Origin of the sequence: Streptomyces sp. NPDC091279 (assembly GCF_044757465.1) — a bacterium.
Taxonomy (GTDB): domain Bacteria; phylum Actinomycetota; class Actinomycetes; order Streptomycetales; family Streptomycetaceae; genus Streptomyces.
Window position 1 is genome coordinate 1 of sequence record NZ_JBIVVA010000022.1, and the last position, 57001, is coordinate 57001.

Genomic DNA, 57001 nt, shown 5'->3' on the forward strand with positions numbered 1-57001 from the left:
GTCCCACTCGGTACCGCCACTCACGGGACGCAGGTACCAACGGCCGGACAACGCGGCCCGGAACTCACCCACCTTGTCGTGAGCGTCGACCAACAACGCCCCGACGGAGGGCGGCAACGGATGCTTTTTCACTTGGCTCTGTCTCTTTCGCTGCGTTCCCTGTTGTTCACCCTAGGTAACTGCTTGATCTCAATCGGTGGCTATCGTGGGGAGGTGGTCGGGAATTAAGAGCCTTAAGCGCTCGACGCGTCTGCCCGGAGGGGGAATTGGGTACGGGTTTCCAGGTCTGAACTGCGGCCGCCTCGCCCTGACGGGCGTGCCCATCGCGGGAGATGCTCCGGCCCGGCGGGCGCAGGTGTGTCGTCATGCCGCGGGTGCCACCTGGGCGACGCCACGCAGTCAACCGCGTTGCTTTGACGCCCGTCGAGTTCGGCGATGCGCCTGGGAACTGCCAGCTCGACGCAGGTTGGGCAGGTCTCCAGATCGCCAGCCCCGTCAGCGGCCCCCCGTGCCGGCGCTCTCCGGCCATCCATCGCTGCCTCGCTTCTTGGAGTAACCTCATCTCGCTTTAGGTAACTTGATGGCTACGCACAGCGCCATGCTGTCGTGGCGGCAGAGCTTAAGAGCTTTAAGAAGCGGGTACGTGGGGAGTCGGGGCCTGTGAAGACACCGGAGTCGAACACGGCGCTGGAGCGGTTGTACCGTGAGAGCGGATGGACGATGCGTCAATTCGCTCAGGCGGTGAACCGTATCGGTACCGAACGCGGGACGCCGCTCAAGTACCGGGAGCCCTCGATCCATCAGTGGCTGAAGGGTCACATGCCCAAGGAGGGCGCTCGGCCGATCATTGTGGAGGCGTTCGCCCGGAGGTTGCTCCGGCCCATCACGCACTCCGAAGCAGGTTTCCCCGCAGCCGCGACGGGTGCGGGCACCCATATGGACATGGTGGAAGGGCTGATCGACTTGGGGAGCCTCGATATGGACCCGTCCCGGCGATCTGTTCTCGGTGCGAGTCTCTTCTCTGTGGCGCTCACTGTTCCGGGTTTGCCCGATCTCGTGGGGCGGATGGAAGCCATCAAGGCCGACCCTCAGAGGCGTATCGGTCAATCAGAGGTCCAGGCGGTATCGGCGATGACTGATCGCCTGTCAGGCCTCGATAGTGATTTTGGCGGCCGTTACGCCCGGCCGATGGCCGCCGCCTTCCTGGTCAACATCATTGCCCCCTACCTGAAAGCGAGCGCGTCGCCGGAGACACGTAAGGCGATGATGTCGGCGGCCTCTCTGCACTGCTATCTGACGGGGTGGATGGCGGTGGATGAGGGGGCGCATGGGCGGGCGCAAGAGTATTACGTGAAGAGTCTGGAGCTTGCTGGGGCCAGCGGTGACCGCATGACCTACTGCCATGTCCTGCGCGGCATGTCGGTGCAGGCCGCGGACCTCGGGCACGGCGCGCCCGCTGTGCGGCTCGCCAATGCCGCTGCTCAGGCGGCACCCGTGTCCAGCCCCCGGATGCGGGCCTTCATCACGGGGCAGCAGGCGCACTCCTTCGCACTGGCAGGTGAGAAGGCGAACGCGCTGGCCAGCCTCCGTGAGGCGGAACGTGCGGTGAACCAGGCCGAGAGCCCGGTCGGGACGTTCGGCGGGTTCACCTCGGCGACGTTGGCCTACGCCACCGCGCAGGTTCGGCATGCGTTGGGTGACACGAAAGGGAGTATCGAGTCCCTGCACGATCACTTCCGCCTCCGGGATTCCACGGACAGCCACCGCAGCAAGCTCATCTTCAGCTCGCTGCTCGCCGAGAGGCAGCTCCACGTAGGGCACCTGGAGGCAGCCTGCGCCACCTGGAACGCCGTTCTGGACGAGTACCCGGGCATGCACTCGGGTCGAGTCGACGGGCGGGTGGCGAGAATTCCGTCCCTCCTCTCGCCCTACAAGTCGAACGGGACGGCCCGGCAGACATTCGAGCGCGTTCGTGAACTGGTCGCCACGTGAGCACAGTTGACGTGAGGCGCTATGTCGCCGCAGACCTTCCCGAGATCCGGCAGCGCATCCTGGACATCCATGTCGAGGTCAGACGCCGGGACTTCGGACTCACCGGGCCCTTCTACGACGTTGAACGTTTTGACGAACGCCTGTCGACCTACTCGTCCCGACCCGGCTGGAGCGCGGTACTGGGATACGAGGACGGCGAGCCCGTCGGCTTCTGTTTCGGGACGGCCCTCGCGCCCGGCACGAAGTGGTGGAACAACATGCTCACCCCACTCGCGGCCGACGTGACCACCGAAACCGGAACACGCACCGCCGCCCTCAACGAGATCGTGGTCCGCAAGCCCTGGCGAGGACACGGCGTCGCCTGGCAGTTGCACGAGGCATGGCTCAACTCCCGCCAGGAAGAACGCGTGACGCTCCTGGTGAACCCCCTGAACGGCGACGGGGCTGTCCAAGCCGTCTACGAGGCGTGGGGCTACCGCAAACTCGGTGACCAGCAACCCTTCCCGGACTCGCCCGTGTTCTCGGTGATGCTGCGCCCGGTCAAGCCGACCTAGAGGCTGGACCGTATGCCGCCGCTCGCTGCCATGGCCGTTGCCCACCTGTGCAGCCCGGCCGCAGCCGCGATGACGGCGCATGCCATGAGGGACGGGTTGACCCGGGCGGCGATCAGGGCTCCTGCTTGCTTCATTCCGATGTTCTGGCCGACGGCGAGCCCGGCGGCTTCATGCACCCCGCCCCGCCCTGTGATCGGGATCAGCCTGTCTGGCCGGACGGGCGCATTACGACGTTGTTGATGTCGACGCCCTCGGGCTGGTTGACGGCGAACAGGATCGTCTCCGCGACCTGTTCGGCGGTCAGTGCCGTGGCCGGCGTTCCACCGCGCTCCTCCCAGAAGGGGGTGTCCACGACCCCCGGGGCGACCACGGTGACGCCGACGCGGTCCTTGGCCACCAGGAGGCGGACGTTCTCGGCGAGGGCGTGCGCCGCCCACTTGGTGACGGAGTACAGGTTGCCCGGCGTGTTCCTGGTGCCCGCGACCGAACCGACGATCACGATGCGGCCCTGGGACTCCCTCAGATGCGGCAGGGTCTCGCGCACCAGCAGAGCCGGGCCGAGAACGTTGGTGAGCACCATGGCCCGCATGGCCGCGGGGTCGTGGTCCTCAAGGGTGCCGGGCAGGGAGTACCCGGCGTTCGCGATCACCGTGTCCAACCGGCCCCAGGTGTCCACGACTTGGCGCACGGCAGCGGCGACATGGCCCTCGTCACCGGCGTCACCGGCGAGCGTCAGCAGCCGCTCACCCGCCCCGGTGGAGGCGGCGAACGCGGCGAGTCGACCGGCGTCGCGGCCGGTGATCGCCACGCGGTGACCCTGCTTGAGCAGGGCACGGGCGGTGGCCGCACCGATCCCGCTCGAACCGCCGGTGATCAACGTGACGGGTTCCATGGCACGGCCTCCTCGGCGACGGCGGGATCAGAGATGAGCCAAGCTCCAGGTGTCGTTGAACACCGAGTTGGCGGACGCAGGCTACCCGATAATCATGATGTTGTGACGCAACGCGAAGATCGGGCGGACTGCGCCGCACGTGCCGATCCCGGGCTGATGGAAACGGTATGCGCTGAATCCGCCGCCCGCCCTGCGTCGGTCTTCCGCTGCTCTGACCTGCGGAGAACGCCCTGCTGTCCCCGCCAGGGCCGTTGCCCGACTCGTTCCGATGTGCTCTCCGGGGTGCTCCATGGCCGCGCGGGCCACCGGGGCGCGGGCTGATCATGGTGCCGCCGCTCGGGGCCGTCGCGGTGCTGTCGGCCGGGTGCGTTCCGTGCCGTTGGCGGTGGCCGGAACTCAACTCCCTTTGCAGCCAAGGGGTTTGAGCCGTGTCGGGTCACTCTTTCGAGGGAGGTGAGAGGTCCGGCATCGGGAGCGGGCGGTGATCAGGGAGAGCATGCCTGTGACGGACCGTCACACTCCCAAAACCGAAGGTGAGCACATTCATGCCTGTTGAAGGCCACGCGGCTTCTCCGTTCGCGCTCGACCCCGAGAGCGTCGCCACGCTGGACGCGATCCGCGAAGCGCTCCTCGACCCGTCGCCGCGCCGCATCGGCCGGCTCGACCAGTGGGGCCTGGCCGACACCTACGAGACGTACGCCGAGATCGCCGAATACCGCGAGACGCCGATCATCATGGCGGACGGGACCCGGATCGACGCCGCGCTGAGCATGCCGCGCAACCTCGCGCCCGGCCAGACCTGTCCCGTGGTCGTCATGCCCGCCCCGCTGGTCGCGATCGGCCGCACGGCCTACCTCGGCATGCTCCCGCGCCTGGCGCTCGGCGGGTACGCCGTCCTCGCCTACAGCCAGCGCGGCCTGGCCGCCTCCACCGGCGAGATCCACGTCGCCGGACCGCAGGACGTCGACGACGGCGTCGAGATCCTCGACTGGCTGACCGGCCTGGAAGGCGTCGACCCGGAACGGATCGGCTGCTTCGGCGCGTCCTACGGCGCCGGGACGAGCCTGCTGCTGGCCGCGAGGGACAGCCGGGTCAAGGCCGTCGCGGGCGCCAGCGCCTGGGGCGACCTGTTCGCCTCCCTGTACGAGAACGACACCCTGCACACCGCGGCGTTCGAGGCGCTCGTCGCCCTGTTCGGCGAGGAACGGTGCTCCAAGGAGTTCCGCGGGGTCATCGAGAAGATCCGCAGCAACACCGTCGACGACGAGGTGCGGGAGTTCGCCCGGGTCCGCTCGCCGAAGGAGTACCTGAAGGCGTACAACGACCACAACCTGCCGGTCCTGATGACCACGTACTGGCACGAGACGATCTTCTCGGTGCCCGCCGTCGTCGACTTCTTCCAGGACCTCCAGAGCCCCAAGTCGCTGCTCGTCCAGATCGGCGACCACGGCAACGGCGAACTGCCCGGCCTCCTGGGGCTGATCGCCAAGCCCACCGAGACGGCCTACCGCTGGCTGGACCACCACCTCGGCGGCTCGGCCGGAAACGGCGCGACGCCGCAGTTCGGGGTCCGCTCGGAGTACATGCACAACCTCCTGTCCGAACTGTCCCACGCCAGCTGGGACGACTACGTCCTGCCCCGCAAGCGGTTCCACCTCGGCGCCGCCTCGGGTGAGACCGACGCGACGATGGCCGAGGGGCAGCCGCAGCCGGGCTGGACCCGATCCCTCGACGCCACCGGCGAGAGCAGCGCCGTCGTCGTCGCCCCGCAGCTCATCAAGACGGGCCTGGCCGAACGCCTGGGCCTGCCCCACACCTACAAGACCGGCGCCGTCGGGGGCCTCGCCCTCGCCTGGACCACGGCGCCGCTGAAGCAACCGATGCGCGTCCAGGGCGAGTTGGAGCTACGGGTCACCATCGCGCCGGAGATGGCGGGGGACGCCACGATCGTCGCCTACCTGATGGACCTCAACGAGGCGACCGGCAACGCCCGCATCATCACCCACGCCCCGTACACCCTCGTCGGCCGGTCCGCCGGTGAGGCCACCACGCTGACGTTCCCCCTCCAGCCCGCCCACTACGTGCTGGGCAAGGGCCGTCGGCTCCAGCTGATCATCGACGCGCACGACCCGTTCTTCACCGACGCCAACACCACCCCGTCCACCCTCCGGCTCTCCTCCCCGGAGAACGCCGAGGCCTACCTCGACATCCCCCTCGCCCCGCTGTCCTGACGGCACGTCATATCGTCGGCGGGCAAGGGAAAGTCCCGCTGGTTCGAGTGGACCAGCGGGACTTCTGGAGGCGACCCGCCTCCTACTCGGCCTGGCTGTCGGCTAGTTGAGCGACCAGTCGAAGTTCACCGTGATCGGGTCGTGGTCCGACAGCATCTTGTTGTCCGACGTCAGGAACTTCGCGTGCTCGTTGTTGAAGTACGTGGCCTTCAGGCTGAGCGCGCCGCTGCCCCGGTAGAGGACCTTGTCCACGGTCTCGCACGTGTTGGGGACCGTCGTGCCGGTCTGGTCGCAGACGAGCGCGTCGGAACCCTTGGCCGGCGCGACCCCGCCCCGCTCCAGCTCGACCCACGCGTCGGTCAGCCCGTTGTCCGACGCGAACTCCCCGATGGTGTCCTCGGCGCGCGTGTAACGGGTGTTGGTGTCGCCCATGACGACCACCGCGTTGCCCGCCGAGTTCGCCTTGATGAAGGCCGACAGCTGGGCGAGGTTGGCCGCGCGGGACTTCTCGTCGCCCGCGTTGGTACCGGCGTTGGTGTGCACGTTGTAGAAGTCGACGTACGCGCCGGACGCGATCTGCTCCCGCATGAACGTGAAGCCCTTGGGCGTCAGGCAGTCACCCGAATCGAGCTGGCAGGACGTCCACTTGACCCGCTGGAAGGAGTCGTACGGCAGCTTCGAGAGGGTGTTGAGGCCGCTGCCGATACCGGCGCCGCCACTGGTGGCCGTGCGGTAGGCGTGCGCGGTGTCGGCGGCGTAGAGGTAGGCGTGGTAGTTGAAGTCCTCCTCCACGTTCACGATGTCGTACGGCGCTATGCGCTCGCCGATCGCCGTGGTGCTCGACTCACGCGGAGTGTCGGAGCTGTTGATCGCGGAGGGCAGGCCCGCCACGTTGTACGTGAGCACGTTGAACGAGCCCGACGAGGTGGCCGCCGAGGCGGGGGAGGCGATCGCGGTGGCTCCGCCGAGGGCGACGGCGCCCGCGGCCAGGCATGCGGCAACTCTGCGCATGGGTGTTCTCTCCTGTGGTGCTCAAGTGGGGGGGTGTCGTGAACAACGACGTGATCACAAGGGGCCGAGGTGAATCGCGGGTGTTGCCAAGGTGTGTAGCAGGGAGTTCTCTGAGGAACCGTTGTGTATCCCCTTTATTAGGTCAAATTCTCCCCATGTCCCTGTAGGGGAGGGGGGGTTCGGACACCTCGCCTCACATCCCCTTTCCCCGTCCCGGCCGACCCGAGCCGCAGAACTCCCCCTGGGCGAGCGGCCGTTACGACGTCACCCGCGCCCCCACCCAATGGCACGCCACCTGCGCCCCCGCGTCCCCCGTCAGGACCTCCAGATCCTGGCCCCGGCACGCGTCCGCGACCCCCGCCCGCTCCGCCTCGCCGCCCGCCAGGATCTGGCAACGGGCGTGGAAACGGCAGCCCGTCGGGACACGGGACGGGTCCGGAGGCTCGCCGGTGAGGATCACCGGGGTACCCGGCGCCTCCGGAAGCACCGACAACAGGGCCTGCGTATAAGGGTGTTGGGGCGCTGTCAGCACCTGCTCCACGCGGCCCGTCTCCACGATGCGGCCCAGATACATCACCGCCACCCGGTCCGCGATGTTCCAGGCGAGGCCCAGGTCATGGGTCACCACCAGCGCGGACAGGCCCAGTTCGGCACGCAGGCCCAGGAGGAGCGCGAGGATCTCGCCGCGCACCGAGGCGTCCAGGGAGGCCACCGGCTCGTCGGCGACGATCAGTTCGGGTTCCAGCACCAACGCCCCCGCGATGACCACGCGTTGGCGCTGCCCGCCGGAGAGTTCATGCGGGTGCCGGGCGAAGAACCGCTCCGGCGGCCGCAACCCCGCCCGGGACAGGGCCCGTTCGACCGCCGCCGTCTCGTCACCGGCGTACCCGTGAATCCGCAGCCCCTCGGCCACCGCCTCGTACACCGTGTGCCGGGGGTTCAGAGCGCCGCTCGGGTCCTGGAGCACCAGTTGGACGCGCCGCCGGTACGCCTTCAGGGCTCGCGCCGCGTACTCCAACGGCCGCCCGTCGAAGCGGACTTCACCCTCGGTCGGCCGGACAAGACCCAGCAGCGTCCGCGCCAACGTCGTTTTCCCGCACCCCGATTCACCCACCAGCGCGACGATCTCCCCGGCGCCGACCTCCAGATCGACCCCGTCGACCGCCCGCGAGGGCGCGGCACCCCGCCGCCCGGGAAACGTCACCCGCAGCCCACGCGCGCTGAGCAGGGGGCCCGCTGTCGATGCGGTCATGCGCCGCTCCTCGTCTCTCCGGCGAGCGCGGCCGGCCCGGGAGCCGCCGGTTCCTCGTGAACGCCCGTGCTCTGAACGCCGTTTGCCGGGCCCCGCCCTCTCACCGGTTCCCCGTGAACGTCCATGCCCTGACCGCCGTCGACCAGCCCCCGCCCCCTCACGACCCGTCCCCCAGCAGCAGAGGCGCCGCCGGACCGGAACCCGGCGCCCCCACATGGACGCACGCCGCCTCGCGGGCCTCGCCCACCTCCCGCAACTCCTGGTCCTCCGTCTCGCACTCCGCCAGCGCCACCGGACACCGGGGCTGGAACGCGCAGCCGGGGGGCAGCGCCGCCGGGTCGGGAGGGTCGCCCGGCAGGCCGCGAGGGGCGAAACGGGACGCGGGGGCGCCGATCCTCGGGAACGCCTCCGACAGGGCGCGGCCGTAAGGGTGCGCGGCGTTCTCGTACACCGTTCGGGCCGGGCCCTGTTCGATCACGCGGCCCGCGTACATCACCGCGAGCCGGTCGCAGGTCTCCGCCAGCACCGCGAGATCGTGGCTGATCATCAGCAGGCTCACGCCCTGCTCCGCCACGAGCTGTTCGATCAGCCGGAGGATCTGCGCCTGGATCATCACGTCCAGCGCGGTGGTCGGCTCGTCGGCGATGACGAGCTGAGGCTCGCAGGCCAGCGCCATGGCGATCATCACGCGCTGGCGCTGCCCGCCGGAGAGTTCGTGCGGGTAGGCCGCCGCCCGGGACGCGGACAGGCCGACCTGTTCGAGGAGTTCGGCCGCGCGCCGTCTCGCCGCCGTCGGTGTCGCGTCCCCGTGCAGCAGGACCGGCTCCGCGATCTGGTCACCGACGCGGTGCACCGGGTTCAGCGAGTGCATCGCGCCCTGGAAGACGATGGAGGCGCCCGCCCAGCGCACCGCGCGGACCCGGCCCCACCGCATCGTCAGCACATCCTCGCCGTCGAGCAGGATCTGCCCGCCGACCCTCGTGCCGGGCGGCAGCAGCCGCAGCAGCGCCAGAGCCAACGTCGACTTGCCGCACCCCGACTCGCCTGCCACGCCCAGCTTCTGACCAGCCGTCAACTTCAGGTCGACGCCTCGTACGGCGGCGACGTCGCCCGGATACGTCACCGTCAGGTTCCGCACATCGAGGAGCGTCACCGGGTCACCCCCAACGTGCTTGTCGTGCGGGCCTGTTGGCCCGTGGCCGAGGCCGGGTCCGGGCTCCGTGTCGTGCGGGGCGTCAACGGGCCACCCCCAGCCTCGGGTTGAGCACCGACTCGATCGCCCGGCCGCACAACGTGAACGCCAGCGCCACCAGGACGATCGCGATGCCGGGCGGCACCAGGTACCACCAGTCGCCGCTGCTGACCGCACCCGCCTCACGCGCGTCCTGGAGCAGGCCGCCCCAGGAGATCACCGTCGGATCGCCCAGGCCCAGGAAGGCGAGGGTCGCCTCCGCGAGGACGGCGGAGGAGATGGTGAGGGTGGTCTGCGCGAGGACCAACGGCATGACGTTGGGCAGCACATGACGGGTCATCACATGCCAGTGGCCGCCGCCGAGCGCCTTGGCCCGCTCGATGTACGGCCGCGACTCCACCGCCAGCGTCTGCGCCCGCACCAGCCGCGCCGTCGTCGGCCACGAGGTGACGCCGATCGCCAGGATCACCGTCGCGAGGGACCGGGACAGCACGGTGGCCAGCGCGATCGCGAGGACCAGCGTCGGCATCACCAGGAACCAGTCCGTGACCCGCATCAGCACGGTCGCCGGGGCGCCCCGGAAATGCCCCGCCGCGATGCCGACGACCCCGCCGATCGCCACCGACAACAGCGCCGCGAGCAGGCCCACCAGGAGCGAGACGCGGGCGCCCCACACCACCAGGCCGAGCACATCGCGGCCGAACCGGTCGGTGCCCAACAGGAAGGCGCCGCTGGGGGGTTGGAGCGGGGCACCCGGCGCGTCGGTCACCCGGGACACGTCCGCGCCGACCGTCAGCGGAGCGGTGAGCGCGATCAACGCGAACAGGGCGAGCGCCGCGAGCCCGAACAGGCCCGCCCGGTGCGTGCGGTAGCCCTGCCAGAACCGGAGGGCGGCACGGCGGCGCCGTTGCCGGGCCAGGGCGGCGGGAGTGGGGGGCGCCGTCATCGCGCCACCCGGGGGTCGAGCAGGGGGTAGACCAGGTCGGCCAGGGTGTTCATGACGATCACCGCCGCGGCGAAGAAGAGGAACAGCCCCTGGACCAGGGGCAGATCGGGCACGCTGAGGGCCTGGTAGAAGAGTCCGCCGAGGCCCGGCCAGGAGAACACCGTCTCGACGAGGATGACGCCCGCGACGGTCCGGCCCAGGTTGACGAAGACCAGGGTGACGGTCGGCAGCAGCGCGTTCGGCACGGCGTGCCTGCGGCGCACCAGGTCGTCCCTGAGCCCCTTGGCGCGGGCCGTCGTCAGGTAGTCGGCGCCCATCTCGTCGAGCAGCGCGGACCGGGTGACCAGCAGCGTCTGCCCGTACTCGACGGCGACCAGGGTGATGACCGGCAGCACGAGATGATGGGCCACGTCGACGACCCGCGCGAAGCCCTCCGAGTCACCCGACTCCATCCCGCCGGTCGGGAACAGCCCCGGCACCGGGCCCAGGCCCACCCCGAACACGATGATGAGCAGCAGCCCCAGCCAGAACGACGGCACCGAGTACAGGGTCAGCGCGAGCCCCGTGCCGATCCGGTCGCCGAGGCGGCCGTTGCGCCAGGCCGAACGGGTGCCGAGGAACATGCCGAGCGCGGTGTAGAGGACGAAGGCCGTGCCGGTCAGCAGCAGCGTGTTCGGCAGCGCCTCGCCGATCTTGTCGACGACCGGCGCGTGGAACTGGTACGACGTGCCCAGATCCCCGCTCAGCGCCTTGCCGCAGTACGACGTGAACTGCTGCCACAACGGCAGGTCGAGCCCGAACTCCCGTCGGTACGCGGCCAGTTGCGCCGCCGACACCGGGCGGCCGCCGGTCATGGTCTTCACCGGGTCGCCCGGCAGCAGCCGGAACAGGAAGAACCCGGTGACCAGGACGGCCAGCAACGACACGACCGCGCCGCCCGCCTTGGCCGCCCCGTAGCGCAGATATCCGGTGGCCGTGCGGGCGCGGGGCGCCGTCGGGGCCGTTTCCCCGGTGGTGAGGGTGGTCACCGGCTACTCGCGGTCGTCGGCGGTGGCGTGCCGCCGCCTGGCGAGGAACAGCCCGGCACCCGCGAGGACCACGACCCCGGCGACGATCGCGACCACGATCCCCGTCGAACTCCCGCGCGGCGAGGCGGAGTTGGCCGGTACCGCCGACCACCAGCTCCAGTAGCCGTCCTGGCCGTAGAGGTTGCCCGCGGCCTTCGGCATCGTCTCGATCGACCTGATCTGGTCGGTGCGGTAGGCCTCGACGGCGTTCGGATAGGCGAGGACGTTCATGTAACCGAGGTCGTAGAGCCGGGACTCCGCCTGCTTGACCAGGGCCGCGCGCTTCGCGGGGTCGTACTCGGCGAGCTGCTTGGCGTACAGCGCGTCGTAGGTCTTGTCGCAGATGAAGTTGTCGGTGGCGCCGATCTCCTTCGGCGTCGCGGGCAGCGCCGCGCAGGTGTGCAGGGACAGCACATAGTCCGGGTCGGGGTTGACGGACCAGCCGTCGAAGGCCAGATCGTAGGTGCCGGCGAGCCACGGGTCGGTGACGTTGTCCTGGCAGTCGAGCGTCATGCCGATGCCCAACTCGGCCCACCACTCCTTGAGATACTGGCCGACGGCCTTGTCGTTGGGGTCGGTGGCGTGGCACAGGACGCGGTAGGTCAGCGGCTTGCCGTCCTTGCCGACGCGCTGGCCGGCGGCGTTCTTGCGGTAGCCCGCCTGGTCGAGGAGGGCGCCCGCCTTCGCCGGGTCGTGGCCGAGTTCCTGGCTCGCGGACGGCTTCCAGAAGTACGACGAGAAACGCGGCGGGATGTACCCCTCGCCCTGCACCGCGTACCCCTGGAACACCTTGTCGATCAGGGCCTTGCGGTCGACGGCCATGAACAGCGCGTGCCGCACCCGTTCGTCGAGCAGCGACGGATCACCGTCGCCGAACGTCTCGCCGTTCTTCGCGCGGGCGCCCGGGTTGACGGCGAGCGCGTAGAAACGGCGGCCGGGCGCGTCGTTCACCCGGATGTTCCGCTGCCCCTTGAGGGAGGCGGCCTGGGCGGGCGTCAGGGACGGCGAGCCCGCGACGAAGGAGACCTCGCCCTTGCGCAGCGCGGCCACCGCAGCGTCCTGGTCCTTGTAGTACCGGAAGACCAGCTCGTCGAATTTCGGTGCCCCGCGCCAGAAACCCTTGTTCGCCTTGAGCCGCACATAGCTGTCGGGCTTGTACCCGGTGACGATGAACGGCCCGTCACCGACGATCGGGAACGCCTTGTCGTTGGTGAACTTCGAGAAGTCCTTGACGCCCTTCCAGATGTGCTCGGGCACGATCGGCACGTCGAGGGCGACCATGGTGGCCTGCGGCTTCTTCAGCTCGACGACCAGTTCGGTGGGGCTCGGGGCGGTCACCGAACGGAAGTTGCCGACGAAACTGCCGTTCGCGGTGGCGGCGCCCTGATCGGTCATCATCGTGCGGAACGTCCACGCCGCGTCCCGCGCGGTCACCCGCTGCCCGTCCGACCACGTCGCGTCGGTGCGGATGGTGTACGTCCAGGTGAGCTTGTCCGCCGACGTCTTCCACTGGGTGGCGAGACCGGGGATCGCGTGGGCGTCGCCGGGGTCGTAGTCGGTCAGGTACTGGTAGGTCAGCCGCAGAACGCTGGTGCTGACCAGGCGCGTTGCCAGGAACGGGCTCAACGAGTCGACGCTCTGGGCGACGGCGACCGTGAGGACCTTGTCCTTCTCGGCGGCCTGCGCCTGCTGCGGGGCCGGGCCGAGCGGGGTGGCGAGAACGGTCGTCAGCAGCAGGGCGCCGGTGCCCGCGAGCGCCAGGAGACGGGGCCACGGTCTGCGCGGAAGCGAACGCCGGGAGGCGTGCCGGTCGGGTGTGCTCATGGATCGTGACCTCACGTCATCGCTCGCACGGGGCGGCTCTGTCGGAAACTGCCGGACCTGACCACTGGATGAAGAGTGTGTTTATCAGGGCAGTTCCACACCCGTCAACGGTGCGGGAAAGCCCGCGTGGCCTGCGGAAACGGTGAACTCGCGGGCGGGGCCGGGATATTGGTCCACACCGGTGAAGAGTCCCTGGTGAGGGGCTGACGGTGACACCGACTCACGGGGAGAACGGGTTCACGGCGACCTTCGGAGGAGGGGCCTGCGCGCCGGTCCGCGCCCGCTCCCTCGCACCCGGCCGCCCGCGCCTCGGACGAGGCCGACCGTGCCTCGGACGGGTGAACTGTGCCTCGGACGGTCGTACAGAACAGGTGGGCCGTCCTTCAGGAGTCGATCTTTGACGCATGAACCAGGTGCTCCCGCGCCTGGGACAGCGCGTCGCCCGGCGCCCAGCGAAGGAGGCACTCCATGCGTGGAGCCACGCACGCCCCATGGGCCGTATGCGCCGCCGCGGTCGTCCTCGCCGCGACGGGCTGTGGCGGCGGAGGCGGAGACAGCGGCAGCGGGAACGGCAGCGGAGTGCTCAGCTCCTCCTGGGGCGACCCGCAGAACCCGCTGGAGCCCGCCAACACCAACGAGGTGCAGGGCGGCAAGGTCCTCGACATGATCTTCCGGGGCCTCAAGCGGTACAACCCCAGGACCGGCGCCGCCGAGGACATGCTCGCCTCCAGGATCGACACGTCGGACTCGAAGAACTTCACCATCACCGTCAAGGACGGCTGGACGTTCAGCAACGGCGAGGCCGTCACCGCCCGCTCCTTCGTCGACGCCTGGAACTACGGCGCGAGCCTCAAGAACAACCAGCGCAACGCCTACTTCTTCGGCTACATCGAGGGCTACGACAAGACCCACCCCGACAGCGGCGCCCAGAGCGCCACCACGCTGAGCGGCCTCAAGGTCGTCGACGACCACACCTTCACCGTCAAGCTGACGCAGAAGTTCTCGACGTTCCCCGACACCCTCGGCTACGTGGCCTTCGCGCCGTTGCCCCGCGCCTTCTTCGACCACCACGCCGCGTGGATCAAGAAACCGATCGGCAACGGCCCCTACCGCGTCCAGTCCTACGCCAAGGGCTCCCAGATGTCCCTGCGCACGTGGGACGGCTATCCCGGCGCCGACAAGGCGGCCAACGGCGGCGTCGACCTCAAGGTGTACACCGACAACAACACCGCCTACACCGACCTGATGGCCGGCAACCTCGACCTCGTCGACGACGTCCCGGCCGCCCAGCTGAAGAACGTCAAGGGCGACCTCGGCGACCGCTACCTCAACACCCCCGCCGGGATCATCCAGACGCTCGCCTTCCCGTACTACGACAAGAAGTGGAACAAGAACGGCTCCGAGAAGGTCCGCAAGGGCCTCTCCATGGCGATCAACCGCGATCAGATCACGAACACGATCTTCCACAAGACGCGCACCCCGGCCACCGACTGGACCTCCCCGGTCCTCGGCAAGGAGGGCGGCTACGACGCGGGCCTGTGCGGCGAGGCGTGCCAGTACAGACCGGCCGACGCCAAGAAGCTGATCAAGGAGGGCGGCGGGCTGCCCGGCGGCCAGGTCAGGATCACCTACAACGCCGACACCGGCTCGCACAAGGAGTGGGTGGACGCCGTGTGCAACTCCATCAACAACTCCCTCGGCAACGACAAGGCCTGCGTCGGCAACCCCGTCGGCACCTTCGCCGACTTCCGCAACCAGATCACCCAGAAGAAGATGTCGGGGCCGTTCCGCGCGGGGTGGCAGATGGACTACCCGCTCATCCAGAACTTCCTCCAGCCGCTCTACTACACCAACGCCTCCTCCAACGACGGCAAGTGGTCCGACAAGAACTTCGACAAGTTGATCAACCAGGCCAACCAGGAGACCGACACCGGCAAGGCCGTCGGCCTCTTCCAGAACGCCGAGAAGGTCGTCCGCGACACCATGGCCGCCATCCCGCTCTGGTACCAGAACGGCAGCGCCGGGTGGTCGGACCGGCTCTCGAACGTCGCCCTGAACCCGTTCAGCGTCCCGGTCTACAACGAGATCAAGGTCAGCTGACCCGGCGTGGGACGGTACGTCGTCCGGCGACTGCTCCAGATGATCCCGGTGTTCTTCGGGGCCACCCTCCTGATCTTCCTGATGGTCAACGTGATGGGCGACCCCATCGCCGGGCTCTGCGGCGACAAGCAGTGCGACCCGGCGACCGCCGCCCAGCTGAAGCGCGAGTTCGGCCTCGACAAGCCGGTCTGGCAGCAATACCTCACCTATATGGGCAACGTCTTCACCGGCGACTTCGGCACCGCCTTCAACGGGCAGAAGGTCACCGACCTGATGGGGCAGGCGTTCCCCGTCACCATCCGGTTGACGATCGTCGCCATCCTCTTCGAGATCGTCATCGGCATCACCCTGGGCGTGATCACCGGCCTGCGACGCGGCCGCCCCGTCGACACCTCGGTACTGCTGCTCACCCTCGTCGTCATCTCCGTCCCCACCTTCGTCACCGGCCTGCTGCTGCAACTGCTGCTCGGCGTCGAATGGGGCTGGATCAGACCGTCGGTCTCCACCGAGGCCGAGTTCGGCGAGCTGATCGTGCCCGGACTCGTCCTCGCGTCCGCCTCCCTCGCCTACGTCACCCGGCTGACCCGCACCTCCATCGCCGAGAACCGGCGCTCCGACTACGTCCGCACGGCCATCGCCAAGGGGCTGCCCCGGCGCCGGGTCGTCGTCCGGCACCTGCTGCGCAACTCCCTGATCCCCGTCGTCACCTTCATCGGCACCGACATCGGCGCCCTGATGGGCGGCGCGATCGTCACCGAGCGGATCTTCAACATCCACGGCGTCGGCTACCAGCTCTACCAGGGCATCCTGCGCCAGAACACCCAGACCGTCGTCGGCTTCGTGACCGTCCTGGTCCTCGTCTTCCTGGTCGCCAACCTCCTCGTCGACCTGCTGTACGCCGTTCTCGACCCGAGGATTCGCTATGCCTGAGCAGCCGTTCGAGCCCGGTCAGGCGATCGCGGGCACGGGCGCGGGCGGCGCCATGGACCTCGCGACCAGCGAGGCCCGCACCCTGGAGCCGACCCCGGGCGGCCCCGACGCCACCGGACCGCAGGACAGAGCCCGCTCCCTGTGGTCCGACGCCTGGCGCGAACTGCGCCGCAACCCCGTCTTCCTGCTCTCCGCGCTGATCATCCTCTTCCTCGTGGTGATCTCCCTGTGGCCGTCCCTGATCGCCTCCGGCAACCCCCTCAGCTGCGACCTCGCCAAGGCTCAGGAGGGCTCCCAGCCGGGCCACCCCTTCGGCTTCGACGGCCAGGGCTGCGACGTCTACACCCGCACCGTGTACGGCGCCCGCACCTCCGTCGCCGTCGGCGTCTGCGCCACCGTCGGCGTCGCCCTGCTCGGGTCCGTGCTCGGCGGACTCGCCGGGTTCTTCGGCGGCACCTGGGACGCGATCCTGTCCCGGATCACCGACGTCTTCTTCGCGATCCCGGTCGTCCTCGGCGGCCTGGTGCTGCTGTCCGTGGTCGTCACCAACACCATCTGGCCGGTGATCGGATTCATGGTGCTGCTCGGCTGGCCGCAGATCTCCCGTATCGCCCGCGGCTCCGTCATCACCGCCCGGCAGAACGACTACGTCCAGGCCGCCCGCGCCCTCGGCGCCTCCAACTCCCGCCTGCTGCTGCGGCACATCACGCCCAACGCCATCGCCCCGGTGATCGTCGTCGCCACCATCGCGCTCGGCACCTACATCTCCCTGGAGGCGACCCTGTCCTACCTCGGCGTCGGACTGAAGCCGCCCACGGTCAGCTGGGGCATCGACATCTCCGCCGCCTCCGCCTACGTCCGCAACGCCCCGCACATGCTGCTCTGGCCGGCCGGAGCGCTCGCCATCACCGTCCTCGCGTTCATCATGCTCGGCGACGCGGTGCGCGACGCCCTCGACCCGAAGCTGAGGTGAGCCGCCGCCATGCTGCTCGAAGTGCGCGACCTGCACGTGGAGTTCAGGACCAGGGACGGCGTCGCCCGGGCCGTCAACGGCGTCAGCTACCAGGTGGACGCGGGCGAGACCCTCGCCGTGCTCGGCGAGTCGGGCTCCGGCAAGTCGGTCACCGCGCAGGCTGTCATGGGCATCCTCGACACCCCGCCCGGGAAGATCACCGGCGGCGAGATCCGCTTCCGGGACCGGGATCTGCTCCGGCTGCCGGAGAAGGAACGGCGCCGGGTGCGCGGCGCCGAGATGGCGATGATCTTCCAGGACGCGCTGTCCTCCCTCAACCCCGTGCTCTCCGTGGGCGACCAGCTCGGCGAGATGTTCACCGTGCACCGGGGAATGTCCCGCAAGGACGCCCGCGCCAAGGCCGTCGAGCTGATGGAACGGGTCCGCATCCCCGGCGCCGCCCAACGCGTCCGGGACTATCCGCACCAGTTCTCCGGCGGGATGCGCCAACGCATCATGATCGCGATGGCGCTCGCCCTGGAACCCGCCCTGATCATCGCCGACGAACCGACCACCGCCCTCGACGTCACCGTCCAGGCCCAGGTCATGGACCTGCTCGCGGAGTTGCAGCGCGAGTACACCATGGGGCTCATCCTCATCACCCACGACCTCGGCGTGGTCGCCGACGTCGCCGACCGGATCGCGGTGATGTACGCGGGCCGGATCGTCGAACAGGCGCCGGTCCACGACATCTACAAGGCCCCGGCGCACCCCTACACCCGGGGTCTGCTGGACTCCATCCCGCGCCTGGACCAGAAGGGCCAGGAGCTGTACGCGATCAAGGGCCTGCCCCCGAACCTCATGGACATCCCGCCCGGCTGCGCCTTCCACCCACGCTGCCCGATGGCCCAGGAGGTCTGCCGGACGGAGGTACCGCCGCTGTATGCGGTGAACGAGGCGGGCGGGGTGTCTGGGGCGGGCGCGGGGGCTGACGCCGGGGTGGGGCCTGGGGCGGGGGCGGTGTCCGGGACGGGGGTGGTTTCTGGCGCGGGCGCGGGGGCTGACACCGGCGTGGCCTCCGGGGTGGGCGCCGAGCGGGTCAGTGCCTGTCACTTCTGGAGGGAGTGCCTCCATGGATGAGCCGAGGGTGGACGACCTGTCGATGGCCCGTACATCGGTGGGTCCGACGGGTGGGTCAACGATCGAGTCGATGTCAGCGTCAACATGGTCACGTGTTGAGCCGATCCTCGAAGTGAGTGGACTGGTCAAGTACTACCCATTGACCCAGGGCATTGTGTTCAAGAAACAGGTCGGTGCCGTCAAGGCTGTGGACGGCGTGGACTTCACGCTCAACAGAGGAGAGACCCTCGGCATCGTCGGGGAGTCCGGGTGCGGCAAATCAACTGTTGCCAAGATGCTCGTCAATCTTGAGCGCCCCACCGCCGGGTTGATCAAGTACAAGGGCGAGGACATCACCCGCCTCACCGGCCGCGCGCTCAAGGCGGTGCGCCGCAACATCCAGATGGTGTTCCAGGACCCGTACACCTCCCTCAACCCCCGCATGACGGTGGGCGACATCATCGGGGAGCCGTACGAGATCCACCCCGAGGTGGCCCCGAAGGGCGACCGGCGCCGACGCGTCCAGGATCTGCTGGACGTCGTCGGACTCAACCCCGAGTACATCAACCGGTATCCGCACCAGTTCTCCGGCGGTCAACGGCAACGCATCGGCATCGCGAGGGGGTTGGCGCTGCGCCCGGAGATCATCGTCGCGGACGAACCGGTCTCCGCGCTGGACGTCTCCGTGCAGGCCCAGGTGATCAACCTGATGGACCGGCTCCAGAACGAGTTCGAGTTGTCGTACGTATTCATCGCGCACGACCTGTCGATCGTCCGGCACATCTCGGACCGGGTCGCGGTGATGTACCTCGGGCGGATCGTGGAGACCGGCCGGGACACCGAGATCTACGACCACCCCACCCACCCGTACACCCAGGCCCTCCTGTCCGCCGTCCCGGTCCCCGACCCGGCCGCGCGGGAACGCCGGGAGCGGATCATCCTCACGGGTGACGTCCCCTCCCCGACCGACGTGCCGTCCGGCTGCCGGTTCCGCACCCGCTGCTGGAAGGCCCAGGAGCGCTGCGCCCTGGAGGTACCGGAGTTGGCGGTCCCCGCGGAGTTCCGCCTGCTGCCGGGCCCGGCGGCCCACGACTCGGCGTGCCACTTCGCGGAGGAGAAACGAGTGGTCCCACCCGAGCCCCCCAAGACACCCGAGCCCCGCAAGACCCCTGAGCCTCTTGAGCCCCCCGAGCCTCCCGAGGAGTGACGGACGTTCCCGCGCCGGGGTACCCGCGAGGGGGCAGAGGGGGAGCCGACGTTCCCGCCGGAGGCGCCCGAAGGGCGGACGGGCATCGCCGTCGGAGTCGTCGGAGGCGTCTGACGGCCGGGTCGGTTTCGCCGTCGGAGACCCTAGCGCCCGGGCCGAAGATCCACGCAGGTCGGAAACGGGTCGGTCTGTCGGGAAAACCGGAGGGATAACCGGCCAATCCCGCGAGGGAATGGCAACGGGCCGGGATGACATGGCGCATCCCGGCCCGTTTACGGCACCCGCACGGCCGTACGCTGTTCAGCCTGTCGCGTCCGTATATCGGTACCGCTTCCGTGAAGTTGCCTGCGTGTTAACGCGATTCGTGCGGTTTTGTGCGGCTATGCCAGGGAGCGCCGAAGGAAGTCCAGCTGGAGCATGAGCAGGTTCTCGGCGACCTCCTCCTGCGGGGTCATGTGGGTCACGCCGGACAGCGGCAGCACCTCGTGCGGGCGCCCGGCGGCGAGCAGCGCCGAGGAGAGCCGCAGGGAGTGGGCGACCACCACGTTGTCGTCGGCGAGGCCGTGGATGACCATCATCGGGCGGTGCGGGGCGACGGCGTCGACCAGGCCCGCGTCGTCGATCAGGGAGTTGCGCCGGTAGACGTCGGGCTGCTGGTCCGGCAGGCCGAGGTAACGCTCCTGGTAGTGGGTGTCGTAGAGGCGCAGGTCGGTCACCGGGGCGCCGACCACCGCCGCGTGGAAGACGTCGGGGCGGCGCAGCACGGCGAGGGCGGCCAGGTAGCCGCCGAACGACCAGCCCCGGATCGCGACCTTGGAGAGGTCGAGCGGGAAGTCGCCGGCCAGCGCCTGGAGCGCGTCCACCTGGTCCTTGAGGACCACCGCGGCCAACTCGTCACGGACCGCCTTCTCCCAGGCGGGGGAGCGGCCCGGAGTGCCCCGGCCGTCGGCGACGACCACCGCGAACCCCTGGTCGGCGAACCACTGCGAGGTGAGGTGGGCGTTGTGCGCGGCGGCCACCCGCTGGCCGTGCGGGCCGCCGTACGGGTCCATGAGCACCGGCAGGGGAGTGCCGCCCTGGTAGTCCCGTGGCATAAGCACGGCGCACGGGATTCGGCGTGCGCCCCCCTGTGTGAGCGTCACGCGCGGGGACAGACCGGGATCTTCCGCGACCGACCGGACAACGGCGACCTCGGTGAGCCCCGGTTCCTTGAGCCCCGGTTCCTTGAGCCCCGCGCCCGCCGTGCTCCCCTGGTCACCCTTACCAGGATTACCAGGCTTACCGGGCCTGCCCGGCTTGCCGTCCCCGGCCGCCCGGTCGTCGCGCAGGACCCGTGCCCGGCTGCCGGGGCGGTCGAGGCCTGCGGAGACCAGGACGGTCACGCCCCCGGCGCGCACCGCGCTGTGCACGCCGGGGGTCTGGGAGACGCGCTCCACGCCCAGCTCGTTGACCCGGTAGACATGCACCTCACCGATCTCCGGATCGGCCGCCGCCTCGCCCGCCGACGCCGTGACCAGCACGTCGTCCGCCGACACGGACAGCACCGCGCGGATGTGCAACTGGGGCCCGGTCAGCGGACGTTCACCGACCGCCAGGACCCGCGCGCCGCCCTCGTCGGCGATCCGGACCAGCTGTCCCGAGGGGCTCCAGCAGGGCACCCCAGGGAAAAGATCAAGCCAAACTGGATCTTCGTCGGCGTGCACCAGACGCGTCGCCCCGGTGGTCGGGTCGACGGCCAGACACAGCTGCTCACGCTGGTCGCGCGCCTGTACGAGAAGGAGCGGCACACCCGCGTCCGACCAGTGCACATGCGCCAGATACGGGTAGCGCGCCCAGTCCCAGACGACCTCCGTACGGGCCCCGTCGAGGCCGATCACGAAGAGCCGGACGTCGGCGTTGTCGGTACCGGCCGCCGGATAGGCGACCCGCTGCGGCTCGCGGTCCGGATGCGCCGGGTCGGAGATCCACCAGCGCCGCACCGGGGTGTCGTCCACCCGCGCGACCAGCAGCCGGTCGGATTCCGGGGCCCACCAGAAGCCTCGCGTGCGCTGCATCTCCTCGGCCGCGATGAACTCCGCGAGCCCATAGGTGACCGCCTCCGACTCCGGCCGGATCAGGGCCCGTTCGCCCTCGCCGTCGGCGCCCACCACCCGCAGCGCGCCCTGCCCGACGTACGCGATCCACCGTCCGTCGGGGGAGGGGCGCGGGTCGATCACCGGCCCCGTGGACGGGAGTTCACGGGTCGCGCCAGTCTCCGTCACGGCCGTGAACAGCCGCCCTGACAAGGCGAAAGAGGCCAACTGGACGGCCGCGTCGGTCGCGTAGCCGACGATGCCGGCGCCGCCCTCACGGCTGCGTTCGCGTCGCGCGCGTTCCTCCCGCGAGAGGTTCTCGTCAGCGCCGCCGAGCAGCGCGCGCGGGTCGGCGAGGACGCGTTCCGTGCCATCCGCGAGATCGAGCGCGCGGAGCGAATTCGCCCTGTCCGTACCGGAGTCGGAGCGCAGGAACAGCACCCGGGAGCCGTCCGGGGCGACCGTGAACGCGCGCGGCGCGCCCAGGCTGAAGCGCTGGGTCCTGGCGTGCAGGCGGGGGAAGGAGTCGGGCCTCGTCGTCATGGGCCGACCATATTGGCCATGCGCCCCCTTGTGCGGCCGTGCGCCGATCGATGCGCGCGTGTGGATAGTTATGATCACTACCGCGTAGTGGGTAGGAACCTGCTGCCTGTTGTATGGATTTATCTGCCCCACAGTTCGACCTAGTTCCGCCTGGTTCAACCTAGTTGGGCCTAGTTCGACCCCCTCAAGTCCGACCCCACGAGTTTTTCTGGGACCTTTGGAGGTGAGCCGCCGTGGCACTCTCGATTTCGGCGGTGGTGCTGCTGGCGATCGTCGTCTTCCTGCTGGTCAAGAAGTCAGGACTGAAAACCGGGCATGCGGTTGTCTGCATGCTGCTGGGGTTCTATCTCGCCTCTTCCACCATCGCGCCCACGATCAGCAACCTGACCTCGAACATCGCTGGCATGATCGGCGGCATCAAGTTCTGACCGGGGCTGCGCCGCACTGTCGGTGCCGCCTCGTAGGGTGGGACGCATGACGGAACAGCCCGCCCGGCGTCTGCTCCTGGTGCACGCGCACCCGGACGACGAGTCGATCAACAACGGCGCGACCATGGCCAGGTACAGGTCCGAGGGTGCCCAGGTGACGCTGGTCACCTGCACCCTCGGCGAGCGCGGCGAGGTCATCCCGCCCGAGCTGCGTCACCTGGCCGGGGCCGCGCTCGGCGCGTACCGGCTGGGCGAGCTGACGGCGGCCATGGGCACCCTCGGTGTCGACGACTTCCGTCAGCTCGGCGGCGCGGGCCGCTACAGCGACTCCGGGATGATGGGACTCGCCGACAACGACGACCCGGACTGCTTCTGGCAGGCCGACGTCGACGAGGCGGCGACCCGTCTCACCGAGGTGATCCTCGACGTCCGCCCCCAGGTCGTCGTCACCTACGACCCCGACGGCGGCTACGGCCACCCCGACCACATCCAGGCCCACCGCGTCACCATGCGCGCCGTCCAACTGGCCGCCGACGCGGGCTGGGACGTGCCCAAGGTGTACTGGAACCGCGCCCCGCGCTCCGTCGTCGAGGCCGCCTTCGCGCGCCTGCGCGAGGAGCTGCCCGACCTCCCCTACGCCGCGGCCGCCCCCCTCGGCGACGTTCCGGGCGTGGTCGACGACGACGTGATCACCACCGAGATCGACGGCGCCGCCCATGCCGCTGCCAAGGCGGCGGCCATGACGGCGCACGCCACCCAACTGGAGGTCACCGGCGCGTACTTCGCCCTGTCGAACGCGCTGGCGCAACCCCTGTTCACCACCGAGTACTACGAGTTGGCGCGCGGTGAGCGGGCCCCCGGCGGCCGGGAGAGCGACCTGTTCGCCGGTATCGGCGCCCAGGAGGCGCGATGAGCGGCGACCAGGGTTCGATGCTCGCCCAGCCGCTCAGGGCGCCCTCAGCGGGGCGTGCGGCGGCCTACGTGGGCCTCTTCGTGCTCGGCGCGGCCGTCGGGGTCGCCGGGGCGCTGGTGCAGGGCGGTCTCTTCCCGGGCGGGCTGCTGCTCGCGCTGGCCGGTGAGGCCGGGCTGCTGCGCGGCGGGGCCAGAGTCACCGGGGGGCGGGCCGGGGCGGTCGCGCCCGCCGTCGGCTGGCTCGTCGTCGTCGTGCTGCTGACCTCCACCCGTCCGGAGGGTGACTTCCTGTTCGCCGCGGGAGGGAGTTCCTATCTCTTCCTCCTCGGCGGGATGGCCGTCGCTGTGATCTGCGCCACCCTTGGTTTCGGGCGGCAACCAGCCGGGGCCGACGCCCGACTTGGGAAGTGACGTACTGCTTCGCCGTAACGCCGCCGTGCGAGTCCGGTGTGGGTTTCCCCGGCGGTCGTGGGATACGCGCCAGAAGTGGCCAGTATGGTGGTGCGCGCCGCCGAGCTGCCCGCGTGAGGTCGTGTGGGGCGGCGGAGCCAACCGGGAGAACCTGCCTTGAGTCGTGAAACTGACACTCCGTCCTCCGGCCCCGACGGGCGCGGTGCGACCGCGTACCCGTCGGGCACGCCGCCCTACGGGACGCCCCTGGCTTCCGACGCCGGTAGCGACGCGGGCCGTTCGGGCGCGCAGCCGGAGGAGCGCAAGACCGAGACCACGCTGACCACCCGGATCAGAATCAACATCCCGGGGTCGCGGCCCATCCCGCCGGTCGTCATGCGCACGCCCGTCGCGGACGGGTCGCCCGCCGAGGAGACCGGCGAACACCCGGCCCCGGCGCCCGCGCCCGTGGAGCCGCCCGCCGAACCCGCCCCGCCGGCCGGGGAGAAGACGAGCGACTGGTTCGCCCCCCGCAAGGCCGGTGCGCCCAAGGGCGGTCCGGCCTCCGGCGCCACCAACGGCGCGGGCGTGCCCGGCCCTTCGGCCCCCCGCCCGGCCAACCCCGGCCGCGTGGTCGGCACGATGAGCGCCCCCGCGACCACCCGCCCCACCGCCCCCGTGACCCCGGGCTCCACCCACGGCGCCGGGCTCCCCGGCGGTGCGACCGGCGGCCCCGTCGCCCCCGGCCACGGCGGCGGCACCGGCTCCTTCGACGTCACCGAGGCCCTCGCGGCCGCCCCGAACGGCCCCCGCCCGAAGGGCACCGGCACCGACCGACCCGCCAACTCCCCGCAGCCCAACGGCGCTACCGGCACCCCCGGTTCCAGCACCAGCCCGTACGACTACACCGACCCGTCGACCGGCCCGCTCGGCAACGAGACGACGGGCAACACCCCGATCGGCAACGGCGTTGCGGGCGCCCCTGGTTCGGGGATCAGCCCGTACGACTACACCGACCCGTCGACCGGCCCGCTCGGGAACGAGACCACCGGCAACACCCCCATCGGTAACGGCGTTGCGGGCGCCCCGGGTTCGGGGATCAGCCCGTACGACTACACCGACCCGTCGACCGGCCCGCTCGGGAACGAGACCACCGGCAACACCCCGATCGGTAACGGCGTTGCGGGCGGCCCGGGTTCCGGCGTCAGCCCGTACGACTTCAGCGACCCGTCGACCGGCCCGCTCGGCAATGAGACGACGGGCAACACCCCCATCGGCAACGGCGTTGCGGGCGGACCCGGTTCGGGGACCGGCTCGTACGACTTCAGCGACCCGGCCGCCGGACCCGGCAACCCCGCCGCCGGTGAGCCCCGCCGCGCCGAGCTGCCGTACTTCTCCGACGCCGACCGGCCCGAGGGCTACACCGGCCCCCCCGGCGGCTTCGGCACCCCGGGCGCGAACGGCCCGAGCGGACCGACCGGCGGTCCCGTCACCGGCAGCAGCCCGCTGACGGCGCCTCCCGGCGGTCCGGCGGGCGCACCCGGCGCAGGCGGCACCCGCGGGGCCACCCGTAAGGGACGCGGCCCCGGCGGCGGCCTGAGCGACGACACCGCGATCCTCACCCCGCAGAAGCCGGCCCCCGAGCCGGGCACCCCGGGCTACGGCACCCGCCAGGACCACGTCTCCGGACACACCGTCACCAGCGGCATCCCGATCGTGCCGCCGGGCCCGAACGCGCCGTTCGCGCCGGGCGCCGGGACCGACGGGCCGTTGCCGCACACGCCCCCGAAGCTGCCCGAGCCGGTCTCGGCACCGGCGGCGTCGGCGCCCAAGGCGAAGAAGAAGGGCCGCAGCAAGCTGGTGCTGCTCGGCGTCGGCGTCTTCGTGATCGCGGGCGGCGTCTACGGCGCCGGGCTGCTGATGAACCACACCGACGTGCCCAAGGGCACCACCGTGCTCGGCCTCGACATCGGCGGCGGCACCCGCGACGACGCCGTCAAGAAGCTCGACGCGGCGTTCGGCGAGCGCGTCGACAAGCCGCTGAAGCTGGCCGTCGAGGGCAAGACGGTCTCGCTCACCCCGGACCAGGCGGGCTTGCAGTTCGACCTCCAGGCCACCGTCGCCTCGGCCGCCCAGAGCGACTACAACCCGGTCTCGGTGATCGGCTCGCTCTTCGGCAAGGGCCGCGCGGTCACCCCGGTCATGCCCATCGACGAGGAGAAACTGACGGCGGCCCTCCAGTCCGCCGCGGGCGGCTCCGGCTCGATGACCGAGGGCACGATCCGGTTCACGTCCGGCAAGGCCGTCGCCGTCTACGGCAAGGCGGGCAAGGGCATCGACGCGGAGAAGTCGCGCCAGGCCGTCGAGGACGCCTACCGCGCCCAGGTGGAGACCGGCACGACCGGATCGGTCACGGTTGCGACGACGACCCGGGAACCCACGGTGTCCAAGGCCGAGGTCGACCGCGAGATGAAGGCCTTCGCGACCCCGGCGATGTCCGCCAACATCGTCGTGCAGACGGACGCCGCGCACTCCGTGGCGTTCAGCCCGCAGAACTCCCTGTGGAAGTTCCTCAAGGTCAAGGCCGTCAACGGCAAGCTCGTCGACAGCCCCGACCTGGACGCGCTCAAGGAGCTGTACGGCAAGGCGTTCGACGGCGTGCTGATCACCCGGGGCACCGGCCAGAAGACCGCCGTCACGCCCCAGGACGTGTACGCGGCCGCCCGCCAGGCCCTGCTCAGCACGAGCGACCGGAACGCGGTCATCGAGACCGACCCGAGCTGACCCGGCACGTCACCGGTGCCGCATGACAGATGTCATGCGGCACCCCGGACGCCCGACACTGCCGCCGCACCACCCCCGGCGGACAGCATGGACCGCATGACAACGACAGCGGTGCGGACCACCACCCCGGTGGTCGGGTTCGAAGCGGTGAGCAAGGTGTACGGGGACGTCCGGGCCGTCGACGGCCTGACGCTCACCCTGCGTCCAGGGGAGACCGTGGCCCTCCTGGGGCCCAACGGCGCGGGCAAGTCGACCACCCTCGATCTGCTGCTCGGGCTCCGGCAGCCCGACGCCGGGCGGGTCCAGGTGTTCGGGACCGGGCCGCGCGAGGCGATCGTCGCCGGGCGGGTCGGCGCGATGCTCCAGAGCGGCGGCCTGATGGACGAGGTCACCGTCGCCGAACTGGTCCGCCTCGCCTGCGATCTGCACCCGAGGCCCTTCAAGGTCGCCGACGTCCTCACCCGGGCCGGGATCAGCAAGATCGCCGACCGCAAGGTCGACAAGCTCTCCGGCGGCCAGGCCCAGCGCGTCCGCTTCGCCCTCGCCACCGCGGGCGACAGCGACCTCATCGTCCTCGACGAGCCGACCACCGGCATGGACGTCACCGCCCGCCAGGCCTTCTGGGCCACCATGCGTGAACAGGCCGACCGGGGCCGCACGGTGCTGTTCGCCACGCACTACCTGGAGGAGGCCGACGCGATCGCCGACCGCGTCCTGGTGCTGCACCGGGGCCGGCTGCTCGCCGACGGCACCGCCGCCGAGATCAAGGCCAAGGCCGGTGCCCGCCGCGTCTCCTTCGACCTCGACGCACCCGTCGACGAGGCCGCGATCCGCGCGCTGCCCTTCCTGACCTCGGTCGACGTCAGCGGCCACACCGTGCGCATCCAGTCCTCCGACGCCGACGCCACCGTTCACGCGCTGTACGGCCTCGGCGTCTACCCGCGCAACCTCGAAGTGGCCGGGCTCGGCCTGGAACAGGCGTTCGTCGCCATCACCGCGGCCGAGGAGGCCAAGCAGTCATGAACAGTCTGATCAAACTTGAACTCTCGCGCGCCCTGCGCAACCGGAAGTTCCTGTTCTTCTCGGTGATCTACCCCTCGGCGCTGTTCCTGCTGATCGCGGGCAACGCCGACCCCACCACCAAGGTCGACGGCACCGGGTTGACGTTGCCGACGTACATGATGGTGTCCATGGCGTCCTTCGGTGCCCTTACCGCCGTCCTGATGGGCAACAGCGAGCGCATCGCCAAGGAGCGGGAGAGCGGCTGGGTACGGCAGTTGCGGCTGACCTCGCTGCCGGGGCGCGGTTACGTCTTCGCCAAGACGGCCGGCGCGGCCGTGGTGAGTCTGCCGTCCATCGTGGTCGTCTTCGTCGTCGCGGCCGCCGTGAAGGACGTCCGCCTGGACGCCTGGCAGTGGCTCGCGCTCACCGGCGCGATCTGGGCCGGCAGCCTCGTCTTCGCCGCGCTCGGCGTTGCCATCGGCTACCTGGCCAGCGGGGACGCGGTCCGCCCGATCACGATGATCACCTACTTCGGCCTGTCCATGCTGGGCGGCCTGTGGATGCCGACGACGACGTTCCCGCACTGGCTCCAGGAGATCGCCAAATGGCTGCCCACGCACGCGTACGCTGCGATCGGGCGGGCCATCGAGCAGAGCCAGGCCCCGCAGGTCCAGGACATCGCCAACCTCGCCGTCTTCTTCCTCCTCTTCGCGGGCGGAGCGGCCTGGCTGTACCGGAAGGACACGCTGACGGCGTGAACGCCATGACGGACGGCCTGCGGGCCGACGAGGAGGCCCGGGCCCACCGCCTGGTGCGGATCGGGGAACCGCCCCGCACCCGGGGCGAGGCGCTGCGCAAGCTGGTGTGGGTGGCGCCCTGGCTGGTCTTCCTCACCTCGCCGGTCGCCGACCTGCTCCACGGCGGGCACGCCACCCCGGTCGGGGCGGCCGGCTGGACGGGCCTCGCCGCCTTCACCGGGATCTATCTGGCGCTCGTCTTCCGCAACATGAGCCGACCGCTCTCCCCGGCCGCCGTGTACGCCATGGTCGCGGCCCTGGAGGTGCTCACCGTCGCCCTCAGCCTCACCTTCGGCGAGGCCTGGCTCGGCCTGTTCGTCTACGTCTCGGTCTGCTGCGGGATCACGTTCCCGCTCCGGCTCGCCTACTGGACCATCCCCCTCAACACCGCCGCGCTGCTGCTGGTCGGCTGGCGGGTCGGCGAGGAGACCGCCTGGGGGCTCTTCCTGGTGGTGCTGCTCGTCGGCTACTCGATGACCGGCGTCCGCCAGCTCATCCACACGACGGTCGCGCTGCGCAGGGCCCGCGCCACCGTCGCCCAACTCGCCGCCAACGAGGAACGGTTGCGGATGGCCCGCGACCTGCACGACCTGCTCGGCCACTCGCTCTCCCTCATCACCCTGAAGAGCGAACTGGCCGGACGTATGCTCCCCGACCACCCCGACCGCGCCGCCCAGCAGGTCGCCGACATCGAACAGGTCAGCCGACAGGCCCTGGTCGACGTCCGGGAGGCCGTCACCGGCTACCGGCGGGCCCGCCTCGCCACCGAACTCGCCGGCACCCAGGTCGCCCTGACCGCCGCGGGCATCGCCGCCGACGTCCCCGTCGAGCCCGACCTCACCGGCGTCGGCGAGGAGAGCGAGTCGGCCCTCGCGTGGGCGCTGCGCGAGGCCGTCACCAACGTCGTCCGGCACAGCGGCGCCCGGCGCTGCACCGTCGAGCTGCTGCGCCGCCAGACCCTGGCGGGACCCGTCGCCGAACTCTCCGTCGAGGACGACGGCTCGGCCGCCGACGACGGCACCGGCGTCGCGCCCCCGGGCGTCGCGGGCGGCGGCGCCGAGGAGCCGGGCAACGGCCTCACCGGCCTCACCGAACGCCTGGAGAAGGCCGGCGGCACCCTGGAGGCGGGCCGCGTCCGAGGCGGCTTCCGGCTGGTCGCCCGGGTCCCCGCGGACCGCCCGGCGCCCGTAGACTCCGGCGCATGAGCCGCACGATCAAGGTCCTCCTCGCCGAGGACCAGTCGATGGTCCGCGAGGCGCTCGCCGCCCTCCTCGGCCTTGAGGACGACATCGAGGTCGTCGCCCAGGTGGCGCGCGGCGACGAGGTGCTGGACGCGGCCCGCGCGCACGCCGTCGACGTGGCCCTCCTCGACATCGAGATGCCCGGCTGCACCGGCATCGAGGCCGCCGGGCAGGTGCACCGCGAGCTGCCCGGCGTGAAGCTGGTCGTGCTGACCACCTTCGGGCGCCCCGGCTATCTGCGCAGCGCGATGGAGGCGGGCGCCGACGCGTTCCTCGTCAAGGACGCCCCGGCCGCCCAACTCGCCGCCGCCGTACGGAAAGTCCTCGCCGGCGAGCGCGTCATCGACCCGACCCTCGCGGCGGCGGCCCTGGCGGAGGGCGCCAACCCGCTCACCGACCGCGAACGCGAGGTGCTGCGCACGGCGGCGGACGGCGCCACCAACGCCGAACTCGCCCAGACCCTCCACCTCTCCCAGGGCACGGTCCGCAACTACCTCTCCACGGCCATCCAGAAACTGGCGGTCCGCAACAGGGCGGAGGCGGTGAACATCGCCCGGGAGAAGGGCTGGTTGTAGGGGGACGGGGGCAACTCCGGGCGCCGGGTGGGACGTTCAGCGGGGAACAGAGGAGCGGGGAACAGAGGAGGCTGGGCAACGGGGCCCGTGGCGGCCTCAGTTCAGGAGGGAACGGGCCTGTCTGGCCTCGCCGCGGACCTGCTCCGCCGCCTGTTCGTCCACCGCCTCCAGGAGGTCCGCGTAGGACTCCAACTCGCCCGCGCCGCCCGGGTAATCGCCCCGCAGCACCAGCAACTGGGCCCGCTCGTAGCGCAGTCGGGCGGGATGCGAGGGCAGCAGCAGGCCCAACTCCAGGGACCACAGGGCGACATCGGACCGTTCGAGGTGGGTCCCGGCCCACGCCCGTACGTTGTTCAGGACGCGGGCGACGACCTCCACGGGCTCGGCGGGACGCAGCATCGACGGCTCCAGGCGGGCCCCCGCGGCCCCGGCGACCAGGGTCCGCGCGTCGTCGCCGGTCAGCACCCGGCCACCGTCGAACGGGTCGGCCAGCACCTGGTCCTCGTGCGGGCCGAAGCCGACCACGAAGTGCCCCGGCAGCGCGACCCCGTACACCGGGGCCCCGGCCCGCCGGGCGACCTCCAGCCACAGCACCGACAGCAGGATGGGCAGCCCGCGCCGACGCCGCAGCACCTCGTGCAGCAGGGACGACTCCAGGCGCCGGTAGTCGGCCGCCGACCCGCCGAACCCTTCCCGCTCGCCGAGGAGTTGGCGCACGGCCCGCGCCCACGCGCCGGGACCGCCCGGGCGGAACGGCAACTGCCCCGCCAGCCGGTCCAGTTCGACCTGGGCGGCGTCGATGCCGACGTCGTCGAGAGCGCCGTCCGCCACCGCGCCGATCAGCAGGCAGAGGGCGGCGAGGTCGGGCCGTTCGCAGCGGGCCTCCTCGGCGAACCGCTGCCGCAGCTCGGCGGACCGCTCCGGCGCGGGGCGGCCCTTCACGACCGTCCCGGGCCTTCGGAATCCGGCTCCCGGTAGTGGTGGTAGGCGTGGTGCGCGGCGAACCCGAGGCCCGCGTACAGGGCCCGCGCCCCGGTGTTGTCCAGCTCGACCTGGAGCCAGGACGCCGACGCGCCCTCCGCCAGCGCCCGCTGGGCCAGCGCCGCCAGCACGGCACCCGCGAGGCCCTGCCGCCGCCGTTCGGGAGCCACCTCGACGGCGGCGAAGGACGCCCACCGGCCGTCCACCACGCACCGGCCGATCGCGGCCGGCGCGTCCTCGCCCGGCACCGTCGCGAACCACACCGAGGGACCGCTGCCCAGGACCTTCAGCGCCACGTCGCTCACGCCCTTGCGCTGATAGCGCGCGAGCCACCGCTCGTCGGCCGTCCGGGACAGCTCGACCCCGGCCCCGTCGGCCCGGTCCGCGACCGGCGCCAGCGCCCCGGTCCACAGCTCGGCGCTCACCTCACGCACCCACCCGCGCCGCTCCAGCTCCGCGCACAGCCCCTCCTGCGTGCCCTCGGCGCCGGTCGCGGTCTGGATGTACGCGGGCAGCCCGCGCGCCGCGTACCACCCGCGTACGGCGCTCAGGGCGTCGTCGAGGGGGCGGCCGGGATCGCCCAGCGGCAGCACCGAGTTGGCGCGGCGGGTGAACCCGGAGGCGGCGCGCAGCTCCCAGTCACCGAGCCGCTCGCTCTCCACCGGCCGCCACGCGCGCGCGGAGACGCGCGCGAGCTCCTCGTAGGACGCGGCGGGTCCCCGGCGGCGGGCCGGAGCGGCCGGTACCACTTTCCCGGCGACCAGAGAGGATTCCGGCACCGCGACGCTCTCGCCGCTCTTCCGTGTGATCAGGAGCACGCCGTCGTCCCATGATGTGAGAACACCGACCGTGTCGGTGAACATCTCCTGCGTCACACCAGGATCGCTCAAGCGCCGGACGGAGACGCGTTTTCCCACGTCAGCAGCTGTGATGCGGACCTCAAGTCGCCCAGCAGCGGATATTTCCACAGGTAGGTCCACCCCTCCTGTTCGGATCGTGGCCAAGAACGGAGATACTAGAGGTGGGCATCGACGACGCCGCGCTCCCGCGCGCCAGGCGGCGGAGCCTGCGGAGGCCCGCCAGCGCCCTATCGAGGAGGAACGACAGCGTGACCTACGTCATCGCGCAGCCTTGTGTCGACGTCAAGGACAAGGCGTGCATCGAGGAGTGCCCGGTCGACTGCATCTACGAGGGCCAGCGGTCCTTGTACATCCACCCGGACGAATGCGTCGACTGCGGAGCCTGTGAGCCGGTGTGCCCGGTCGAGGCGATCTTCTACGAGGACGACACTCCCGAGGAGTGGAAGGACTACTACAAGGCGAACGTCGAGTTCTTCGACGACCTGGGTTCTCCCGGCGGCGCCAGCAAACTGGGCCTGATCGAGCGCGACCACCCCTTCGTGGCGGCGCTGCCCCCGCAGGCCGAGTAGGCCCGAGCAGTCCTCCCGCACACGTGTCGCCTCGGTCCCGTACGCCCGCGTACGGGACCGAGGCGTTTGCCGTACCGCCGCGGCGACCGGCGTCGCACCGCCGTCGCACGAGAAAGTGAGCCAGCCCCGTGTCCGCAGTCTCCGACCTCCTGCCCGTCTTCCCGTGGGACCGGCTGGAGCCGTTCAAGAAGACGGCGACCGCCCACCCGGACGGCATCGTCGACCTGTCCGTCGGCACCCCGGTCGACCCGGTCCCCGACCTGATCCAGAAGGCCCTGGTCGACGCCGCCGACTCGCCCGGCTACCCCACGGTCTGGGGCACCCCGGCGCTGCGGGACGCGCTCACCGGCTGGGTCGAGCGCAGGCTCGGCGCCCGTGACGTCACCCACCGGCATGTGCTGCCGATCGTCGGCTCCAAGGAACTCGTCGCCTGGCTCCCGACCCAGCTGGGCCTCGGCCCCGGCGACACGGTCGGCTACCCGCGCCTGGCCTACCCGACCTACGAGGTCGGCGCCCGCCTCGCCCGCGCCGCCTACGAGGTCTACGACGACCCGACAGAGCTGGACCCCACCCACCTCAAGCTCCTCTGGCTCAACTCGCCCTCCAACCCGACCGGCAAGGTCCTCGGCAAGGACGAGCTGACCCGGATCGTCGCGTGGGCCCGCGAGCACGACGTGCTGGTCTTCTCCGACGAGTGCTACCTCGAACTGGGCTGGGAGGCCGACCCCGTCTCGGTCCTGCACCCGGACGTGAACGGCGGCTCCTACGCGGGCCTCGTCGCCGTGCACTCGCTCTCCAAGCGGTCCAACCTGGCCGGTTACCGCGCCGCCTTCCTCGCCGGTGACCCGGACGTCCTCGGCCCGCTCCTGGAGATCCGCAAGCACGGCGGCATGATGACGTCCGCGCCGACCCAGGCCGCCGTCGTCGCGGCCCTCGGCGACGACGAGCACGTACGCGTGCAGCGCGAGCGGTACGCCGCCCGGCGCACGGCCCTGCGCGCCGCCCTGGAGGGGCACGGGTTCCGCATCGAGCACAGCGAGGCCAGCCTCTACCTGTGGGCGACCCGCGACGAGTCCTGCTGGGACACCGTCGCCCACCTCGCCGCCCTCGGCGTCCTGGTCGCCCCCGGCGACTTCTACGGCACGGCGGGCGACCGGTTCGTGCGGGTCGCCCTGACGGCGAGCGACGAGCGGGTGGCGGCGGCGGTGGCACGGCTGTCGCGCGCGTAGGTGAAGGCGCCGTAGTCCGTCCCGTATGACGCGTGGTCGTCCCCGGACGGCATGCCGAAGGGGCCCGGGGAAGAACACCCGGGCCCCTTCGCGTGCGTGCGGAGGCTCAGCCGCCCAGCGGGAGGCCGCCGAGGGGCAGTTGACCGGTCGAGGGGAGGCCGCCGCCCTTGGTCAGGGTGTCCGTCGGCAGGCCGCCCTTGGTGGCCGTCTGCGCGGTGTCACCGAGGATCGAACCGGCGGAACCCGCCGCGTCCCCGGCGGCCTTCTGCGCGGCCGGGGTGGTCTGCTTGGCGACCTTGCCGCCGGTCTTGCCCGCCGCCGGAACGGCCGTCTTGACCGCCTGGCCACCGGCCTCGCCCGCCAGACCGGTGGTCTTCTGGGCGGCGCCGTCGACGGTGTTGCCGACGCCCGCCGCGTCCAGGGCGGTCAGGCCGCCGAGGTTCGGGGTGGCGGGCAGCTCGGTGGCAGCGCTGGCGGAGCCGGCCACACCGACCCCGGCTGCCGCTCCCGCTGCGACGAGCAGCGCGGCACGGGCGATCCGGCGGGTCAGGGGGAGGGACATGATGCTCCTTCGACGGGAGAGAACACGGAATCGTCCGGCGCTGTCGGGCAGTTGACCGGCTGCGGCCCGGACACGGTGACTACCGCTCGAAGCCCGCGAAGGTTGCGGCGGCCCGACGTAAAGAGTTCGCAATGCGTCGCATAATCAGCTGCGGATAAAACCGGGCAAAGCGCTCCCGGTCCGACTGTCTGCCGAATGGTCACAGCCCGGTGTTCCCAAGGGGCGCGACGCTTTCGAGGGTGACGGCGCGAAAACCTGCCCCCACCGCCTCCCGGACCCGCCCCGCACGACCCCTGTGGGTGACACCCCGCACGCCTGCACGGCCCGCCGCCCGAGGCCCTGAAGAGCCTCTCGTGCGCGCCCTTGAAGGAGCCGCCGAGCGTGTCGTATGAGCCGCCACAGGGCCGAACCGGACCAGCCGCACGAGCCCTCGCGCGAGCCACCGCACCGGCCCCACGAGGCACCGCACGGACCGCTGCCCACTGCTTACCGCCCACTGCCTACTGCCTACTGCCTACTGCGCGAGAACGATCCTGACCGCGTCCGTCGCCTTGCTCGCGCCGTCCGCCTCCGCGCCGCGCACCGTGCGCCACCGGGGATCGACGTTCCCGGCGGCCCACTCCCGCCCGGCGTAGGTGACCTCGTCGATGTGGAGCGCGGCGGCGTTGGCCACCGCCCACTGGGCGAGCTGCCAGCCCCGTTGCCGGTCCGAACTCCCCTTGGCCGGGCTCGACTTGGCGGACACCGCCAGCCGGAGGGTCCGTTCCCCGGAGTCCTGGGCGGCCGTCGCGGTGGCGCTCGGCGTCGGCTCGGCGGACGTCTGCGCCCCGCCGCTCACCTGGGCGCCCACCGGTTGCAGCACGTCCCGCCCGAAGTCCCGGGCCAGCGCGGCCCGTACCGCGTCCTGGGCCGGTGTCTGGGCGTCCGTCGCGCTCGGGGTCTCGGTGGGGTCGGGCTGCCCGGTGCAGGACAGGGTGGCCGCCGCGTTGCCGGTGAGGGCGGCGGCGAGCAGGGTGGCGTCCGGCTCGTGCTTGGCGTACGCCTCCGGGTAGCCGCTGCGCTGCACACGCTGCGCCGCGACGGTCAACGGCAGCTCGGCGTAGTCGTCCACCTTGGCCAGGTGCGCGTAGAACTCGGCCGCCGCGTACGTCGGGTCCAGGATCTGCCGTTCCGTGCCCCAGCCCTGCGAGGGCCGCTGCTGGAACAGGCCCAGCGAGTCCCGGTCGCCGTGCTCGATGTTGCGCAGCCCCGACTCCTGGATCGCCGTCGCCAGCGCGATCGTCACCGCCCGCTCGGGCATGCCCCGCCCGGTGCCGACGGCGGCGATCGTCGCGGCGTTCACCGCCTGCTCGGGCGAGAACGCGTAGCGCACCGCGCCGCCGTCGGAGAAGACCTCGCAGCCGGGGCCGAGCCGGCTCCCGGTCAGGTACTGCACCGTCACATATCCGGAGACGGCGAGCAGAACGGTGAAGGCCGACCCCGCTCGCAGAAAACGGCCACGGCGCTTGGGGGAGTGGGGGGTGGGCTCTGGCACGCGTACAAGGTAGCGGAGGTTACTGAGGGGTTCGCGCCAGGTGTACACGGAACGTTCACACACCGGGGCGTTAGGGTCGACGGCATGGCCGATACCGCACTTGACCTCACGCTGGACGCCGCCCGGCTGACCGCGCAGCTCGTCGACTTCCGCTCCGAGAGCGGCTCCGAGAAGCCCCTCGCCGACGCGATCGAGCACGCTCTGCGCGCCTTGCCCCACCTGACGGTCGACCGGTTCGGCAACAACGTGATCGCCCGCACCCGGCTCGGCCGCGCGGAACGCGTCATCCTGGCCGGCCACATCGACACCGTGCCCATCGCGGACAACGTGCCCTCCCGCCTCGACGACGACGGCGTCCTGTGGGGCTGCGGCACCTGCGACATGAAGGCCGGCGTCGCCGTCCAGCTGCGCATCGCCGCCGAGGTCCCCGCCCCCAACCGCGACCTCACCTTCGTCTTCTACGACAACGAAGAGGTCGCCGCCCACCTCAACGGCCTCAAGCACGTCGCCGAGGCCCACCCGGAGTGGCTGGAGGGCGACTTCGCGGTCCTGCTCGAACCGTCCGACGGCGAGGTCGAGGGCGGCTGCCAGGGCACCCTGCGGGTCCTGCTGAGGACCACCGGCGAGCGAGCCCACTCCGCGCGCTCCTGGATGGGCTCCAACGCCATCCACGCCGCCGCCCCGATCCTGGCCCGCCTCGCCGCCTACACCCCGCGCTACCCCGTCATCGACGGCCTGGAGTACCGCGAGGGCCTCAACGCCGTCCGCGTATCCGGCGGCGTCGCCGGGAACGTCATCCCCGACGAGTGCGTCGTCACCGTCAACTTCCGGTACGCGCCCGACCGTTCGGAGGACGAGGCGATCGCGCACGTCCGTGAGGTGTTCGCGGACTGCGGCGTCGCGGAGTTCGTCGTCGACGACCACAGCGGCGGTGCGCTGCCCGGCCTCTCGCACCCGGCCGCGGCCGCGTTCATCGAGGCGGTCGGCGGCACCGCGCGGCCCAAGTACGGCTGGACGGACGTCTCCCGCTTCTCCGCCCTCGGCATCCCGGCCGTCAACTACGGCCCCGGCAACCCGCACTTGGCCCACAAGCGGGACGAACGCGTCGACACCGGCACGATCCTGGCGGGCGAGGAACGCCTGCGGACCTGGCTCACCGCATGACGCCGGTGCACGGCCGACATGCCCGCGTCCCCCCTCCGTAACCCGCGTAGATCTACGCTGAACCGAACACCTGCAAGTGGAGGGAGCGCACATGGCTACCGGGAACCCCGAGGGCAAGAAGCAGCCACCGGAGGAGCGTCGCCTGGGACCCGTCCTCCGGAGGCGGGACCAGGTCTCGGCGAGCACGACCGATCAGCGCCTGCTGGACGCGGGCGGCCCCTCGGACTGGGTGCACACGGACCCCTGGCGGGTGCTGCGCATCCAGTCGGAGTTCATCGAGGGGTTCGGCACCCTCGCCGAACTCCCGTCGGCGATCAGCGTGTTCGGCTCCGCCCGCACCCCCGTCGACTCGCCCGAGTACGAGGCGGGCGTCCGCCTCGGCCGGGGTCTGGTCGAGGCCGGCTTCGCCGTCATCACCGGCGGCGGTCCCGGCGCGATGGAGGCCGCCAACAAGGGCGCGCTCGAAGCGAAGGGGCTCTCCGTGGGCCTCGGCATCGAGCTGCCCTTCGAACAGGGCCTCAACCAGTACGTCGACATCGGCCTCAACTTCCGCTACTTCTTCGTACGGAAGATGATGTTCGTGAAGTACGCGCAGGGCTTCGTCGTCCTGCCCGGCGGGCTCGGCACCCTCGACGAACTGTTCGAGGCCCTCACCCTGGTCCAGACCCAGAAGGTCACCCGCTTCCCGATCGTCCTGTTCGGCACCGCGTACTGGGGCGGCCTGGTCGACTGGCTGAAGAACACCCTGATCGCCCAGGGCAAGGCCGCGGAGAAGGACCTCCTGCTGTTCCACCTCACCGACGACGTCGACGAGGCGGTGGCCCTGGTCTCGAAGGAGACGGGACTCTAGAAGGAGACGGGACGCCGGGCGGAACGGGACCTAGGCGAGTCCCCGGCGGGCCACTGCCGGTGCGCGGTGGCCCGCGAGGGACGCGACCATGTCCAGCACCTGACGGGTCTCGGCGACCTCGTGCACGCGGTACACCTGCGCGCCGAGCCACGCCGACACCGCCGTGGTGGCCAGCGTGCCGATCAGCCGCTCCTTCACCGGGAGGTCCAGGGTCTCGCCGACGAAGTCCTTGTTCGACAGCGACACCAGCACCGGCCACCCGGTGTCCACCATCTCCGGCAGCCGCCGGGTCGCCTCCAGGCTGTGCCGGGTGCTCTTGCCGAAGTCGTGCCCCGGGTCGATCAGGATCGACTCCCGCGCCACACCCAGCTCCACCGCCCGCTCCGCGAGCCCCACGGTCACCCGCAGCACGTCCGCCATGACGTCGTCGTACGTCGCCCGGTGCGGCCGGGTCCGCGGCTCCGCGCCCCCCGCGTGCGTGCACACCAGCCCCGCGCCGTACCGCGCGGCGACCTCCGCGAGCCCGGGATCGACGCCGCCCCAGGCGTCGTTCAGCAGATCCGCGCCGGCCGCGCAGACCGCCTCGCCGACCTCGGCCCGCCAGGTGTCGACGCTGATCACGACGTCGGGGAAACGCCGCCGCACCTCGGCCACGAAACCGACCGTGCGCCGCGCCTCCTCCTCGGCGTCGACCTCCTCGCCGGGGCCCGCCTTGACGCCGCCGATGTCGACGATCGCCGCGCCCTCGGCGACGGCACGCGCCACGCGCGCGAGGGCGGGTTCGTCGTCGAAGGTCGCCCCCTGGTCGTAGAAGGAGTCCGGGGTCCGGTTCACGATCGCCATGATCACCGGCTCGTGCGCCGCGAACACCCGCCTGCCCAGCCTGAGCATCAGCTGTGACCTTCCCTGTCGTTCCTGGTCTTGGGCCGCCTGCGACCCTAACTGTCAGAGGCGCATGGCACGATCGGACCCTGACACATTCAGCTTGGACATCGAGCGTGGGGACCACAGCGATGGTTATGTTCTTGTTCCTGGTCGTCGCCCTGGCCGTGGTGGTCGGCGCGGTGACACTGGCCGTGGTGGGCGGGGGCGAGGGCACCGGCCCGCTGCCGGAGGCCACCCCCGAGCGGCTGCGGGACCCGCTCCCGCCGGACCGCCCGATCGACCGCGCCGACATCGACGCCCTGCGCTTCCCGCTCGCCGCCCGCGGTTACCGCATGGAGGACGTCGACGACGCCCTCGGCCGCCTCGCCGCCGAGCTGACCGAGCGCGACGCCCGCATCGCCGACCTGGAATCCGCGCTGGCCGTCTCCGCCGAGCGGCAGCGCCCGGAGGAGCACCGGTGAGCGAGGGCACGGCCCTGCCCGGTCCCGACGGCGTCCTGCGCTGCCCCTGGGCGCTGTCCGCCGAGGACTACATCGCCTACCACGACGACGAGTGGGGCCGCCCGGTCCACGGCGACGACGCCCTCTTCGAACGCCTCAGCCTGGAGGCCTTCCAGTCCGGCCTCTCCTGGATCACCATCCTGCGCCGCCGCCCCGGCTTCCGCGCCGCGTTCGCCGACTTCGACATCGCGACGGTGGCCACCTTCACCGACAAGGACCGCGAACGGCTCCTCGTCGACGCCGGCATCATCCGCAACCGCGCCAAGATCGACGCCACCCTCGCCAACGCCCGCGTCCTCGCCGAGTGGCCCGCCGGCGACCTCGACGCCCTCATCTGGTCCCACGCCCCCGACCCCACGACACGCCCGACCCCAAAAACCCTCTCGGACATCCCCGCGGTCACCAAGGAGTCGACGGCCCTCTCCAAGGCCCTCAAAAAAGCCGGCCTCCGCTTCGTAGGCCCCACCACGGCCTACGCCCTCATCCAAGCCTGCGGCCTGGTAAACGACCACTTGCAATCCTGCGCAACAAGAAACACGACATAGCGGGCACCAGGGCCATAGCCGACGGGGCCGTATCGATCTACGGCTCCGCCGCGCGGGCGCGCTCAACCCCCACGAACCGTGACCCGACGACGGTGCTCGCCCCCCCAGGGGCGCGGGGAACTGCGCGACCAGCCCCCACGAACCGTCACGCGACAACGGCGCATCCCTAGCCACCAGCAGGGCCGAACTTACGGCCAACGGCTGGGCATCGCCGTTTAAGGGGCGCGGGGCTGTATCGATCTGCGGCTCCGCCGCGTGGGCGCGCTCAACGCCCACGAACCGTGACCCGACGACGGTGCTCGCCCCCCCCAGGGGCGCGGGGAACTGCGCGACCAGCCCCCACCGGCCCGCACCCGGCGAAGCGCCCCGCCCCCACCGCCCCGCACCCAGCGAAGCGCCCCGCCCCCGCGAACCTCACCGCCCCGAGTAAAGAGGCGTCTCTTTGGCAACAAAGGCGGCAACCGCAACCGCGTGATCCGCAGACGCCCCCGCCCGCCCCTGCAACTCGTCCTCCTTCTCCAACGTCTCACCCAGCGAGTGCGTCAACCCGAACGCCACAGACTCCTTCAGCGCCGCATAGGCAACCGTCGGCCCCGACGCCAACACCCGAGCCACCTTCTCCGCCTCGGAACGCAACTCCGCGCCCGGCACGACCCGGTTGGCGATCCCCCACTCATACGCCTCGGCAGACTTCACGCTCCGCGGAAAGAGCAGCAGATCGGCGGCCCGCCCAGGCCCCACCACCCGGGGCAACGTCCACGACACCCCGGAATCCGCGGTCAACGCCACCCCGGCGAACGAGGTGTTGAACGCGGCACTGTCGGCGACGACCCGGAAATCCGCGGCGAGCGCGAGCCCGAACCCGGCCCCGGCGGCAACGCCGTTGACCCCGGCGACGACAGGCTTCGGCATCGAGGCGATCGCCCGCACGATCGGGTTGTAGTGCTCCTTCACGGTGGTCATCGTGACCCCCGACCCGGCCTCCCGGTCGGCGGCGAGGAGCCCAATGTGCTCCTTGAGGTCCTGCCCCACACAGAACGCCCGATCCCCGGCGGCGGTCAGCAGCACGGCCCGCACACCCCCGTCCCCGGCGGCTTCGAGAACGGCCTCCCGCAACGCGACCTTCGTGGCGATGTCGAGCGCGTTCATCGCCTCGGGACGGTTGATCGTGATCGTCGCGAGCCCGTCGCTCACTTCGTAGAGCACGGTGTCGGTCATGGTGTCCCCTCGGCGGTCGCGGCGGCGGCGTACCGGCCGGTACGCCCCTGTCCGAGGGACAGCATGGCGGAGATCACCGTCCGAGGACCGGACCGTACGTGTGACCTGCGTCAAAGAAATTCGCCGCGCACATGCCTCCGGCATGTCCACGCGGGCGCGAAGTATCGCAGCCACATCGCCGAATTGAGTGGTTTTGATCGCGCGCGTTGCGCAAGCGATGCCGACCGATGTTGGTCATCGGGTCCTGCGATGCGGGATAATGGCTGGGAAGCAATGTGTTGGATGCCGGTGTCGCGTGTCCCACACCTTGGAGCGCGCGTGCCCTCCGATGGGCTGTCGGCTTTCACGTGAGCTGGTTTCAGGAAGGGGAACGAGCATGGCGGCCATGAAGCCGCGGACGGGCGATGGCCCGCTCGAGGTGACCAAGGAGGGGCGGGGCATCGTCATGCGCGTTCCGCTCGAAGGCGGCGGTCGGCTCGTCGTCGAGCTGACCCCGGATGAGGCCGACGCACTGGGCGACGCCCTCAAGAAGGTCGTCGGCTGACGCGGACGCGACCATACCCTTTCAAGCGCCCCGGCACCGTCACGGTGCCGGGGCCGCTCTTTTCATCCCTCGCGGCTGCCCCGTTTGACCGCGCACAGCAGCCCGTCGCCCACCGGCAGCAGCGACGGCAGCAGTTCCTGACTCTCCCGCACCGCCCGCAGCAGCTCGCGCAGCCGCAGCACCTCGGTGGGCTGCGGACCCGAGTCGACCGTACGGCCGTTGGCGAACGCGCCCTCGAAGACGACCAGACCACCGGGGCGCAGCAGGCGCAACGATTCAGCGAGGTAGTCCATGACCTCCTGCCGGTCACCGTCGCAGAAGACGAGGTCGTAACCGGCGTCCGCGAGGCGGGGCAGTACGTCCAGGGCGCGGCCCGGGATGAAACGCGCCCGGTTGCTCGCGAAGCCGCAGGCCCTGAACGCCTGCCGGGCGAACTGCTGGTGCTCGGGCTCGGGGTCGACGGTGGTCAGCACGCCGTCGGGGCGCATCCCGTACAGCAGGTGGATGCCGGAGACGCCGGTGCCGGTGCCGATCTCGGCGACCGCCTTCGCGTCCACCGAGGCCGCCAGCAGGCCCAGCGCGGCGCCCGTGCCGGGCGACACCGAGCGCAGACCCGCCTCGCGGGCCCGGTCACGGGCCCAGAGGAGCGCGTCGTCCTCGGCGACATAGGCGTCGGCGAACGCCCAGCTCGTCTGCCGGTTGCCGGTAATGACCCTCTCCTGTCCCCATGGTTGCCTCGGCGTGACTGTATCCGTTGGGGGCGGGAACCCGCAGATGGGACCGGGCGTTTAGAAGGGTGGGACACGACACCGGGGGACACAGTTGGATCACGACGGCACAGGGGGGTCCGCGCACCCGCAGACGCGGGGGCCCGATCGGTATCACCCCAGATCAAATTCTCGTAAAACCGCTTATCCGGAGCTAACGGGCGAGGTGGCTATGGTAGGGGCTCCACTGGACACCACCAGAGCCGACAGGGGAGGTGCGGCTGAGCCTGGGGATCGGGGACGAGTGCTACGGCGCTTGCTCGGATCGGCGGGCAGGCCGACATCCGTGAACGACACCGCTGCTGACCCCAGCCACGCCGCTGGCCAGACCCAGACCGCGACCTTCTCCAGCGACGCGGACGGGCAGGCGTGGACTCCGCCCACCTGGGAGGAGATCGTCAGCACCCACAGCGGCCGGGTCTACCGACTCGCGTACCGCCTCACCGGCAACCAACACGACGCCGAGGACCTCACCCAGGAAGTCTTCGTCCGCGTCTTCCGTTCCCTGTCGACGTACACGCCGGGCACCTTCGAGGGCTGGCTGCACCGCATCACGACGAACCTGTTCCTGGACATGGTCCGCCGCAAGCAGCGCATCCGCTTCGACTCCCTCGGCGAGGACGCGGCCGAGCGCCTCCCCAGCCGCGACCCGTCCCCCCAACAGATGTTCAACGACGCCCACTTCGACGCGGACGTCCAGCAGGCCCTCGACACCCTCGCGCCCGAGTTCCGCGCCGCGGTCGTCCTGTGCGACATCGAAGGACTGTCGTACGAGGAGATCGCCGCGACCCTCGGCGTCAAGCTCGGCACCGTCCGCTCCCGGATTCACCGGGGCCGTTCCCAGCTGCGCAAGGCCCTCGCTCACCGTTCGCCCGAGGCCCGCGCGGCCGAGCGGCGCGGTTTCATGGCCCGGGTCCCCGCTCTGGGGGGAGGGGGCGCGACCGCGTGAGTGGAACCCGACCCAGCCCCGCCGAGCGGCGCCTGTCCGAACAGCACCTGGGAGACCGACTCTCCGCCCTGATCGACGGGGAGCTCGGCCATGAGACGCGTGAGCGCGTCCTCGCCCACCTGGCCACCTGTGCCCGGTGCAAGGCCGAGGCCGACGCCCAGCGCCGCCTGAAGAACGTCTTCGCGGAAGCGGCACCCCCACCGCCCTCCGAGAGCTTCCTCGCCCGCCTCCAGGGGCTGCCCGGGGGTGGCGACACCACGGACGGCGGCGGATCGCCGTTCGGAAGGGGATTCGGTGACGGGCTGACGGCGACCCCGGAGACCGCGGCCTCCGGTGTCTTCCACGGCATCGGCGGCATCGGTGGGCTCGGCGGCTTCGGCCCCAAGCGGGGCGAGCGCTTCACCCTCGGCTACGTCCCCGCCCGCCCGCACCCGCCGGGCCCCGCCGCCGAGCGCGGCTTCCGCATCCATGACGTCAGCCGGCACGACAGCGACCGCTCGTCCTCACGCGGGCTGCGGTTCGCGTTCGTCGCCGCCGGTGCCGTCTCGCTCGCCGCGATCGCCCTGGGCGGCGTCACGACCGGCGCCCCCACCGACACGGACGCCCGCGGCGCGGGAAGCAACGTCACCCCCGCGCGCGTACCGGCGACGGGCACCGCAACCAACCCCGAGGGCCAACGGCGCCGAGGCGTCGTCCCGCTGCTCGCCCAGGGCCAGGGCCAACGCCTCCTCGGCGACACCCCGATGGCGCCGACGACGTTGTCCGCGCCGCTGCTGCCCGGCATCCCCGCGCCCACGGTCCCCGCCCACGCGTCGCAGGCGATGCTGCACACCCTGTCCACGCCGGTGCTCGCCGGTGCGGCCGTCATGTCGCCGCTGATACGTCCGTTGACCGCTACCCCGCCGTCGGCCCTGACCTCGTGGTCCACCACGCCCGAAGTCCTGGCCATCCCCGACGCGACGTCCTCCCCGACCGCGGCGGAGCTGCCCCGCACCACCCGCTGAACCTGGTTGAATCCGGGGTGGGCCGCGACCACGGCAGTACGCCGGGCGTGGAATCGACCAGCCGCGACCACCGCCGACGTGCCGTGCCGCGGCCAGCTGTGGGGAGAGCATGGACGAGGGGAAGCGGAGCCGCCCGCCGACGCGGCAACCGGCGGACCACACCGACGCGGGTCGACCTCGCGCGGGCGAGGACGACGTGAGGCCGCCGGTCCCGGACGCGGCACCGACCGACGGCGACTTCGTTCTGAGGCGGCCGGAGGAGACCCCGGCCGCCGAAGAGCACGCGGGGGACCTGACGACCGCCGCCGCGCCCGCGAAGGGGACGGGAGCAGAAGCGGCCGGGGACGCCGACGCCGTTGCCGCGCTCGACGGGGATCGCTTGAAGGACCGGGCCGTCGTTCCCGCGCCCGGGGGTGAGCCCGAGCTGCTGGGCGCCGTTGGGGGGCCTCCCGCGCCGTTGCACGCCCCCGACCCCTACAGCACCCCGCCGTACGGTCAGCCGGGCCCCTGGGCCCCCGCGCCGCCCGTCCAGCACCCCGCGACGCCCCCGCCCGACGGCGACGTTCCGCTCGCCACGCCCTGGGAGACGTACGACCCCTGGGCCGGGCCCGCGCACGGGCCGCTTCAGCAGACCGGTGCCGCCGTCGACAGCACGGCGCAGCGGCGTCGGAAGGTGCGGCGGGCGCTGGTCGGCGGGGCCGCCGCGCTCGCGCTCGTGGCAGGCGGCCTCGGCGGCCTCGTCGGGGCCTACCTGGAGCGCCACGGCGTCGACGACGTCGTGTTGCCGCAGGCCGGGAAGGAGGCCGCGGACCGGCCCGCCGACAGCGTCGCCGGGATCGCCGCCCGGGCCCTGCCCAGCGTCGTCACCCTGCACGTCAGCGGCGCCGAGGAGGCCGGGACCGGCACCGGGTTCGTGCTCGACGACCGGGGTCACATCCTCACCAACAACCACGTCGTCGAATCGGCCGGGTCCGCGGGCACGGTCGCGGTGACGTTCGACAGCGGGCACACCGCCAAGGCCACCGTCGTCGGCCGGGACAGCGGCTACGACCTCGCGGTCGTGCAGGTCAGCGGCGTGCGCGGGCTGCGCCCCCTGCCGCTGGGCAACTCCGACAACGTCCAGGTCGGTGACCCGGTCGTCGCCATCGGCGCCCCCTTCGACCTCGCCGGCACCGTCACCTCCGGCGTCATCAGCGCCAAGGAACGGCCCATCACGGCCGGCGGCGAGAGCGGGGGCAGCGACATCTCCTACGTCGACGCCCTCCAGACCGACGCCCCGATAAACCCCGGCAACTCCGGCGGCCCCCTCCTCGACACGCGGGCCCGGGTGGTCGGCATCAACTCCGCGATCCGGTCCGCCGACGGCGGCGGCGAGTCGGAGAGCGGCAGCTCCGGGTCGATCGGCCTCGGCTTCGCCATACCGGTCAACCAGGCCAAACGCGTCGCCGAGGAGCTGATCAACACCGGCCACGCCACCCACCCGGTCATCGGCGTCACCCTCGACATGGACTACGACGGCGACGGCGCCCGCGTCGCCACCCGGGGCAACGACGGTGAGCCCGCCGTCACCACCGGCGGCCCCGGCGCCCGGGCCGGCGTCGAACCCGGGGACGTCGTCACCGAGATCGACGGCCGTGCCGTGCACACCGGCGAGGAGCTGATCGTCAAGATCCGCGCCCACCGACCGGGCGACGGGCTGGAGCTGACCGTCGTCCGGGACGGGAAGGAGCGCGCCGTCACGCTGGTGCTCGGCTCGTCCGCAGAGGGCTGACCGGCCGTCCGTTATTGACAGGAACTTCACAGGAAGGCGTCGGATGCCCGGTTCCCCCTGGTAAACACTGCGGAAAGGGCCCGCGACAGCCGTACTCCGAGCCTTCGGGGCAGTACCGGTCCCGCCGTGTCGCCGGGTACCGTGGGTGCGGCCCGGACCGCGGAAGACCCGAACGACCTTGAGGGCCGAGGGCCGGAGACCGAGGACATCGCAAGGAGCTTCAGGTGTTCAATGACATAGGACCGCTAGAGCTGGTCACGATCGCTGTCCTCGCCGTGCTCGTCTTCGGTCCGGACAAGCTCCCGAAGGTCATCCAGGACATCACACGGACGATCCGCAAGATCCGTGAGTTCTCGGAGAGCGCCAAGCACGACATCCGGTCGGAACTGGGCCCGGAGTTCAAGGACTTCGAGTTCGAGGACCTCAACCCCAAGACGTTCCTGCGCAAGCAGCTGGACAACGACGAGCTGGGGCTCAAGGAGATCCGCAACGGCTTCGACCTGAAGAAGGAGATGGCCGAGGTCACGGACGCGGTGCACAGCCGCGAGGCCGACACCCCGCCGTCCCTGCCCTCGTCGTCCGACGGCTCCTCCGGCGGTCGCGTGGACATGACCAAGAAGCCCGAGCGCGACGAACGGCCGCCCTTCGACTCGGACGCCACCTGATCCGTTCGGCCCAGTGGTCCCCACGCGCCCTACGTGACGCGATTCATAGTCTGTGAGGCCCCTGTTCGGCCTGAACCCGCCCTCCGCACGACCCACGCGGCGGGCGGTTTCCGTGCGGCCCGGAACAGGATGGCTATGCTGCCGAGTTGTTGTGCGGACCGGGCGCCTACGCCCGAAGGGGGGCGGGCCGCCTCGGTCCGACGAGAGCAAGGAGGCGTCCGGACACATGGAGACGACGAGTCGGGAAATCGCGCAGGTTCCGGCCGCGGAGGGCGAACGGCAGTTCCCCGCCGCCCGGCGTACGGTCGACGGCTACCTTCAGGCGTCCTTCCCCTGGTACGGCCTCGACGAGGCGTTCACGGGACCGCGCTGGCTGATGCAGGTCGGGACGGCGGCCGACGGGGCCGTCGAACACGGGTCCATCGGGCACGGTGACGAGCCCTCCGTGAAGAACGAGTTCGCGTCCGCGCTCACCGGTGAGCCGAGGGAGAGGTTCGCGGTCGTCGTGACGATCGCCGCGCATCCGTCCCGGCGCAGTGCGGACGGTACGGGGCTGCTGGAGGCGACGTCGGTGTCGTCGGCGGCCTGGCTGGCCGGGGTGGGGCTGCTGTCCTTCACCTGGCCGGGGCAGATGGATCACAGTCTGCGGGACGACTGGCTGGATCAGCAGACGGAGACGGCGTGGGCGTTGGCCGACGACCTCGGCTGTGCCGACTGGGCGTCGTTGTCGCTGCCCGTCGACGGGGTGCCCACGCCGTTTCACTACCGTGAGTCGGAGTTCGGGTGGGTGCTGGCCGGGTCCACCCGGGGTGGGGTGCATGTCGGGGCGTACGGGCGGGGGTTGAGCGCGTACGGTCTCGGCTTCGCCGAGGTGAAGGACCTGGGCGCGTACGCCTGACGCGGTCGTTTTTGGGGCGCCGGTGAGTTTCGGCGCCCCATCGCCGTAGTTTCGGCGCCCCGCGCCCCTTAAGAGCAACGGCGTTGCCGCCAAGGTCCGTTGGGAGTGGCTCTGGTGTCGGGTCGTTCTAGAACTTGTTCCTCGGGGTGATTCCCAGGGAGAGGCCGGAGAGGCCTCGTTGGCGGCCGCCGAGTTTGCCGGCGATGGCTTTGAGGGCTGTGGCCGCGGGGGAGTCGGGGGCGGAGAGGACGACCGGGCGGCCGTCGTCGCCGCCTTCGCGCAGGCGCAGGTCGATCGGGATGGCGCCGAGCACCGGGACCGTCGTTCCCGTCGTGCGGGTCAGCCCGTCGGCGACCAGCTGGCCGCCACCCGTGCCGAAGACGTCGACCATCTCGTCGCAGTGCGGGCAGGGCAGGCCGGACATGTTCTCGACCACGCCGACGATCTTCTGGTGGGTCTGCACGGCGATCGAACCGGCCCGCTCGGCGACCTCGGCCGCCGCCTGCTGAGGCGTCGTCACGACCAGGATCTCGGCGTTCGGGACCAGCTGGGCGACCGAGATGGCGATGTCCCCGGTGCCCGGCGGCAGGTCGAGGAGGAGAACGTCCAGGTCACCCCAGTACACGTCCGCCAGGAACTGCTGGAGCGCCCGGTGCAGCATCGGCCCGCGCCAGACGACCGGGGCGTTGCCCGGCGTGAACATGCCGATCGAGATGACCTTCACGCCGTGCGCGGACGGCGGCATGATCATGTTCTCGACCTGAGTGGGGCTCCCGTCGGCGCCCAGCATGCGCGGCACGCTGTGGCCGTAGATGTCGGCGTCGACCACGCCCACCTTCAGGCCGTCGGCCGCCATCGCCGCCGCCAGGTTCACCGTCACCGACGACTTGCCGACGCCGCCCTTGCCGGAGGCGACCGCGTAGACACGGGTGAGGCTGCCCGGCTTCGCGAACGGCACCTCGCGCTCGGCGGTGCCGCCGCGCAGGGCGTTGGCCAGCTCCTTGCGCTGCTCGTCGCTCATCACGTCCAGGGTCACGTCGACGCGGGTCACGCCCTCGACCCGGGCGACCGCGTCGGTCACGCGCTGCGTGATGGTCTCCCGCATCGGACAGCCGGACACGGTCAGGTACACGGTCACCGCGACCGCCCCGTCCGCCCCGATCTCCACCGACTTGACCATGCCGAGTTCGGTGATCGGGCGGTTGATCTCGGGATCGTTCACCGTCGAGAGCGCCTCGCGCACCGCGTCTTCCGTAGCCATAAGGACGATGGTACGGCGCCCGGAGCCGCCCACGCCCAGCCCCTCAGCGGTCGTCTGTGTCACGCCCGGGTGACCGATCCGCCGGGAATACGACGGCTTCCCGGCCGCCGTCGCGCCGTTCCTCCAGCTCTCTGACCAGGTCGAGGAGTTCGGAGCGAATCCAGTCCCGGGTGGCCACCTCGCCCAGGCCGATGCGCAGGGCGGCGATCTCGCGGGTCAGGTACTCGGTGTCCGCGATCGACCGCTCGTTCTGCTTGCGGTCCTGCTCCAGGTTGACCCGGTCGCGGTCGTCCTGGCGGTTCTGCGCGAGCAGGATCAGCGGGGCCGCGTAGGACGCCTGGAGGGAGAGCATCAGGGTCAGGAAGATGAACGGGTACTCGTCGAAGCGCAGGTCGTGCGGTACGGCGACGTTCCACAGCACCCACGCGACGATGGCCACCGTCATCCAGACGAGGAACCGTCCGGTGCCCAGGAACCGCGCGATCCGCTCCGACATGCGGCCGAACGCCTCCGGGTCCCACTCGGGCAGCATCCGGCGCCGGGGCGGGCGCGGCTGATCGAGGCGGGCGCGCGTGCGGCTGGTCGCGGTGGCCCCGACCGGGACGCGCTCCCGGCCGTTCTCCCGCTCAGGCACCATCGCCCGTCACCTCCCCGTCCTCCTCGTCGAGGTGGAACTCCGTCTCCCGCCAGTCGTCGGGCAGCATGTGGTCCAGAACGTCGTCCACGGTCACCGCGCCCAGCAGTGACCCCTCCTCATCCACGACGGGCGCAGCGACCATGTCGTATGTCGCGAAGAACCCGGCGACCGCGGGCAGCGGCGCGTCCGGGGCCAGCGGCTGGAGATCCAGGTCGGCGATCGAACTGACGAGCGTGTACGGGGGGTCGCGCAGCAGCCGCTGGAAGTGCACGGTGCCCAGGTACTTGCCGGTCGGCGTCTCGTCGGGCGGGCGGCAGACGTAGACCTGGGCGGCGAGCGCGGGGGAGAGGTCGGCGTTGCGGACCCGGGCCAGAGCGTCGGCGACGGTGGCGTCCGGGCGCAGCACGATCGGCTCGGTCGTCATCAGACCGCCGGCCGTGCGCTCCTCGTACGACATCAGCCGCCGCATGTCGGCCGCGTCGGCCGGCTGCATCAGGCTCAGCAGCCGTTCCTTGTCCTCCTCGGGCAACTCGCGCAGCAGGTCGGCGGCGTCGTCCGGGTCCATGGCCTCCAGGACGTCCGCCGCGCGCTCCTCCTTGAGCTTGCCGAGCACCTCGACCTGGTCGTCCTCCGGCAGCTCCTCCAGAACGTCGGCGAGCCGGTCGTCGTCGAGGGCGGCGGCGACCTCCGCGCGGCGCTTGGGGGAGAGGTGGTGCAGCACGTTGGCGAGGTCGGCCGGGCGCAGCTTCTCGAAGGTGGCCAGGAGGCTCTCGGCGCCCTGCCCGTGCTCCTCCAGGGAGAAGCCGCTGACGCCGGACCACTCGACGGTCAGCGTCTCGCCCTTGGCCCGCCGGAAGGCGCCGCCCTTGCGGCCCTTGCGCACATAGACCCGGTCGACCTCCCAGTCCCGGCGGGCGGGCAGCTGGCGCACCGACAGGTCGAGGACGGTGACCTCCTCACCGCCGTCGGCCAGGACGACCCGCCGGTCGAGGAGTTCCCCGAAGACGAGCCGCTCGGTGGGGCGCTGCTCGAAACGGCGGACATTGAGCACGCCGGTGGAGATGACCTGGCCGGACTCGATGCCGGTGACGCGGGTCATGGGCAGGAAGATGCGGCGGCGGCTGGTCAGTTCGACGACGAGGCCGAGGACCGTCGGCGGGCGGCGGCCGACGCGCAGCACGACGACCACGTCCCGCACGCGGCCCACCTGATCGCCGTTCGGGTCGAAGACGGCGATGTCGGAGAGGTGGGAGACGAAGACCCGGGAAGGTGCGCCGGTCGGCATGTCCGCGCTCCTTGTCCGTGGTGGTGCGGTGGTGCGGCGGCGGGGTGGTGCGGTGACTCACCATGCGCCGGTTGCAGTGAATAGTCCGCTCGGATGCGCTTCAGGCTAGCCCGTCCCGTTCTGATTCGCGCAGGTGAGCGTCCGGACGGACGGGTTCCGCCGGGGGCGTGCGCCCCCGGTACGCTGCCGTACGCCGCTTGGGTCACTCGACGGAAAGGCAGCCGTACCTGTGTCTGCGATCTCCCTGGGCCGTACTCGCCGAAACGCGTTCACGGGCGCGTTGTGCGCGCTGGTGGTGGCGGGGTCGGGGCTGCTGTCGGGGTGTGCCGAGGACCCCGACGAGGGCACCAACGGCGTGGGGAAACTGCCCGCCGAGCAGATCCAGAAGAAGGCGCGGGCCGCCGCCGACGCCGCCGACACGGTCCGCCTCGCCGGGGACGTCGTCACCAACGGGCGCACCTACCGGCTCGACATGCGCCTGTCGGGCGACGGCGCGACCGGCTCGGTCACCACGAAGGGCATCGCCTTCGCCCTGCTGCGGGTCGGCGAACACCTGTACGTGAAGGCCGACGCCACCTTCTGGAGCCACGCCGCCGACGGCAGCGGCGACGCCAACGCGGCGGACAAGCTCGGCGGCAAGTACGTGAAGGTGCCGCAGGGCGACCCGGCGTACCAGAAGTTCAGCGGGTTCACCGAGAAGGACGTCCTGCTCGACGGCCTGCTCACGCTGCACGGCACGCTGGCCACCGCCGGGCACGCCGAACAGTCCGGCACCCGCACCATCCGCGTCACCGGCGGCGGGGGCTCGGGCGGCACGCTCGACGTCTCCCTGGAGGGCAAGCCGTACCCGCTGCGCCTGGAACGCGCGGGCGACGCCGGCACCCTCACCTTCACCTCCTGGGGCACACCCCTCACCCTCACCGAACCGAAGAACGGCGAAACGGTCGACTACGGCAAGCAACTGCCCACGTCGTAGCGGGGGGTGAGGGCGGGGGAGGCGGGAGTGGCGGGGGGCTGGTCAAGGTTGACTACGCGAGTGACGGAGGACTGGTCAAGCTTGACCAGCCGGGCGGGCGACGCACTGATCAAGCTTGACTACGTGGCGCCGATCCACTGGTCAAACTTGACTGCCCGGCCCGCCGCAGCCGCAGTCGCGCAACCTCGGCGGCGCAACCGCAGCCGCGCAGCCGCCGCCTCCAACCGGCGGCGTCGTAGTCGCGTTTGACTACTCACTGGTCCAGTTTGACTACGCCGGCCCCACGCCCCCGCCCCGCGCCCAGTGAAACTTGACCAGTCGCTAGTCGGGCTTGACTACTTCCCGCGGCGCTTCCGCTTCAGGAGCAGCTTCGGCAGGCTCGCCGGGATCGCTTCGCGGGTGGTCGCCGGGGACGGCAGGGGCGGTTCGGCCAGTGACGTGTCGGGCAACGGCGCCGTCACCCCCGTCGGCTCCAGGCGCAGGACCCGGCACTCGCGGGCCCAGCGGGCCGGCATGGCCTCGCCGTCAGGGGCGTTGAGGCGCTTGCCCTTCAGCTCGGCGACCGTCGTTTCCCAGGCCTCGGAGGCGGGGGCCAGCTCCAGGACCGTCGCCGACCAGGTGACGAGGCGGCCGCCCTTGTCCTTGCTGCGGACGGTGACCTCGGCCGGGCCGCCGTCGGCCAGTGAGGGCAGCGGCTGCTCGCCGGGGCCGTCGCCGACCAGGCACAGGGCGCCGTCGTGCCAGACGTGCCACAGCGCGCGGGCCGGGCTGCCGGGCCCCTGGACCCAGACCAGGCCGGACTTCTTGGTGGCCTCCTCGACCAGGGCCCGGTCCAGCAACTCACTCGGCGTCGCAGGTGTCATACGGCGCAGCCTATCGAGCCGTCACAGCCAGCCGTTGCGCTTCAGGGTGCGGTGGATGCCGACGCAGATGCACGCCGTGACGCCCATGATCGACGGGTAGCCGTAGTGCCACTCCAGCTCCGGCATGTACTTGAAGTTCATGCCGTAGACGCCGCACACCATCGTCGGGACGGCGATGATCGCGGCCCAGGACGTGATCTTGCGCATGTCCTCGTTCTGGGCGACGGACGCCTGGGCGAGGTTGGCCTGGAGGATGGAGTTGAGGAGTTCGTCGAAGCCGACGACCTGCTCCTGGACCCGGGCGAGGTGGTCGGCGACGTCCCGGAAGTACTTCTGGATCTCCGGGTCGACCAGCCGCATCGGCCGCTCGGACAGCAGCTGCATCGGGCGCAGCAGCGGCGACACCGCCCGCTTGAACTCCAGGACCTCGCGCTTGAGTTGGTAGATCCGCGCCGAGTCCACACCGCGCGAGACCCCGCCCCGGCGCCCCGGCGAGAACACCTCGGTCTCCACCTCGTCGATGTCGTCCTGGACGGCGTCGGCGACCGCGACATACCCGTCGACGACGTGGTCGGCGATGGCGTGCAGCACCGCCGAGGGGCCCTTGGCGAGCAGCTCCGGGTCGTCCTGGAGACGGTGGCGCAGGGCGCGCAGGGAGCCCTGGCCGCCGTGCCGGACGGTGATGAAGAAGTCCCGGCCGGTGAAGCACATGACCTCACCGGTCTCCACGACCTCGCTGTTGGCGGTGAGCCGGTCGTGCTCGACGTAGTGGATGGTCTTGAAGACGGTGAACAGGGAGTCGTCGTACCGCTCCAGCTTGGGCCGCTGATGGGCCTGGACGGCGTCCTCCACGGCGAGCGGGTGCAGCCCGAACTCGCCCGCGATACCGGAGAATTCGGCCTCGGTCGGCTCGTGCAGACCGATCCACACGAACCCCCCGTCGCGGCGCACCTGGCGCATCGCCTCGTGCGGGGTGAGCGGCTGCGCGGTCTGGACGCGGGAACCGTCGCGGTAGACGGCGCAGTCGACGACCGCCGACGGCGTCCCGGGGTCACGGGTGGCGTCGTAGACCGCGGCGTCCTTGCGCAGCGGGGTGCGGGAGGGGCGGACCGCGGCACGCAGGTCACGGATCATCGACATGGCGGGCTCCTTCGAGCGAGCGACAAGCGACGAACGCCGGGTACGACGGCTGGAACTGCCCGGAATGAGGACGTCCTGTGTGCGGAGGTTTGGCACGTCCACAAAGCGGGGAGCACCGCACCGTCGCGGTGGCGCGCTTCGTCACTGATACGGATCGGATGGATCAGACGGATCAGGCAAAACGAAACGAGGGGCTCTTCCGGAGAAGGACGCGAGCTTCCGAAGGAGAGATCCCGAGGGAAAAACGCGAGCATCGATCACGCGAACGCGAGAAGTTTCAGCCGACTGGAGAGCGCGGAACGCCTAGGTCAGCGGCCGGAAGAGCGGGTGGTACTGCACGGCTGACTTCGATCCATCGCAGCCCCACCTCCTCCGGTCGGTCCCCCGTGAGGGATTTCCATCGGCGTCGGGACCTGATCGCGACGCTTCTGCGTGCTGCCCCGAACCACCGGGCAAGCGTAACAGCCGCCCTGAGTGTCAAGGCGCCGCTTTACCCCGTACTGACGAGTTCTATGCTCCCCGCATGGTTGATGTTCTTCCGTCGGTCGAGGCAAGGTTGCGTTCCGCGCTGGGCGAACCGGACGCCCGTGCCGCCGTCACCTTTCTCGGCACCGACCGCGTCGAGGTGCTGCGTTTCCAGGAGGGCGATCGGGCCGGTTACGTCCGCTACGCCACCCTCGGCATGTCCGCGCACCCCATGGCCGACCCCACCGCCCTGGTCGCCGACCCGGTGGCCGGACCGCGCGCCGAGCTGATCCTCTCCGTGCGCGCCGGGATCGCCGACACCGACAAGGTGCTCCGCCCGCTCGCCGTGCTGGCCGCCTCCCCGCAGGTCGAGGGGGTGGTCGTGGCGCCGGGCGCCTCACTGGACGTCGGCGAGCCGCTGTGGCCCGGCGCCCCCTTCACCTCGGTCCTGGTGGCCGAACCCGGCGGTCTGGTCGAGAACCTGGAGCTGGGCGCGCCCCTGGACCCGGTCCACTTCCTGCCGTTGCTCCCGATGACCCCGAACGAGGCCGCCTGGAAACGCGTCCATGGCGCCGAGGCCCTCCAGGAACGCTGGCTCGCCCATGGGACGGACCTCCGGGACCCGGCCCGGACCTCCGTCCCGCTGGACTGACCCCCGCGTGAGCAAGCTCACCAACGGCGGCCTCGGCGCCGTCAGTTGGCGAAGACGGTGACGCCGTCCTCGGTGGCGTGCCGGGGCTCAAGCTCCGTTGCCTCATGGGTCAGCGACGCGCGCCGCACGACGACCACGGCGGCGCCGAGCACCGCGGTGATCGCGGCGACCACGAACGGCATGTGGATGTCGCTCCACTCCTCGATCTTCGGCGCGAAGAACGGGGCTGCTGCGGCGGCGAACCAGCGGACGAAGTTGTAGCCCGCGCTCGCCACCGGGCGGGGCGCGTCCGAGACGCCCAACGCCAGTTCCGTGTAGACGGTGTTGTTGACGCCGATGAAGGCGCCGGACAGGACCGTGCACACGATCGCCGTGGTGTGGCTGCCGTAGCCGAGCGCGAGGACGTCGGCCGCGAGCAGCACCAGCGAACCGCCGAGCACCTTCAGCGACCCGCACCGCGCCTGGAGCCGGGGCGCCACGAACACCGAGAACACGGCGAGCAGCACACCCCACGCGAAGAACACCGCCCCCGACTTGTACGGCGTCATGTCCAGCACGAACGGCGTGAAGGCCAGCACCGTGAAGAACGTGTAGTTGTAGAAGAACGACGAGGCCGCCGCCGACGCCAGCCCGCCGTGGCCGAGCGCCCTGAGCGGGTCGAGCAGTCCCGTCCTGCGCGCGGGCACCGGCTGCTCCTTGAGGAACACCGTGATGCACAGGAACCCGACGGCCATCAGGAACGCGGTCCCGAAGAACGGGTAGCGCCAACTGGCGTCCCCGAGCAGCGCGCCCAGCAGCGGCCCGCAGGCCATGCCGAGGCCGAGGGCGGACTCGTAGAGCAGGATCGCCGCCGCGCTGCCGCCCGCCGCCGCGCCGACGATCACCGCGAGGGCGGTCGACACGAACAGGGCGTTGCCCAGGCCCCAGCCCGCGCGGAAGCCGACGAGTTCGGCGACCGAGTCCGAGGTGCCGGCGAGCCCGGCGAAGACGACCACCAGGGCGAGGCCGAGCAGCAGGGTCTTGCGGCCGCCGATGCGGCTGGAGACGAACCCGGTGACCAGCATCGCGATCGCCGTGATCAGGAAGTACGAGGTGAACAGCAGGGAGACCTGGCTCGCCGTGGCGTCCAGGCCCTGGGCGATGGACGGGAGGATCGGGTCGACGAGTCCGATGCCCATGAAGGCGACGACGGACGCGCCGGCCGTCGCCCACACGGCCTTCGGCTGCCGCAGCAGGCCGCCCGCTCCCGCGTCGAAGGGGTCCGTGCTGTCTTCTCCTGTCGCCACTGCCGACTCCGATCCCGAGGTTCTCGATGGCTCCCGTGGTCCCCGTGGTCCCCGTGGATGCAGGGGTGCCTGCCGAGAGATGGTTGGTGTATACACACAGTAGGTTAGGGCGGCTAACTAATGCAAGCTACATCTAGTTTCGTGGAGGTGTGCCCGGTCACTTCCGGCCGGAAGGGGATCGCCCGGTTCCGGGCGGATGATCGTCTTGACGTGGCGGTGTGGAGCTAGGACCGTGGTGCGGTATGAGGGGCGAACCCAGTTGCCCGAAGTGTGGCGGCCGGGTCAGGGCTCCCGGACTCTTCGCCGATTCCTGGCAGTGCGATCTGCACGGGACGGTGTATCCGATCCAGCCCGTGACCCCGCCCAGCGTCGAGGCCCTCACCGTCGTGGTGGGGCGTACCCAGGTGCCTGTGTGGATGCCCTGGCCCCTGCCCGTGGGGTGGCTGTTCACGGGCGTCGCGTGCGCGGGCGACGACCGCAGCGGCGGCCGGGCAACGGCGGTGGCCTGCACGGGGCCCGCGCCGCTCGGTGGCCCCGGCGAGCTGATCCTCGTCGCCGAGGAGCTGGGGGTCGGGCTCGGGGCGCGGTACGCGGGGATCGACGCGCCTGATCCCGGGCCGTTCATGGACGTCGGCAAGCCGCCGCAGACCAAGGTGCTCGCCGCCGGGCGGCCCACCCCGTTGTGGCATGTCGCCGGGGCGCCGTCGGATCGGGCGGTGTTCGCGGGGGAGGCGTTGGGGCTGTGGGTGTGGGCGGTGGTGTGGCCCGAGCAGTCGGGGCTGCTGATGTACGACGAACTGGTGCTGACGGATCTGCGCGATGCGGGGGCGGAGGTCGATCTAGTGCCGTGCGGAGCGTTGTCGCCGCGCTTGCTCGGGCCGTGACGCGGGGGCGCCGCGCTTGCTGGGCCGTGACGCCCACTCGCCGT

General features: G+C 71.2%; 51 protein-coding genes and 2 pseudogenes. 31 read left to right on the plus strand and 22 right to left on the minus strand.

From position 1 onward, the window contains the following. Nucleotides 1-660: 660 nt before the first annotated feature. Nucleotides 661-1992, plus strand: coding sequence for a tetratricopeptide repeat protein (locus ACIQOU_RS35605; RefSeq protein WP_401544354.1), 1332 nt, complete (start codon nucleotides 661-663; stop codon nucleotides 1990-1992). Then, complete coding sequence (locus ACIQOU_RS35610) at nucleotides 1989-2546, plus strand: GNAT family N-acetyltransferase (protein WP_401544356.1); 558 nt, start codon at nucleotides 1989-1991, stop codon at nucleotides 2544-2546. Before ACIQOU_RS35605 ends, ACIQOU_RS35610 begins: the two co-directional genes overlap by 4 nt. Here the strand turns inward: ACIQOU_RS35610 and ACIQOU_RS35615 are convergent. Together ACIQOU_RS35615 and ACIQOU_RS35620 are read right to left on the minus strand one after the other, a co-directional pair. Continuing rightward, nucleotides 2543-2722 (minus strand): hypothetical protein, encoded by a 180-nt coding sequence (locus tag ACIQOU_RS35615; protein ID WP_401544358.1) that lies wholly within the window; start codon nucleotides 2720-2722, stop codon nucleotides 2543-2545. The two genes, ACIQOU_RS35610 and ACIQOU_RS35615, sit on opposite strands and share 4 nt — an antisense overlap. 23 nt (nucleotides 2723-2745) lie before the next feature. Beyond that, nucleotides 2746-3438: an SDR family oxidoreductase gene (locus ACIQOU_RS35620; protein WP_401544361.1), complete on the minus strand. Its 693-nt coding sequence runs from the start codon at nucleotides 3436-3438 to the stop codon at nucleotides 2746-2748. Nucleotides 3439-3983: 545 nt separating this feature from the next. On the opposite strand from ACIQOU_RS35620, the gene ACIQOU_RS35625 reads away from it, so the two are divergent. Next, nucleotides 3984-5669 carry an alpha/beta fold hydrolase gene (locus ACIQOU_RS35625; RefSeq protein WP_401544363.1) on the plus strand — a complete coding sequence of 562 codons (1686 nt, stop codon included), beginning with the start codon at nucleotides 3984-3986 and terminating at the stop codon, nucleotides 5667-5669. A 105-nt stretch (nucleotides 5670-5774) separates the two neighbouring features. Here ACIQOU_RS35625 and ACIQOU_RS35630 read toward each other — a convergent pair. The 6 genes and pseudogenes from ACIQOU_RS35630 to ACIQOU_RS35655 all read right to left on the minus strand — a co-directional run. Continuing rightward, nucleotides 5775-6680: pseudogene (locus ACIQOU_RS35630) on the minus strand (endonuclease/exonuclease/phosphatase family protein); the annotation flags it as partial. 256 nt (nucleotides 6681-6936) lie between these two features. After that, nucleotides 6937-7932, minus strand: coding sequence for an oligopeptide/dipeptide ABC transporter ATP-binding protein (locus tag ACIQOU_RS35635; RefSeq protein WP_401544364.1), 996 nt, complete (start codon nucleotides 7930-7932; stop codon nucleotides 6937-6939). A 157-nt stretch (nucleotides 7933-8089) separates the two neighbouring features. Next, nucleotides 8090-9085, minus strand: coding sequence for an ABC transporter ATP-binding protein (locus tag ACIQOU_RS35640; protein ID WP_401544366.1), 996 nt, complete (start codon nucleotides 9083-9085; stop codon nucleotides 8090-8092). A gap of 82 nt (nucleotides 9086-9167) precedes the next feature. Next, nucleotides 9168-10070, minus strand: a complete 903-nt coding sequence (locus ACIQOU_RS35645) for an ABC transporter permease (protein WP_401544368.1) — start codon at nucleotides 10068-10070, stop codon at nucleotides 9168-9170. Further along, a complete protein-coding gene (locus ACIQOU_RS35650; protein ID WP_401544370.1) occupies nucleotides 10067-11098 on the minus strand; it encodes an ABC transporter permease in 1032 nt (343 codons plus the stop codon). Before ACIQOU_RS35650 ends, ACIQOU_RS35645 begins: the two co-directional genes overlap by 4 nt. 3 nt (nucleotides 11099-11101) lie before the next feature. Beyond that, complete coding sequence (locus ACIQOU_RS35655; RefSeq protein WP_401544371.1) at nucleotides 11102-12961, minus strand: ABC transporter substrate-binding protein; 1860 nt, start codon at nucleotides 12959-12961, stop codon at nucleotides 11102-11104. 468 nt (nucleotides 12962-13429) lie between these two features. Here ACIQOU_RS35655 and ACIQOU_RS35660 point away from each other — a divergent pair, with 468 nt between their 5' ends. The 5 genes and pseudogenes from ACIQOU_RS35660 to ACIQOU_RS35680 all read left to right on the plus strand — a co-directional run bounded on the left by ACIQOU_RS35660 (nucleotide 13430) and on the right by ACIQOU_RS35680 (nucleotide 19269). After that, the gene (locus ACIQOU_RS35660) at nucleotides 13430-15061 is read left to right on the plus strand and encodes an ABC transporter substrate-binding protein (RefSeq protein ID WP_401544374.1); all 1632 of its coding nucleotides are present in this window, start codon (nucleotides 13430-13432) and stop codon (nucleotides 15059-15061) included. Between the two features lie 6 nt (nucleotides 15062-15067). Further along, nucleotides 15068-15991, plus strand: coding sequence for an ABC transporter permease (locus ACIQOU_RS35665; RefSeq protein ID WP_401544377.1), 924 nt, complete (start codon nucleotides 15068-15070; stop codon nucleotides 15989-15991). After that, complete coding sequence (locus ACIQOU_RS35670) at nucleotides 15984-16964, plus strand: ABC transporter permease (RefSeq protein WP_401544380.1); 981 nt, start codon at nucleotides 15984-15986, stop codon at nucleotides 16962-16964. Before ACIQOU_RS35665 ends, ACIQOU_RS35670 begins: the two co-directional genes overlap by 8 nt. Before the next feature lie 9 nt (nucleotides 16965-16973). Further along, nucleotides 16974-17903, plus strand: a pseudogene (locus ACIQOU_RS35675) (ABC transporter ATP-binding protein); the annotation flags it as partial. A gap of 250 nt (nucleotides 17904-18153) precedes the next feature. Then, entirely contained in the window at nucleotides 18154-19269 is a 1116-nt protein-coding gene (locus ACIQOU_RS35680) for an ABC transporter ATP-binding protein (protein WP_401544383.1), read from the plus strand. A 380-nt stretch (nucleotides 19270-19649) separates the two neighbouring features. Here the strand turns inward: ACIQOU_RS35680 and ACIQOU_RS35685 are convergent, their stop codons facing one another. After that, nucleotides 19650-21884: a prolyl oligopeptidase family serine peptidase gene (locus tag ACIQOU_RS35685; RefSeq protein WP_401544385.1), complete on the minus strand. Its 2235-nt coding sequence runs from the start codon at nucleotides 21882-21884 to the stop codon at nucleotides 19650-19652. Nucleotides 21885-22117: 233 nt separating this feature from the next. Here ACIQOU_RS35685 and ACIQOU_RS35690 point away from each other — a divergent pair, with 233 nt between their 5' ends. The 8 genes from ACIQOU_RS35690 to ACIQOU_RS35725 all read left to right on the plus strand — a co-directional run bounded on the left by ACIQOU_RS35690 (nucleotide 22118) and on the right by ACIQOU_RS35725 (nucleotide 30013). After that, complete coding sequence (locus tag ACIQOU_RS35690; protein ID WP_401544387.1) at nucleotides 22118-22312, plus strand: hypothetical protein; 195 nt, start codon at nucleotides 22118-22120, stop codon at nucleotides 22310-22312. A 46-nt stretch (nucleotides 22313-22358) separates the two neighbouring features. Beyond that, nucleotides 22359-23225, plus strand: a complete 867-nt coding sequence (gene mshB, locus ACIQOU_RS35695; protein WP_401544390.1) for an N-acetyl-1-D-myo-inositol-2-amino-2-deoxy-alpha-D-glucopyranoside deacetylase — start codon at nucleotides 22359-22361, stop codon at nucleotides 23223-23225. Further along, the gene (locus ACIQOU_RS35700; protein ID WP_401544393.1) at nucleotides 23222-23635 is read left to right on the plus strand and encodes a DUF6113 family protein; all 414 of its coding nucleotides are present in this window, start codon (nucleotides 23222-23224) and stop codon (nucleotides 23633-23635) included. The genes mshB and ACIQOU_RS35700 overlap by 4 nt, the downstream gene beginning before the upstream one ends. A gap of 156 nt (nucleotides 23636-23791) precedes the next feature. After that, nucleotides 23792-26398 (plus strand): hypothetical protein, encoded by a 2607-nt coding sequence (locus ACIQOU_RS35705; protein ID WP_401544396.1) that lies wholly within the window; start codon nucleotides 23792-23794, stop codon nucleotides 26396-26398. Between the two features lie 96 nt (nucleotides 26399-26494). Next, on the plus strand, nucleotides 26495-27421 hold the full coding sequence (locus ACIQOU_RS35710; protein WP_401544399.1) for an ABC transporter ATP-binding protein: 927 nt from the start codon (nucleotides 26495-26497) through the stop codon (nucleotides 27419-27421). After that, nucleotides 27418-28158 (plus strand): ABC transporter permease, encoded by a 741-nt coding sequence (locus tag ACIQOU_RS35715; RefSeq protein ID WP_401544402.1) that lies wholly within the window; start codon nucleotides 27418-27420, stop codon nucleotides 28156-28158. The genes ACIQOU_RS35710 and ACIQOU_RS35715 overlap by 4 nt, the downstream gene beginning before the upstream one ends. Nucleotides 28159-28163: 5 nt before the next feature. Further along, nucleotides 28164-29402, plus strand: a complete 1239-nt coding sequence (locus ACIQOU_RS35720; RefSeq protein WP_401544522.1) for a histidine kinase — start codon at nucleotides 28164-28166, stop codon at nucleotides 29400-29402. Beyond that, entirely contained in the window at nucleotides 29399-30013 is a 615-nt protein-coding gene (locus ACIQOU_RS35725; RefSeq protein WP_401544404.1) for a DNA-binding response regulator, read from the plus strand. Before ACIQOU_RS35720 ends, ACIQOU_RS35725 begins: the two co-directional genes overlap by 4 nt. Nucleotides 30014-30109: 96 nt before the next feature. Here the strand turns inward: ACIQOU_RS35725 and ACIQOU_RS35730 are convergent, their stop codons facing one another. Together ACIQOU_RS35730 and ACIQOU_RS35735 are read right to left on the minus strand one after the other, a co-directional pair. Then, nucleotides 30110-30955 carry a transglutaminase-like domain-containing protein gene (locus ACIQOU_RS35730; protein ID WP_401544407.1) on the minus strand — a complete coding sequence of 282 codons (846 nt, stop codon included), beginning with the start codon at nucleotides 30953-30955 and terminating at the stop codon, nucleotides 30110-30112. Continuing rightward, the gene (locus tag ACIQOU_RS35735; protein ID WP_401544525.1) at nucleotides 30952-31962 is read right to left on the minus strand and encodes a GNAT family N-acetyltransferase; all 1011 of its coding nucleotides are present in this window, start codon (nucleotides 31960-31962) and stop codon (nucleotides 30952-30954) included. Before ACIQOU_RS35735 ends, ACIQOU_RS35730 begins: the two co-directional genes overlap by 4 nt. Before the next feature lie 140 nt (nucleotides 31963-32102). Between ACIQOU_RS35735 and fdxA the strand changes: the two genes are divergently transcribed. Together fdxA and ACIQOU_RS35745 are read left to right on the plus strand one after the other, a co-directional pair. After that, a complete protein-coding gene (gene fdxA / locus ACIQOU_RS35740; protein WP_079659886.1) occupies nucleotides 32103-32423 on the plus strand; it encodes a ferredoxin in 321 nt (106 codons plus the stop codon). Nucleotides 32424-32551: 128 nt separating this feature from the next. Further along, nucleotides 32552-33652 carry a bifunctional succinyldiaminopimelate transaminase/glutamate-prephenate aminotransferase gene (locus tag ACIQOU_RS35745; RefSeq protein ID WP_401544410.1) on the plus strand — a complete coding sequence of 367 codons (1101 nt, stop codon included), beginning with the start codon at nucleotides 32552-32554 and terminating at the stop codon, nucleotides 33650-33652. A gap of 106 nt (nucleotides 33653-33758) precedes the next feature. Here the strand turns inward: ACIQOU_RS35745 and ACIQOU_RS35750 are convergent, their stop codons facing one another. Then, the gene (locus tag ACIQOU_RS35750; RefSeq protein ID WP_401544414.1) at nucleotides 33759-34214 is read right to left on the minus strand and encodes an ATP-binding protein; all 456 of its coding nucleotides are present in this window, start codon (nucleotides 34212-34214) and stop codon (nucleotides 33759-33761) included. 514 nt (nucleotides 34215-34728) lie between these two features. Further along, complete coding sequence (locus ACIQOU_RS35755; protein WP_401544417.1) at nucleotides 34729-35748, minus strand: heavy metal transporter; 1020 nt, start codon at nucleotides 35746-35748, stop codon at nucleotides 34729-34731. Between the two features lie 84 nt (nucleotides 35749-35832). Here ACIQOU_RS35755 and dapE point away from each other — a divergent pair, with 84 nt between their 5' ends. Beyond that, nucleotides 35833-36912, plus strand: a complete 1080-nt coding sequence (gene dapE / locus ACIQOU_RS35760) for a succinyl-diaminopimelate desuccinylase (protein WP_401544420.1) — start codon at nucleotides 35833-35835, stop codon at nucleotides 36910-36912. Between the two features lie 91 nt (nucleotides 36913-37003). Beyond that, nucleotides 37004-37762, plus strand: coding sequence for a TIGR00730 family Rossman fold protein (locus ACIQOU_RS35765; RefSeq protein ID WP_401544422.1), 759 nt, complete (start codon nucleotides 37004-37006; stop codon nucleotides 37760-37762). A gap of 30 nt (nucleotides 37763-37792) precedes the next feature. On the opposite strand, the gene folP is transcribed toward ACIQOU_RS35765, so the two are convergent. Further along, entirely contained in the window at nucleotides 37793-38653 is an 861-nt protein-coding gene (gene folP / locus ACIQOU_RS35770) for a dihydropteroate synthase (RefSeq protein WP_401544425.1), read from the minus strand. Nucleotides 38654-38781: 128 nt separating this feature from the next. Here folP and ACIQOU_RS35775 point away from each other — a divergent pair, with 128 nt between their 5' ends. Next, nucleotides 38782-39108, plus strand: coding sequence for a DivIVA domain-containing protein (locus tag ACIQOU_RS35775; RefSeq protein WP_401544528.1), 327 nt, complete (start codon nucleotides 38782-38784; stop codon nucleotides 39106-39108). Next, nucleotides 39105-39692: a DNA-3-methyladenine glycosylase I gene (locus tag ACIQOU_RS35780; RefSeq protein ID WP_401544428.1), complete on the plus strand. Its 588-nt coding sequence runs from the start codon at nucleotides 39105-39107 to the stop codon at nucleotides 39690-39692. The genes ACIQOU_RS35775 and ACIQOU_RS35780 overlap by 4 nt, the downstream gene beginning before the upstream one ends. Before the next feature lie 414 nt (nucleotides 39693-40106). Here the strand turns inward: ACIQOU_RS35780 and ACIQOU_RS35785 are convergent, their stop codons facing one another. Then, nucleotides 40107-40910, minus strand: coding sequence for an enoyl-CoA hydratase/isomerase family protein (locus tag ACIQOU_RS35785; RefSeq protein ID WP_401544430.1), 804 nt, complete (start codon nucleotides 40908-40910; stop codon nucleotides 40107-40109). Between the two features lie 376 nt (nucleotides 40911-41286). Here ACIQOU_RS35785 and ACIQOU_RS35790 point away from each other — a divergent pair, with 376 nt between their 5' ends. Further along, entirely contained in the window at nucleotides 41287-41454 is a 168-nt protein-coding gene (locus tag ACIQOU_RS35790) for a DUF3117 domain-containing protein (protein ID WP_003966491.1), read from the plus strand. 62 nt (nucleotides 41455-41516) lie between these two features. Here ACIQOU_RS35790 and ACIQOU_RS35795 read toward each other — a convergent pair whose 3' ends face one another. Beyond that, entirely contained in the window at nucleotides 41517-42230 is a 714-nt protein-coding gene (locus ACIQOU_RS35795) for an O-methyltransferase (protein WP_401544531.1), read from the minus strand. Nucleotides 42231-42465: 235 nt separating this feature from the next. On the opposite strand from ACIQOU_RS35795, the gene sigE reads away from it, so the two are divergent. The 5 genes from sigE to ACIQOU_RS35820 all read left to right on the plus strand — a co-directional run bounded on the left by sigE (nucleotide 42466) and on the right by ACIQOU_RS35820 (nucleotide 47508). Next, entirely contained in the window at nucleotides 42466-43170 is a 705-nt protein-coding gene (gene sigE, locus ACIQOU_RS35800; protein WP_401544432.1) for an RNA polymerase sigma factor SigE, read from the plus strand. Beyond that, nucleotides 43167-44174 carry an anti-sigma factor family protein gene (locus ACIQOU_RS35805; protein WP_401544435.1) on the plus strand — a complete coding sequence of 336 codons (1008 nt, stop codon included), beginning with the start codon at nucleotides 43167-43169 and terminating at the stop codon, nucleotides 44172-44174. Before sigE ends, ACIQOU_RS35805 begins: the two co-directional genes overlap by 4 nt. Before the next feature lie 109 nt (nucleotides 44175-44283). Next, complete coding sequence (locus ACIQOU_RS35810; RefSeq protein WP_401544438.1) at nucleotides 44284-45945, plus strand: trypsin-like peptidase domain-containing protein; 1662 nt, start codon at nucleotides 44284-44286, stop codon at nucleotides 45943-45945. Between the two features lie 224 nt (nucleotides 45946-46169). Beyond that, the gene (locus ACIQOU_RS35815) at nucleotides 46170-46610 is read left to right on the plus strand and encodes a sec-independent translocase (protein WP_401544440.1); all 441 of its coding nucleotides are present in this window, start codon (nucleotides 46170-46172) and stop codon (nucleotides 46608-46610) included. A 226-nt stretch (nucleotides 46611-46836) separates the two neighbouring features. Then, on the plus strand, nucleotides 46837-47508 hold the full coding sequence (locus ACIQOU_RS35820; RefSeq protein ID WP_401544443.1) for a hypothetical protein: 672 nt from the start codon (nucleotides 46837-46839) through the stop codon (nucleotides 47506-47508). A gap of 127 nt (nucleotides 47509-47635) precedes the next feature. On the opposite strand, the gene ACIQOU_RS35825 is transcribed toward ACIQOU_RS35820, so the two are convergent. Genes ACIQOU_RS35825 through ACIQOU_RS35835 form a run of 3 tightly spaced genes read right to left on the minus strand, consistent with a single transcriptional unit; the run spans nucleotide 47636 to nucleotide 50691 of the window. Beyond that, nucleotides 47636-48769: an Mrp/NBP35 family ATP-binding protein gene (locus ACIQOU_RS35825; RefSeq protein WP_401544446.1), complete on the minus strand. Its 1134-nt coding sequence runs from the start codon at nucleotides 48767-48769 to the stop codon at nucleotides 47636-47638. A 43-nt stretch (nucleotides 48770-48812) separates the two neighbouring features. Continuing rightward, nucleotides 48813-49406: a DUF1003 domain-containing protein gene (locus ACIQOU_RS35830; protein WP_401544448.1), complete on the minus strand. Its 594-nt coding sequence runs from the start codon at nucleotides 49404-49406 to the stop codon at nucleotides 48813-48815. Next, nucleotides 49396-50691, minus strand: coding sequence for a magnesium transporter MgtE N-terminal domain-containing protein (locus ACIQOU_RS35835; protein WP_401544451.1), 1296 nt, complete (start codon nucleotides 50689-50691; stop codon nucleotides 49396-49398). Before ACIQOU_RS35835 ends, ACIQOU_RS35830 begins: the two co-directional genes overlap by 11 nt. 229 nt (nucleotides 50692-50920) lie before the next feature. Between ACIQOU_RS35835 and ACIQOU_RS35840 the strand changes: the two genes are divergently transcribed. After that, complete coding sequence (locus ACIQOU_RS35840) at nucleotides 50921-51667, plus strand: hypothetical protein (protein ID WP_401544454.1); 747 nt, start codon at nucleotides 50921-50923, stop codon at nucleotides 51665-51667. A 335-nt stretch (nucleotides 51668-52002) separates the two neighbouring features. On the opposite strand, the gene ACIQOU_RS35845 is transcribed toward ACIQOU_RS35840, so the two are convergent. Together ACIQOU_RS35845 and ACIQOU_RS35850 are read right to left on the minus strand one after the other, a co-directional pair. Continuing rightward, on the minus strand, nucleotides 52003-52530 hold the full coding sequence (locus ACIQOU_RS35845) for a hypothetical protein (RefSeq protein WP_401544456.1): 528 nt from the start codon (nucleotides 52528-52530) through the stop codon (nucleotides 52003-52005). A gap of 21 nt (nucleotides 52531-52551) precedes the next feature. Continuing rightward, on the minus strand, nucleotides 52552-53670 hold the full coding sequence (locus ACIQOU_RS35850) for a magnesium and cobalt transport protein CorA (RefSeq protein ID WP_401544459.1): 1119 nt from the start codon (nucleotides 53668-53670) through the stop codon (nucleotides 52552-52554). Between the two features lie 523 nt (nucleotides 53671-54193). Between ACIQOU_RS35850 and ACIQOU_RS35855 the strand changes: the two genes are divergently transcribed. Beyond that, nucleotides 54194-54787: a suppressor of fused domain protein gene (locus ACIQOU_RS35855; RefSeq protein WP_401544462.1), complete on the plus strand. Its 594-nt coding sequence runs from the start codon at nucleotides 54194-54196 to the stop codon at nucleotides 54785-54787. A 41-nt stretch (nucleotides 54788-54828) separates the two neighbouring features. Here ACIQOU_RS35855 and ACIQOU_RS35860 read toward each other — a convergent pair whose 3' ends face one another. Beyond that, the gene (locus tag ACIQOU_RS35860; protein WP_401544464.1) at nucleotides 54829-56073 is read right to left on the minus strand and encodes an MFS transporter; all 1245 of its coding nucleotides are present in this window, start codon (nucleotides 56071-56073) and stop codon (nucleotides 54829-54831) included. A gap of 242 nt (nucleotides 56074-56315) precedes the next feature. On the opposite strand from ACIQOU_RS35860, the gene ACIQOU_RS35865 reads away from it, so the two are divergent. Continuing rightward, complete coding sequence (locus ACIQOU_RS35865) at nucleotides 56316-56957, plus strand: DUF6758 family protein (protein ID WP_401544467.1); 642 nt, start codon at nucleotides 56316-56318, stop codon at nucleotides 56955-56957. Nucleotides 56958-57001 lie beyond the last annotated feature (44 nt).

Bases quoted from the DNA above. Each gene is read 5' to 3' on its own strand.
- ACIQOU_RS35685 (WP_401544385.1), bottom strand. From the start codon at position 21,884: ATGACGACGAGGCCCGACTCCTTCCCCCGCCTGCACGCCAGGACCCAG.
- ACIQOU_RS35725 (WP_401544404.1), top strand. From the start codon at position 29,399: ATGAGCCGCACGATCAAGGTCCTCCTCGCCGAGGACCAGTCGATGGTC.
- ACIQOU_RS35710 (WP_401544399.1), top strand. From the start codon at position 26,495: ATGACAACGACAGCGGTGCGGACCACCACCCCGGTGGTCGGGTTCGAA.
- ACIQOU_RS35765 (WP_401544422.1), top strand. From the start codon at position 37,004: ATGGCTACCGGGAACCCCGAGGGCAAGAAGCAGCCACCGGAGGAGCGT.
- ACIQOU_RS35810 (WP_401544438.1), top strand. From the start codon at position 44,284: ATGGACGAGGGGAAGCGGAGCCGCCCGCCGACGCGGCAACCGGCGGAC.
- ACIQOU_RS35715 (WP_401544402.1), top strand. From the start codon at position 27,418: ATGAACAGTCTGATCAAACTTGAACTCTCGCGCGCCCTGCGCAACCGG.
- ACIQOU_RS35670 (WP_401544380.1), top strand. From the start codon at position 15,984: ATGCCTGAGCAGCCGTTCGAGCCCGGTCAGGCGATCGCGGGCACGGGC.
- ACIQOU_RS35680 (WP_401544383.1), top strand. From the start codon at position 18,154: ATGTCAGCGTCAACATGGTCACGTGTTGAGCCGATCCTCGAAGTGAGT.
- mshB (WP_401544390.1), top strand. From the start codon at position 22,359: ATGACGGAACAGCCCGCCCGGCGTCTGCTCCTGGTGCACGCGCACCCG.
- ACIQOU_RS35825 (WP_401544446.1), bottom strand. From the start codon at position 48,769: ATGGCTACGGAAGACGCGGTGCGCGAGGCGCTCTCGACGGTGAACGAT.
- dapE (WP_401544420.1), top strand. From the start codon at position 35,833: ATGGCCGATACCGCACTTGACCTCACGCTGGACGCCGCCCGGCTGACC.
- ACIQOU_RS35645 (WP_401544368.1), bottom strand. From the start codon at position 10,070: ATGACGGCGCCCCCCACTCCCGCCGCCCTGGCCCGGCAACGGCGCCGC.
- ACIQOU_RS35865 (WP_401544467.1), top strand. From the start codon at position 56,316: ATGAGGGGCGAACCCAGTTGCCCGAAGTGTGGCGGCCGGGTCAGGGCT.
- ACIQOU_RS35830 (WP_401544448.1), bottom strand. From the start codon at position 49,406: ATGGTGCCTGAGCGGGAGAACGGCCGGGAGCGCGTCCCGGTCGGGGCC.
- ACIQOU_RS35775 (WP_401544528.1), top strand. From the start codon at position 38,782: ATGTTCTTGTTCCTGGTCGTCGCCCTGGCCGTGGTGGTCGGCGCGGTG.
- ACIQOU_RS35835 (WP_401544451.1), bottom strand. From the start codon at position 50,691: ATGCCGACCGGCGCACCTTCCCGGGTCTTCGTCTCCCACCTCTCCGAC.
- ACIQOU_RS35700 (WP_401544393.1), top strand. From the start codon at position 23,222: ATGAGCGGCGACCAGGGTTCGATGCTCGCCCAGCCGCTCAGGGCGCCC.
- ACIQOU_RS35720 (WP_401544522.1), top strand. From the start codon at position 28,164: ATGACGGACGGCCTGCGGGCCGACGAGGAGGCCCGGGCCCACCGCCTG.
- ACIQOU_RS35635 (WP_401544364.1), bottom strand. From the start codon at position 7,932: ATGACCGCATCGACAGCGGGCCCCCTGCTCAGCGCGCGTGGGCTGCGG.
- ACIQOU_RS35845 (WP_401544456.1), bottom strand. From the start codon at position 52,530: ATGACACCTGCGACGCCGAGTGAGTTGCTGGACCGGGCCCTGGTCGAG.
- ACIQOU_RS35850 (WP_401544459.1), bottom strand. From the start codon at position 53,670: ATGTCGATGATCCGTGACCTGCGTGCCGCGGTCCGCCCCTCCCGCACC.
- ACIQOU_RS35620 (WP_401544361.1), bottom strand. From the start codon at position 3,438: ATGGAACCCGTCACGTTGATCACCGGCGGTTCGAGCGGGATCGGTGCG.
- ACIQOU_RS35655 (WP_401544371.1), bottom strand. From the start codon at position 12,961: ATGAGCACACCCGACCGGCACGCCTCCCGGCGTTCGCTTCCGCGCAGA.
- ACIQOU_RS35790 (WP_003966491.1), top strand. From the start codon at position 41,287: ATGGCGGCCATGAAGCCGCGGACGGGCGATGGCCCGCTCGAGGTGACC.
- ACIQOU_RS35660 (WP_401544374.1), top strand. From the start codon at position 13,430: ATGCGTGGAGCCACGCACGCCCCATGGGCCGTATGCGCCGCCGCGGTC.
- folP (WP_401544425.1), bottom strand. From the start codon at position 38,653: ATGCTCAGGCTGGGCAGGCGGGTGTTCGCGGCGCACGAGCCGGTGATC.
- ACIQOU_RS35855 (WP_401544462.1), top strand. From the start codon at position 54,194: ATGGTTGATGTTCTTCCGTCGGTCGAGGCAAGGTTGCGTTCCGCGCTG.
- ACIQOU_RS35625 (WP_401544363.1), top strand. From the start codon at position 3,984: ATGCCTGTTGAAGGCCACGCGGCTTCTCCGTTCGCGCTCGACCCCGAG.
- ACIQOU_RS35820 (WP_401544443.1), top strand. From the start codon at position 46,837: ATGGAGACGACGAGTCGGGAAATCGCGCAGGTTCCGGCCGCGGAGGGC.
- ACIQOU_RS35785 (WP_401544430.1), bottom strand. From the start codon at position 40,910: ATGACCGACACCGTGCTCTACGAAGTGAGCGACGGGCTCGCGACGATC.
- ACIQOU_RS35750 (WP_401544414.1), bottom strand. From the start codon at position 34,214: ATGTCCCTCCCCCTGACCCGCCGGATCGCCCGTGCCGCGCTGCTCGTC.